This is a genomic window from Aeribacillus sp. FSL K6-1121, assembly GCF_038003725.1.
GTDB classification, from domain to species: Bacteria; Bacillota; Bacilli; order Bacillales; family Aeribacillaceae; genus Aeribacillus; species Aeribacillus composti.
Genome location: NZ_JBBOPS010000001.1, coordinates 2,651,368 through 2,709,038, shown reverse-complemented (window position 1 = coordinate 2,709,038; position 57,671 = coordinate 2,651,368). Strand labels below are relative to the sequence as shown.

Sequence of the window (57,671 nt, the reverse complement as noted above, 5' to 3'; positions counted from 1 at the left end):
TTAAGAAATAAAAAAACAGAGGAGGCGAAAAAATGGTTACTGTAAAAAAAGGTTTAGGTGTAAGTTTGAAGCGTAAAGAAGACATAAGACTTTTGACTGGTAATGGACAATTTACCGATGATATTGAAAAACCAGGCATGTTACATTTGGCCATTGTACGGAGTCCTCATGCTCATGCACGTATTGTAAATATTGATGCAAGCAAAGCGAAAAAACTGCCTGGAGTAGTAGCTGTTCTAACGGGAGAAGAGGCACTTCAATATTCAGGACCACTTGCACCGACGATCAATATATTTAACAAAGTACCAGAAGTGTATGCGATTGCCTATAAAAAGGTTCGCTATGTCGGTGAGCCAGTGGCCGTTATTGCTGCCGAAGACCGATATATTGCTGAAGATGCAGTCGATCTTATTGAAGTAGAATATGAGGTTTTACCAGCTGTTGTGACGATTGAGGATGCACTGAAGCCAAAGGCGCTTCTTTATGAAGAATGGGGAGATAATAAACAATTAGAATCGAGAACCACTATCGGCGATATAGACGATGCATTTGCCAATTCGGAATATGTCTTTGAAGAAACCATTACACACAACCGCTACACCGGAACTCCGATGGAGTCTCGTGTATGTATTGCCGAATATAATCCTGGATCTAAAAAGATGACAGTTACATGCTCGACACAGGCACCTTCTCAAGTACGTACGCTGATTGCCCAGACATTGCAAATGCCTGAGCATAATATACGAGTTATTGCCCCGGATGTTGGCGGCGGTTATGGCACAAAATTGCAGGCAAATGCAGAAATCATTGCTTGTATCATGGCGCGCATGCTTGGCAAGCCGGTTAAATGGACGGAAGACAGAGTAGAGAATATTCTAACTGGAGTTCATTCTAGAGACTATACTTGCACGGTGAAAATTGGGTTCGACAAAGATTTTCGCATCACAGGACTTCAAGCGAAGCTGATTGGAAATATTGGGGTTGATGGAACTTGCCATGCACCGGGAACCCCTGCTTTATCGGTAGCAGGTGCTTATTTTCCAGGTCCATATAAAGTGCCTGTTTATGACGTAGAAATCATTGGGGTCGTTTCAAATAAAGCGCCTTATGGTGCGCACCGCGGATATGGAAAGGATATTGCCAATTATCCTATTGAGCGGATGATGGATATAGCAGCTCGAAAACTTGGTATATCACCAGAAGAATTAAGACGTCGCAACTTTATAAAGAAAGACGAATTTCCTTATCAACAAATTTCTGGGCCGCTTTATGATAGCGGAGATTTTGATAAACTTATGGATCTCGTAATGGATAAAATCGATTATCAAAACTTTAAAAAGAAACAATTAGAGCTTCGTAAACAAGGCAAGTACATTGGACTTGGAATCGCCGCTATGCTTGAGCCGTCTGGCGCTGCTGTCTTTAATGGCATATTTAATGGTTATCAGGCAGCAACTGTACGAATGACGCCTGAGGGACATTTCCAAGTATTAACCAGCCATCAGAACATAGGTCAAGGGGTTGAAACAACGATTCCACAAGTTGTTTCACAAGTTATGGATGTAGATATAGACGATATTCGATTTGTTTATGGAGATACGGATATTACGCCGTACGGATTAGGTCCATTTTCTTCCAGAGGTGCAACGTATACTGTTTCTGCCGTATATGAAGCTGCCAAGATGTTAAAGGAGAAGCTTTTAAAAATTGCCGGTTATCTGCTTAAGGAAGATCCGGAAAATCTTGAAATGGCAAATGGAACAGTAAGGGTTAAAGGGACGACAAATCCGGAAGCAGCCATCAGTTTAAAAGAAATCGGCAATAAAGTTTATCTATGGCCGGGACCTTATGCGACAGTGCCGGAAGGAATAGATTGCAATTTAGAAGCAACCTATACATGGACGAGTAAAGTAGTGAAGTGGGAGCCTGATGAACACGGGCGAGTCAATCTTTATACGACACATCCGACAGGAGTCTTTGTTGCTCTAGTAGAGGTTGACATTAAAACCGGGCTTGTGAAAGTAGACAAATTCGTTGTTTCCCATGATTGCGGCACAATTATCAATCCTATGATTGCAGATGGACAAATTGCCGGCGGCATCGCACATGGAATTGGTGGCGTGCTGTTAGAAGACCTTGCATATGACAGCAACGGATTAATGACAAACCCTGATTTTCAGCATTACTTATGTCCAACTGCAATGGATGTATCAGACATCGAAACCATTCACATGCAATCCCCATCACCTTTTACACCGCTTGGTACAAAAGGAATGGGAGAAGGCGGAACGATTCCGTCTCCAGCAGCAGTAGCGAATGCGGTAGAAGACGCTTTATCACCTTTTGGTGTAATTGTAAAAGATTTACCAATTACTCCTGAACGAGTTTTAGAATGGATTAAGCAAGGGGAAATGCAAAATGTCAAATCATAATTGGGAAATATACCCTTTGGTGCTTGGAGAAGCAGATGTATCAAAGGTATTAGATACATTTTGGTCGCTGAGCGGCGACAAATCGATGGTAACGGTGCCGATTTTAGCTTGGCTTTTAGTTCCGACATTTAATGAAGAGCCAATTTTAGTGGACACCGGTTTTCGAGATGCTGAACGCTGCCAGACCGTTCATGGCTTAGGTCCTCATCGGACAAAACCTGAATGGAGCCTTCGCACCCAATTGAAGAACCATGGCTTTACAGCTGAAGAGATAAAAAAGGTAATTCTAACTCACCTCCATTATGATCATGCAGGAGGATGCGCCGAATTTCCGAATGCAAAATTCATCGTCCAACGCACTGAATTGCAGGCTGCTGCGGCACCAATGGTATCTTCGCAGCTGAAAATCGGGGGAGGGGCGTTATTTTATGACAGAAAAGACATTGCAGAATTAATTGACCCATTGTGGCCTCAAGTTCATTTGATCGAAGGGGATACAGAAATAGCTCCTGGGGTGAAATGTGTCTTATTCCAAAACACTCATACGCCAGGCAGCCAAGCAGTATATGTCCAAACTGAATTCGGCACCGCAGTTATTCTTGGAGACATTGCCAGAAATGTTGAATTAAATATTAATCAAGAAATTCCACCTGGATTAATTTACGATTTAGAGGCTACCTATCGAGCGATGATTCGAATTAAGAATGAGGCTGATATTGTTCTTCCTAGTCATGATTATGAAGTAGTAAAAAAATATAGGAACGGACTAAAAGAAGGGACGTCAGTTCATGAAAATTAAAGGAATTGAACGAGTGGCATTGCAGGTAAAAGACATCGATCAATCGATCAAATTTTTTTCGAGGCTCTTCGGAACAACTTTTCAGCGGCAAAATGTGCAAATAAACGATTCCGTGATAAAAGTGGCTTTTTCTCCGCTAGGAATTGAACTTTTAGAAGAGACAGATTTAGAGAAAGAATCATTGAGAAGCTTTCACCTTCGTGTGGAGAACATACAAGACGTTCATCCTGCTGTTTTGGAAGCTGGAGGTGAGATTCTCGCGCACTTTACAGTGGGAGAAATGGAACATATGATTGCGAAAATTGGAGATTTTCGAATTGTATTTGTATCTTACGAAGGTAATGATTCTTTGAAAGCGTTATTTTCCGGAAAATGATAGGTTAGGGGGAAGAATGAATGAAACCAGTTCCATTTGAATATGTGGCTGTTAAAAGTGTAAATGAAGCGATAACCGCACTCGAAAAGTACGGAGACAATACAGTCATCATCGCTGGAGGACAAAGTCTGATGCAGGAAATGAATTTAAGGCAGGCTCGTCCTTCATGTTTGGTTGATATAAATGGGATCACAGATCTTGATTATATTGAAGAAACGGGTGATGCCATTAAAATCGGGGCATTAACAAGACACCGCACCGTTGAAAAGTCTGAAATTGTAAAACGAAATTGTCCTTTGCTTCAGGAAGCCGTTACTCATATTGCGCATTTCCAGATCCGCAATCGAGGTACGATAGGAGGAAGCCTGAGACAAAATCCGCCAGGCGCTGAATACGGAGTCGTTGCTCGTGTGTTAAATGCTCAGTTTGTCATTGCCGGTCCTGATGGCAAACGCGTACTTTCCGGAGAAGAGTTTTTCGTCAGCCACTTTAAAACAGCAGTGAAACAAAATGAAATCATTGTCGAAATCATATTCCCAAAATTAACAAAAGAGACGGGATATGGATTTTTGGAAGTAACAAGAAGACATGGACATATTCCCATTGTTTCAGCAGCGGCGACTCTTCAGTTAAATGAAGATGACACGGTGAAAGATGCTCAGGTAGCTTTAGGGAATGTCAGCCCTCAAGGTGTCCCTTACAAAGTGCAATCTGTTTCACAATTGATTGGGAAACCATTTACTCAGGAAATTCTTGATCAATTAGCAAACGATATAAAGAATGAAGTCAATCCAGATCCTGAAGCAGATGCAAAAGCTGGCTATACATTGCAGCTTTCGAGAATCATGGGACGCCGTGTTTCTGAAATTTCCAGTGCTGAGTATCGAAAAGAAGCGTCATCCGTATTGAGTATTCGGGCTTTACAAAAGGCATACCAACAAATTAAAGGAACATTTCAGTAATGAAGAAAAATAAAAAGTCCCCTTGGTTTTGATAAGGGTTTGAGGCCGTTTCCCTAACGAAAAAACCAAAGAGGACTCACTTGTATTATAACTCGATGAAAAAATTAAGCAAATGACACTAGTAACAGTCATTACCTGCATTCCTCTTTTTCGAAAAGAGCTCGAGATGATCGCTGCTCGTTTCATTTTCGAAATTTCAATCATTGACTTTGAACCATTGAAGAAAGGTCATTTGTAGGTGTTGAATCAGACAAAATGACCGCTATAAAAGGCTTGATCATACCGAGAGCCGGCGGTCTTCTTTTTACGAATGCTGTCACCACCGATCGCTGCGGCTTTAATTCGGAATACAGACGAATTTTTGTAAGTGTACGGAGAACATGTTCGCCTTCACTCGCGGTTACACCGAATGGTCCCAATAGAGCGACCATGAGACAAATGTAAATTCAAGGGGGTCATAACGGGATGTTTCACTTCCTCATAGATAAGAAAACATCCCTTTACCCATATTTCTTCATATAGCATTTGTGCGGGGTTTGAAAAGTTTTAAAGAAAATGTGAGGAAACAATAAATAAATAATGAAAAGTAGGGGGAGGAATTTACATGATAGATAAAACTACTCGCAAAAAAATCACGGTCACTGTCAATGGAACGGTATATGAGCGTGAAGTGAATGTTCGGACATTACTAAGTGACTTTCTCCGGAGAGAATTAGGTTTAACGGGAACACATGTTGGTTGTGAACAGGGGGTATGCGGCGCTTGTACGATATTGGTGGACGGTCAGGCAGTCCGTTCCTGTTTGCTGTTAGCGGTTCAAGCAGATAATCGCTCCATTACCACCATTGAAGGAATAGGAACGCCTGATCACCTTCATCCGATTCAGGAGGCTTTTTGGGAAAATCATGGTTTGCAGTGCGGGTTCTGTACTCCAGGATTTGTGATATCTGTTTACGAATTTTTAAAAGAAAATCCTGATCCATCCGATGAAGAAATTCGTGAAGCGTTGTCCGGTAATTTGTGCCGTTGTACAGGATATCAAGGAATTATTAAATCGGTAAAAGCAGCTGCAGAAAAATTAAAACAATCGGAATTGGCTGGTTAAATAAATAATCAGGGGCTGTTCTGATGAGTTCCTAAAATGAAGGATTTGGGAGAAATACTACTGTGAAGGACAAAAATAATGGAATCAAATTTGTACATGTTCTCATAGAGGCAATGAAGTCCAACAAGAAGCAATTGTATGTGCTGAATGTCCGTTATAAAACTTTTGAAGAACTTAATTCAGAAAGAGAGCATAAGAAAAGTCCTTCATAAGCCTTCTGAAGGATATAAACAAGATAGGAAAAATGGTTCTGATAAGTTCCTAAAATGAAGGGGCTCCAAAAAGTCAGTTAACCCTGACCTTTTGGACAGCCCCGTAGTTTTTCAAACGACTAGGAAAATCGCCTCTGCTTTAGATGAGATTGTGACTCATTCTTAAAGCCTATCTATGTTCGTAATTGACTTTAACCATAATAAAATCAAGATTCTAGCAAAAGCATATCTGTATGGTGATGGAATACAAGGAGGTTTATGGAAATGCAAGAGCTGCTTCAAACATACCACTTAAATGAAAACAATTTCAATTGGGATAAAAACTGGTTCATACAAGCATGGCGGATTATGAACACGATACGTGTATTTGAAGAAAAAAGCATTCAAATTTACAAAAAAGGACTCATGGGTGGATCACTTCACTCATCTATTGGCCAAGAAGCTGTAGCAGCTGGAGTTTGTATGAATTTGAAAAAAGACGATTATATTTCCATTACGTATCGGGGGCGTGGTCAAGCATTAGCAAAAGGGGCCGATCCTTTTCAATTATTTTCCGAAATTTTAGGGAAGAAGACAGGCTATTGCAAAGGAAAAGGGGGCCCTATGCATATTACATCTCAAGAGCTTGGGATATTAGTAGCGAATGGCATCGTCGGTGCAGGTATTCCAATTGCTGTCGGAGCAGGTTTATCCATCAAAACGTTGAAAAAGAATCAAGTTTCTGTTGCGTTTTTCGGAGATGGGGCGACAAACCAAGGAGCATTTCATGAAGCTCTAAATTTGGCTGCGATCTATAAACTGCCGGTCGTTTTCGTTTGCGAAAACAATCTATATTCAGAAATGACGCCAATTAAAAATGCTGTATTAAATGAGCATTTAGCAGAAAGAGGACTGGCCTATCGCATTCCGTCGATCATCGTGAATGGAAATGATGTGCGAGCTGTATATGAGGTTGCAAAACAAGCTGTGGAACGGGCGCGTTCAGGTGAAGGGCCTACCTTTATAGAAGCCAAAACTTATAGATTGTTAGGACATATGATCGGTGATGCGGAGACGTACCGAACAAAAGAAGAAGTGGAGGAATGGAGACAAAAAGAACCGATCAGATATTTTCGGGATGTATGCTTAAAACAAAATGTATTGAACGAAAAAGAATTAGATGAAATACAACAACAAGTCATACAAGAAATTGACATTGCATATGAACGTGCGATGAAATCTGAAGAACCTGAAATGGAGGAGATCTTTAATGATGTCTACTAATAGAATCATCAGTTATGCCCAAGCAATCAATGAAGCTCTTAAAGAAGAAATGGCATTAGATGATAGAGTAATCCTTTTAGGGGAAGATATTGGTTCATATGGCGGCGTTTTTAAGGTGACAAAAGGTTTGTTTGATGAATTCGGAAAAGAACGAGTCATCGATACACCTATCTCTGAAACCGGATTTATCGGAGCAGGAGTTGGGGCAGCGATGACGGGGTTAAAGCCGATCATTGAGATTATGTGGATTGATTTTTCGCTAGTAGCGATGGATCAAATTATTAATCAGGCAGCGAAAATGGCCTATATGTCTGGAGGACAAACGAGCGTTCCAATGGTAATACGTACACAAGGCGGCGGGGGAAGAGGAAATGGCGCCCAGCACTCGCAAAGCCTTGAAACATTATTTGCACATATTCCGGGGCTCAAAGTCGTTGCACCTTCTACCCCTTATGATGCGAAAGGATTATTGAAAGCATCCATCCGGGAAGGAAGTCCGGTCATATTTATTGAACATAAAATGCTTTACTCTCAAAAAGGAGAAGTTCCGGAAGAGGAATACACGATTCCTTTAGGAAAGGCGGATATTAAAAGGTCTGGAAAGGATGTTACGATTGTTACGCTGTCAAGAATGGTACAGTTTTCGCTTGAAGCTGCAAAAGAATTAGAAAAAGAAGGAATCGATGCTGAAGTAATTGATTTGCGTACTCTTGTTCCTCTAGATATAGAAACAGTTAAGGAGTCAGTAAAAAAGACGAACCGAGTAGTTGTTGTGCATGAAGCGACTCGTTCTTACGGCTGGGGAGCTGAAATTGCTGCCAGAATTCAAGAGGAGGCTTTTGATGATCTGGATGCACCGGTACAACGAGTGGGGGCGGAAGATGTTCCTGTTCCATATAACTTAAATTTAGAAAAAGAAATGCTCCCACAAACGAAAGATATCATTCAAGGAGTAAAAAAATCTTTGTATTTACAAATGGAAACAGTGTAATGGCACAGTACAACAATTATTTGAAAGCATTTTGATAAATAATTGCAATTTATATATACAAAAAGATGCTATCTATGTGTTATGACGAAGGAGGAAAAAAGGTGCGGCAGGAAATTGTACTTCCTAAATTGGATTCATCAATGGAAGAGGCTCGTATAGTTTCATGGGAGGTCAAAATTGGTGATACCATTAAAATAGATGACCCAATTTTAATTGTAGAAACTGAAAAATCCAGTCTTGAGGTTGAATCAGAAGTAGAGGGAACGTTAGAAGAAATTGTTGTGGATGAAGGTGAAACTGTACCAGTAGGAACTGTTCTTGCATATGTATCGAGTGGTAAACATTCCACCGAACAAAAAGGCAGCTCCGATCATAATCCTGTAAAAGAAGAGAACATCTCACCAGGAAAGACTGAAAGAATCCGAGTTTCTCCAGCAGCTAGAAGACTTGCAAAGCAGCGCGGAGTAGATCTAACCAAAATTAAAGGCTCGGGACCAAGGGGAAGAGTGATTCTGAAAGATGTGGCGGAAGCAGCTGCAAATGTAGTGAATCAAAGTGTTAAAACAGAAAATAAAGTCATAGCATCGATACATGCTAAAGGGAAAAGGGTTAACCTTACAAGTATGAGAAAAACGATTGCGCAGCGAATGACCGCAAGCTTTATGAATGTTCCTCAATTCCAAATCAAGAAAAGAGTCGATGTATCATCCATTGTGCAATTGCGGCAGGCAGTAGTTTCAAGCATTGAACATTCGGCAGGCGTTCGTTTATCATTTAATGATTTTCTCATACAGGCGGTGGCTTTAACATTGAAGAAATTCCCGAGGGTAAATGCCTCATTCATAGATTCTGAAGGAGATCCTTATATTTTGGAGCATGAAGATATTAATATTGGTCTAGCGGTTGCTATTGATGACGGTTTAGTTGTTCCCGTCATCCATCAGGCAGATCAATTGTCCTTAATCGAGATTGCAGAAAAAAGAACAGAATTGGTTGAAAAAGCGAGAAAAGGCTTATTGAAGCCTGAAGAAATGCGTGGAGGAACTTTCACAATTTCCAATCTTGGCTCAGTTGGAGTTGACGAGTTTGTGGCAATCGTAAATCCTCCTGAAACCGGCATCTTAGCAGTTGGAAATATAATAGAACAGCCTGTTTTAACGAATCGTCATGAAACTTTGATAAAGCCGATGATCACATTAAATGCTTCATTTGATCATCGTACAATTGATGGCGCCTACGGTGGAAGATTTCTCGCTCAATTATGTGATCAGCTGCAATCAGGTCAATGGAATATCTTTTCAACAGTAAAATAATGAAATCATTAGGAAGTTGCCATGATGAGCATTCGAACATTAAAACAATTTTTCTGAGAAGGACATTAAGCAAAGCTTTTAATCAAGCTATCTTTGACTCTGATCTGAGGAGCAGGAGCTGGTGCACACCGAAAATATTGTCTGAAGATTTAGAATGACTAGACATAATTTTCAACTTGATAGAAACATATAATAGGATTTCCGGCCATCTCCTTTTTATAAACCAAGGTCAGCAGGTTTTATAAGCAGTACCGGAGGCAATACCAGAGTATCACTCGTTTTTGAAAATAAGCTTGCTTGAAAAATTGAAACAAATGACGGAGTTTTAGATGGAGTCTTCTCCATCCTCCGCCATTTATATTTTTAGGCGGTAACTAAAAAACGAGTGAGAACTGATTCATCAACGCCTGCATCAAAAAGTTTCAAAAATTCGGAACAACTTGAAATTTTCATGAGAAGCTTTTTCTCCAAAATAATGTTAGCATGATAGGAGAGTGTAAAAATGGGCAATATGAACAAAATAACCGATACCCTTCAGCGTCCTCTCCGTGATTTGCGCATTTCAGTTACTGATCGGTGTAATTTTCGCTGCCGCTATTGTATGCCAGCGGAGATTTTTGGTCCTTATTTTCAATTTCTCAAAAATGATCAGTTGCTCAGTTTTGAGGAAATAACTCGACTGGCTCGCATTTTTGCCTCACTTGGCGTCGAGAAAATTCGCCTATCAGGGGGAGAGCCGTTGCTGCGCAAAGAGCTGCCGAAGTTAATTGAAATGCTCGGTTCTATAGAGGGTATTTCTGACATTGCTTTGACTACGAACGGTTCTCTTCTTGCCAAACATGCGAAAGCGTTAAAGGACGCTGGTCTTCACCGTGTCAACGTTAGTTTGGACAGCTTAGATGATAAAGTTTTTCGCCAAATGAACGGCGGCCGCTGTGACGTCAAAACAGTTCTTGAAGGGATTGAAGCGGCCGCAAAGGCAGGTATGAAGGTGAAAGTGAATATGGTTGTACAAAAGGGGATCAATGATCAGGACATTGTGCCCATGGCGCGTCACTTCCGCGGGACCGGACATGTTTTACGCTTTATTGAATTTATGGATGTAGGAAATAGCAACGGCTGGAATCTTACACAAGTGGTATCTAAGCAAGAAATTTTCGAACGTGTAAACGCTGAAATGCCGTTAGAACCGATCCCGTCCAATTATTTTGGAGAAGTAGCCTCTCGTTATCGCTATCGCGGCACAAATGAGGAAATAGGCATTATTTCTTCCGTAACGGACTCTTTTTGTTCCACGTGCACAAGAGCTCGCCTCTCAGCGGACGGCAATCTTTACACCTGTCTATTTGCCTCGCAAGGGACAGATTTGCGGGCGCAGCTCCGCAGCGGGGCAAAGGATGAAGAAATTAGGAATCTCATTCAGGATGTTTGGAGCCGTCGAGCTGATCGTTACTCTGAAGAAAGATTTAACAATACAACGATGCCGAACAAAAAGAAGATAGAGATGTACTATATTGGAGGATAAAACAGAGCGGGGGGAGAAAAGAACATATATTTCTGCTAATCGCTATGATAACAACGAAATTGTCGGTCGACTGAAGGGACAAAAGAACGTATTTTTCAACTAATGAAAGGCGCAGGATCATTTCAAAATATACAGGTGGTGATTGCATGTTATATATCCCGAATTCTTCCCCTATCCCATTTGAAGAAGCACAACGTCTTATTCTCTCTGTGATACGTCCCCTTCCGGTTATTACCATACCTCTGTCTAAAGCTCTTGGGTACTATCTAGCGGAAACGGTAAGGGCTGATCACGATGTCCCTATGTTTGACCGTTCCACTGTAGACGGTTACGCTCTGCGTGCGGAGGATGTGATCAATGCCAGCGCTTCTGACCCGGTAAAGCTGAAGGTTTTGGAAGAGATTCCCGCTGGATATTTACCTCAACAAAAAATTACCCAAGGTACGGCCAGCCGCATTATGACGGGAGCACCTATCCCCGAAGGTGCAAACGCAGTCGTTATGGTAGAGAAAACTGAGAATGCAATGGAAGATAGCGAAAGCGTTTTGGTTTATCAATCGGTTAAAATTGGCGATGCTATTGCCAAAAAGGGACAAGATGTTGAAGAAGGGAAGGACGTCCTCACACAAGGGACGCTTTTAGGACCAATTGAACTGGGTCTGCTCGCTACATTCGGGATTGCATCTGTTGCGGTTTATGCGAAGCCTAAGGTTGGTATTCTTTCAACGGGAAGTGAATTATTAAACGTAGACGAGCCGATCGTCCCTGGAAAGCTTCGTGACAGTAACGGCGTAATGCTGGCCGGTCAAGTGAGTCAAGCAGGAGGTGAACCGGTTTATTTCGGGATTGCCCCGGACAAAGTAGAAGAGCTAGAAAAAAAGATGCTAGAGATTCTACAGCAGGTGGACATTTTAGTAACAAGCGGAGGCGTGTCCATGGGCGAATATGACTTCCTTGGAAAGGTATTTGAAAAAATTAATGCGAAAGTGATATTCTGGAAAACATTAGCTCGCCCTGGAATGCCAGTTTTGTGCGGAGTATGGCAGGATAAGCCGATTTTTGCTTTGGCAGGAAATCCAGCTTCGTCTTACGTCAATGCACATCTTTATGTGCTGCCTGCTATACGCTATATGAGCGGTTCTAAGGATCCGCTGCCGAAACGGGTAACGGTTGTATGTGACGAGGCAATTGAAGGGAAGCAAATGCTTCACACCCGGTTTTTACGAGGATTAACGTACGTTTCCCCAACCGGTGAACTAAGAGTGAAAATATCAAAGAAACAAGCTTCTAATGTTCTGTCCAGCTTTCTGGAAAGCAATTGTCTCGTTAAAGTGCCTGGGGGAAAAGGATTTAATGCAGGTGAGAAAGCGGAAGTGTATTTGCTGGGTGCGGTTGAGGAATTGAGACAGTGACAATGAGTCTGGGGGAGAGATGGTTTGAAAAAGGTTGGAGCAATTATTTTAGCAGCCGGAATGTCAAAACGGATGGGAAAACCAAAGCTGTTATTATCTCTAGGTGGGAAGCCATTATTTCGCTACTCTGTGAACACCGCTACCGCAGCTGGCTTAAAACCAATTGTATTGGTCGGCGGCAAACATATCGAAGAGCTGCGCAAACACACATCTGATTTAACAGAAATAGAAATCATTGAGAATCGGGATTATGAATCCGGCATGGCTTCCTCTCTTAAAGCAGGGATTCAGGCTTTAAAGGGACGAACGGATGCAGTCTTCGTATTTTTGGCAGACCAGCCCTTTGTACCTCCAATAGTTATAACTAAATTACTAGAATCTTATGATCAATATCGAAAAGAAGGTGTCCGCATTTTCCGCCCTAAGTATAATAATGTGCTTGGACACCCTGTATTGTTTGATGCTGAATTATTTGATGAATTTGAGCAAATTCAAGGTGATGAGGGAGGAAAATCAATTGTCCAAAAACATTATTCCAGCTTAATGGCTGTACCGTTTGAAAATTCAGAATGGGGATTTGACATTGACACCACAGAGGATCTGCTCAAACTAAAAAGGATTGCGCCAAAATATATTTAACAAAAATAGGGATAACAATAGATTCATTGTTGTCCCTTTTTAAATTTGTGTAACGGTCGTTGTACTTGAAGAAGTGCGTGGTTTTATTCAATCAAAAATTTCCCGGTTCAACAAGATTGACCGAGACTTTAGAAAATTTATTGCAGGAGTCCCATATTGAAATCGATAAACAAACAGCTCTGATGGGGTCTATATATAATTCGTATCATAATAAGGCTTTTTATGATTGTAGAGAAAATTGTATCTTAGTTATCCGGTATTAGAAAATACCAAGCAAATCCTTCCTTGATCATCATTCATTAGGATACTTGTGCGAGTGTTCCTCATCTCTTTGCACCGCTGAGTACGAATGCGGTTCTTCCATTTCGTTTTAATTTCTCCCGTTTATTTAGATAGTTTATACTTGACAGTTTCTCAAAAATGGTATTAAATTTGCGTTAAGGAAAAATATGTGCAATAACAACAAAATTTAAACTCAATAAAATAAATATGTGTGAAGGAATTTTTTTTAACATAAAGTTTGCACTAAGGAAATATTTATAACTATGGTAAAAAAGAAGGTGAATGAAAAAATTTCCTATTTGTGCAACATGAATCCGGCAACTTTCTGTAAAGTATTAAGCCAAACGGTAAGCTGAATGGCGAAGCTGAAACAAATCAACTAGCGAAATGAAATTCATGTCTGTAAGTGTTTTGGCATTTATTCATTGATTGCGTTTTTTCAGTTTTGTTTCTTCTCAGGAATAAAAACAAATTGAGGTTACATATAGGAGTTTTCTATAAAAAACGGACAATGTTTGATTCCTGAATTCACAATTTGCCAGAATGGTTGTCGATATTAAATAGAAATCGTTCACCAATAAACTAGAGAGATGGGCTGACTTAAAAATCAAATCAATTCATAAAAATAAAAGGAGAGTGCGAAAAAATGAAAAATGTTATGAAAAAAATGGGGTGCTTATTCTTAATTAGTGCCTTGCTGGTGTTAAGCGCATGTAGTTCTGGACAAGAAGCATCCAAACGATCAAAAGATGGAAAAATTAATGTCGTCACAACGATTGCACAAATTGGCGAGCCGTTGTCTGTAATCGGCGGCGATCGTTTAAATGTCAAAAGTTTAATGGGGCCGTCTGTAGACCCTCATTTGTATAAGGCTACTCAAAGTGATATGGAAACTCTTGAAGAAGCAGATATCATTTTTTACAACGGATTGCATTTGGAAGCGAACATGGTTGAAATATTTGAAAAGATCTCTGAATCAAAACCTGTTCTTGCAGTCGGTGAAACCATTCCTGAAGAATCTCTTTTAAAGGATGAAAAAGGGGTAGTTGATCCTCATATTTGGTTTGATCTGGACCTTTGGCAGCAGGCATTGGATGCTGCGGTTGAACAATTAAAAGAATTCTCTCCGGAAGACGCAGATTATTTTGAAGAAAATAAAAAGAAATATTTTGCTAGATTAGCTGATTTGAAAAAAGAAGCCGAAAAGCTTGCGGACATTCCAGAAAGTCAAAGAGTTCTTGTCACAGCGCATGATGCTTTCGGATATTTCGGACGAATGCACGGCATTAAAGTAGTTGGTCTTCAAGGACTTAGCACTGATTCCGAAATCGGTGTTACAGATATTCAAGATACGATTGACATTATTAAAAAGTACAAAGTTCCTGCCGTATTTATCGAATCAAGTATTAATGAAAAATCGATCAAGGCTGTCATAGAAGGAGCGAAAAGTGAAGGAATTAACGTTACATTAGGCGGGGAGCTTTACTCTGATGCAATGGGTGAGGAAGGAACAGAAGAAGGAACTTATATAGGAATGTATCGCCATAATATCAATACGATTTATGAAGCATTAAGCGAAGGAGGAAAATAGCATGGCTGAAGCAGTGCTTCAAGTAGAGAATCTGTCCGCTTCCTATCGAAAAAATACAGTGCTCTTCGATGTGAATTTTGTAGTGCAGGCTGGTTCGTTAGTGGGAATCGTCGGTCCGAACGGTGCTGGAAAGTCGACGCTTTTAAAAACAATATTAAATCTTCACCCTTCCTTAACGGGATCAGTGAAATTTTTCGGATTGCCATTCAACAAGGTCCAAAAAAGGATCGGTTATGTACCACAGCGAGGTTCGGTTGATTGGGACTTTCCAACAAACGCATTGGATGTTGTCACTATGGGACTATATGGGCAAATCGGATGGCTGAAGCGGCCATCCCGATTGCATAAACAAAAAGCATTCGAGGCCTTGGAAAAATTAGGGATGGCTGATTACGCTGACCGTCAGATAAGCCAGCTTTCTGGCGGTCAACAGCAGCGTGTGTTTTTAGCACGCGCATTAGTGCAAAATGCCGACTTGTATTTTATGGACGAACCGCTGGCTGGTGTTGATGCAGCAACAGAACGCGCTATTATGACATTGCTGAAAGAATTAAAAGCTTTAGGAAAAACGGTCATGGTCGTGCACCATGATTTGCAAACAGTAGAAGATTATTTTGACCATGTTCTTTTATTAAATCGCACCGTCATTCAGTACGGAAAAACGAAGCAAATTTTTACTAGAGAAAATATTTCGCGAACTTATGGAGGAGACTTGCGCTGGTTGAGAGAGGAGAGTCTTCATGTTCACAATCCTATTAAATAGCAACACACAATGGGTGTTATTTAGCACGATGATTTTTGGGATTGCTGCTGGAACAATGGGCTGTTTAGCCTATTGGAAGCGGCAAAGCTTAATGAGCGATGCCTTAGCTCATGCAGCATTGCCCGGTGTTGTGATCGCCTTTCTTCTACTTGGAGAAAAAAACTTATTTGTCATGATCATTGGAGCATCCATCAGCGCTTTGATTGGAGCATCATTTATCCAATGGATACGTTCATCAACTAGAATTTCGGCAGATACGGCGATGGGAATGGTGCTGTCTATTTTTTTTGGCTTAGGAATCATGCTCCTGACAGTTGTGAATCGGACGTCAGGCGGAAATCAGAGCGGTTTGGACAGTTTTATTTTCGGTCAGGCCGCCTCGATGGTCAGATCAGATGTCACTACAATGTTAATCCTAGCTTTGGCGGTTATTTTGATTGTATTCGTTGCATTTAAAGAATGGAAAATATATCTTTTCGATCCGGAATTTGCAAAAGGATTAGGACTGTCACTTAAATGGATGAACGGATTATATACAACGATTCTTGTCACAACGATTGTCATCGGGATTCAAGCTGTAGGAGTTATTTTAATTGCCGCCCTGCTGATTATCCCGTCAGTAAGTGCCCGCTATTGGACACAGTCTTTTCAACGGATGATTATCATATCAGCTCTGTTTGGGGGAGCGGCTGGAGCATTAGGAACATTCATCAGTGCATTGGGAAGAGGATGGCCTACAGGACCTTTTATCGTCATTGTGGCGTCTGCGCTGTTTTTCTTATCGCTTTTCTTTGGCAAAGAGAAAGGGATTCTGGTCAAGTATTTACAATTGAAAATGCAAAAAAGATTAGTGAATATTCATACCAGTAAGGCCTTAAGAACAAAAGGGGTAGAATAACCATGACTTATCATGCTATGTGGATTATCGTAACTGCTTCTTTAGTAGGGCTGTCCTGCGGCTTAATAGGTGTATTTCTGATACTCAGGAAAATGGCGATGATGGCTGATGCAATTAGTCATACGGTTCTGTTAGGAATTGTCATCGCTTTTATTATTACGCGTGAATTAAGCGGAACTCATATGCTCATTGGTGCTATATTTGCAGGACTATTGACAGCTTTTTTAGTGCAATGGCTTCATTCTTTAGACGTTCAGCAAGATGCAGCAATAGGAATTGTGTTTACGACGATGTTTGCTATTGGCGTTATTTTAATAGCGACTTCTGTAGGAAATGCACATTTAGATGTTCAACATGCTTTAATGGGGGAAATCACCTTTATACCTTGGAATAAAATTTCACTTCCTCTAATTGGCGAGGTTCCGAAGGCTACAGCATTGCTGGCTCTCGTTTTGTTTGTTGTTTTATTTGTTCTTGTCGCTTTTTATAAAGAATGGAAAATCACTTCATTTGATCCTGCGCTTGCTGCCAGCTTAGGGATTCCTGTTTTACTCATGCATTATGTATTCTTATGCTTAGTATCGATCACGACAGTTGCTTCTTTTGATGCGGTCGGCGCAATTATGGTCGTTGCGATGTTAATTACTCCAGCTGCCTCGGCATATCTTTGGACAGATAGACTTTCTATTATGCTAGTATTAAGCGGATTATTTGGCGTAATATCTGCTGTAGCGGGCTATTATATAGCAGCTTGGGTCGACACTTCTATTTCTGGCTCAATGGCATTTGCCACAGGATTAGTGTTTTTCATAAGCTTTTTGTTTTCTCCGAAACATGGATGGATTGCGAGATATTTGCGATTGCATAAAACTGTAAAAAAGACAGGATGAAAATCGGCTATTAAATTGTCTTTCATAACGGTTGATCTCCTCCATACGCTTGTCTTATGGTGCTTTTATATAGTAAACTTTGTATGATGAAGATATTAATGGAGGATAACCAATGCCAACCCCGAGTATGGAAGACTATATTGAACAAATATATTTGCTAATTGAAAATAAAGGCTATGCGAGAGTGTCGGATATAGCAGAAGCGTTATCTGTACACCCTTCTTCCGTTACAAAAATGGTGCAGAAGCTCGACAAGGATGACTACTTAGTTTACGAAAAATATAGAGGGTTCGTCTTAACGCCGAAAGGAAAAAAAATCGGAAAACGCCTCGTCTACCGGCATGATCTGTTAGAGCAATTTTTGCGGATTATTGGCGTCAAAGAAGAAAACATCTATCGCGACGTGGAAGGAATTGAGCACCATTTGAGCTGGGATGCTATTGACCGAATAGGGGATCTGATTCAATTTTTTGAAAAAGATAAAAGTCGAATCATAGAATTGCAGCAATTGCAAAATTTGAATGAAGAAAATGAAGAAAACGACTTCTAACATTAAACGACTTCTAATTTAGAAGTCACTTTTTTTGTGCATGTAAAAATTTTTGTAAAAATTGTAAAAATTTTGTTGATTGATTCGTTATTCCTATTTATAATTTTCTCAAGAGATATAAAAAAAGAGGAAAAGAGGATTATGATGAAAAAATGGGGATTCATATTACTAGCTTTTATTTTGTGGATAGGAGTGATGCCAAAGCCGTCATCAGCTGCACAACAAGCATCTTTTGAGAAAGAACTGAATCAATATTTAGAGGAAGTAAGTAAACAAAGAGGTTTCAAAGTTACAAGAGAACATATCGAATTTTCGTTAGCTCAATATGAAGAAAAGATCGAAAATTTTGATTCTGTTGAAGAACTTCGTGATTTTTTAGGAGAGGTCATTCAAAAAGATTTAAGCAATTTAACCGAAATATATGACGAATTTAATTTAAATGAAGCCAGTTTGCGCCAGCTGCTTCAAGAACACGGTGAAGATCTAGATGAGTATGTGTTTGTAGAAAATTTGTATGATGCCGTCATGCTTTACATAGAGCGTGATCCAAATTTTGATAAAAATTTGCAAGACTATTTGGCGAAAATTAGTAGTATTAGAGGATTTCCTGTGACGATTGACCATATTAATAGATCTTTGAGTTTATATGAGAGAAAACTGGAAGACTTTAAAACCGTTAAAAGTTTAGAAAGATTTTTAGGAGAAGTTATTAAAAAGGATTTAAGCAATTTATCCTATATTTATGATGAATATGATTTAAATGAAAAGGAGTTGCGCCAGCTGCTTCAAGAACACGGAAAAAAATTGGAGGATTACGTTTTTCTAGATGATTTGGAAGAGGATGTTATAACATTTTTAAGTGAAGAATGGGATGCTGGTGTAGAAGACGAGCTCCTTTACGATTTATTAACGGTTTTTGAGCAGGAATACGGATTGACAAAAGAAGAAATCGAGCGGTTAAAGAACCATTTGCGATCAATTGAAGAGCATCTTATGAAAGAAGAGACAATTATAGCTTTGTTGGACTTGGCGGATCGGATGATGGCTTTTGAAGGGTTTGATGAAGCGACAGAGCTTACAAAGAGCCAAATCGAGGAGTTAATTTCGATTTTTAAAGATTTTCAACGTATTTTTAAAATTAAAGTTACATTTTCCCTTGTAAAAGATGGGTCTGAAAAGGAGCTTTCGCTGTTTGATCTATTTAACTTGAAAGAATTGATCAATGCAAAATTGAAAATCAACATATACAGTGAAAGTGGAGAATTTTTGGCTGATCTCTTCATTACCGGAGAAATCGTTGATTCAGATACGTTACATCGAACTGGGCAAACGATTCGTCACGGCGCTCAAGAAGCCAAAAGTGTGAAACAAGAGAAAAACGTTTCGCAAAAAATAGAAAAAAAGCTAAAAGCTGTAAAGGACAATGAGCATAAAACAGTAAAAGGTGCAAAATTGCCGAAAACAGATTCCGGCTATGGCATGAATGCTATTGTAGGATTGTTCATTGTTTTAGCGGGATTTTTAATTTTTAGGCAAGCAAGGAAGGTTTAATATGCTGGAAACTACAAAAAGAAGCAGCCGAAACAAGCGGTTGTTTCTTCTTTTCTTTGCATCAATGATTATATTAGCCGGCCTATGGTTTTCAGCCGCAAATAGCTATAAACTTTTCAAAGGAATGCTACTGCCTGAGACCCATTCTGAAACGAAACAGAAGGCGGAAGCTCAACAGCCGGCCCCAGAAAAAAATATGAAGGCAGAAAAGGTTTTATATCCGACACGACCTAAAATTGGGGAGCAAATAGGAGAGCTGTTTATTCCAAAACTAAATGCAGTACTTCCGATATACCATGGAACGAACGAAGAAGAGCTTGAAAAAGGGGTCGGTCATTTTGCAGGAAGCGTATTGCCAGGAGAGGCAGACAATTCGGTTCTTTCCGGTCATCGCGACACCGTGTTTCGTAGGCTGGGGGAAGTAGGAAAAGGAGACGAGTTAATCGTCACAACTTCAGCTGGAGAATTTACTTATAAAATCTATAAGGTTCGGATCGTTGATAAAGACGACCGGACCGTGATCGTTCCGAAACCGAGGGCTACGTTAACTGTCAGTACATGTTATCCGTTTCATTTTATCGGCTCCGCGCCGGAACGATACGTGCTCGTAGCATATCTTGTTTCCGAGAAGTTGAAAAAATAATCTGTTATCTTGACCTATCATAATGTTTCCTATTCCCGTCTTCCGGTGGGAAAACTATTATAAAAACGGCTTTAGCCCTGTGTTCTAAAGGGCTAAAGCCGTTTATAATCGACTGTCTGACAGGGGAAGGTTTCCCCCCCCTAAAATTTGTTATCATGTGCATTTTTCAAGACACTGCATTTTTTTGACAGAGTTACGAATGAGTCTTTTAATGTCCTTATTTTACGGACTTTCTACCTTATCCTTGTTATTTTTATCACTTTTTTCTTTTCTGTTTTTATTCATAAAAGAAAATATGGTGAGCAGTGCTAAGATGACAAGGCAAACAGTAGAACCGATCATATTTTTCTTATTAAAGATAAAAGAGAAAAAGATGACCAATAATGAAACGGTGGCTACTATCGTTGTGTATGGGAACCATTTTACTTGGAAATATGGTTTCTCCTTATACTGAGAACGAAGCTTTAGCTGAGCCAGACAAATGCTTGTCCATAATAAAATAATCGTAAAACCAGGTATCGTCATTAAATAGCTGATGACTCGGTCTGGAGTCATATAAGCTAAAAATACCCCAAATAAAATACAGATAGCCGTAACGGTAATACAGTTGATCGGTATTCCTTGTTTGGAAATCTTTAAAAATCTTTTTGGCGCTTCACCGTTTTGAGCCATGGAATATAATGTTCTGGAAGTTGCGTAAATCCCTGAGTTCGCCGCTGATAAAACAGCAGTAATAAGGACAAAATTCATAATATGAGCGGCTCCAGGAAGCCCTGTGATGCTCAATACTTGGACAAATGGACTGTCTTCCCCTGTCACTTGATTCCACGGCATTAAACCACAAATAATAAGAATAGGAAGCATATAAAAGAGAATAACTCTCCACATCGTTCCTTTAATGACTTTTGGCAAAACCTTTTCTGCATCTTTTGTTTCTGTGACCGCAACACCGATTAACTCAGCCCCGCCGTATGAAAACATGACGACTAAAAAGGCGCTTAACATTCCTCCAATTCCATAAGGAAAGAACCCGCCGTGTGCCGTGTAGTTAGAAAAAGGATCATCAATATTGCTCGGAATAATTCCAAACAAAATGCCAAAGCCTAATAAAATGAAAGCGATTAATGCGAAAATTTTAATTCCTGCAAACCAAAACTCAATTTCACCATAGTACTTTACTTGAAACAAATTCATTCCAACGATTAAAACCATACAAAGGAGACTTAAAAGCCATAACGGTACGGTTGGAAACCAATATTTCAGAAAGCTTCCTGCTGCTAAAATTTCAACAACGGTGACAACAATCCAATTGATCCAATAAAGCCATCCTACAATAAAGGATATATGGAAGCCAAAAGCTTTATAAACAAGATGCTGAACGTTTAAGTTCGGATAAACAATCGCCATCTCAGCCAGTGCCGTCATGACAATAAATAATAAAAGGCCTCCTAATAAGTAAGCTATTACAACACTTGGGCCGGCAATATTTAATGTATCTGAGCTCCCTTTAAAAATTCCTGTTCCAATCATGCCTGCTAGCGCAATAAACTGAACATGTCGAGGTAATAACCCTTTTTTTAATGTTTGATCTTTTTCCATGGTGTTCATGCCTTTCTGTCCATTATGAAAAATATACTAGAATAACTGGCAGCATACTTTTTTACTTAATCGCTTTTCAGGTTTTACGCTTTTCTGCGTTTAAGTAAAAAAATAAATATGTTTCTAGTATATAATATTCTTTCGATTCATCAAAGAATAATGAAAAAACTCATTGCTATAAAACTGTTACAATTTATGGTAAATAGCAATACTCTTGAACTTCGAAGATATTTACGGAGCAAAGATAAGGTCGATTTTTCCTCTATTTAGTAGGAACTTATTACGATCTGTTCGATAAAACACTTCCTAAATGAAGAGGAATGTTATGAAGGTTCGCAAATCTTTTTCAAAACAGGGGTACTATTCTAAAAAGTGTTTTATTTTAAGAGTAGTTCAAATAAGTGTTATAATTTTTTTTGTAAAAAAAATTGTCTGTTGCCGACAAATTCCACCACAAAAATCTTCTCGTAATCCGTATAATCTTAATCGTGTATTATTTATAGATTACCTTCTATACAGGTTAGGAGGAGACGGAAATGGGAGATCAATATCAGACGCGTATGGAGAAACGTCAAAAAAAGAAATCAGCTTCTAAAAAATCTCCGCTCATAAAAATCATGACAGCCTTTATTCTTGCGATTATCGTAATGATGACTGCGGGCGGTATCGTGGTATTGTCTTACATTATAAGCGCCCCTGCACTAGACCCGAAATTACTGAAAGATCCGTTATCCTCAACCGTTTATGATATGTATAATGAAAAAGTGCGAGATATATCAGGAAGCGAACATCGGAAAATCATCAAAATCGAAAATATACCGAAAAATGTACAAAATGCGTTTATCGCAACAGAAGATGTGCGGTTTTTTGAGCATAATGGAATCGATTTTAAACGAATCGCAGGTGCAACCGTTGCGAATGTAAAAGAAGGATTCGGCGCTGAAGGCGGAAGTACGATTACCCAGCAGGTAGTCAAAAATTCATTCTTAACGCCTGAAAAAACGCTCAAGCGAAAAATACAAGAAGCTTACTTGGCTGTTCAGTTGGAACGACGCTACTCAAAAGAAGACATTCTTGAAATGTATTTAAATAAAGTGTATTTCGGTCAAGGAGCATACGGGGTTGCGACAGCGGCAGAAACATATTTTAACAAATCCGTGAAAAAGCTGACGATTAGTGAAGCGGCGCTGTTGGCGGGGCTGCCGCAAAGACCGAGCGAATACGATCCATTTAAAAATCCGGATTTAGCTGAAAAAAGAAGAAATATAGTATTGTCGTTAATGAGGAAGCATGGCTTTATTACCGAAAAAGAAGAGCAAGATGCGAAAGCGATCCCGGTTGAGAAATTATTAAAGAAGAAAAAAGAAGGGCCGAAATATCAAGCGTTTATCGATCAAGTCATCAAAGATATTGTTGATGCCGGAATATCGGAAAAGGATATCTATACGGGCGGTTTAAAAATTTATACAACCCTTGATCCGGAAGCTCAAAAATTTACAGAAAAAGTGCTGACAACTGATCAATACATTTATTATCCAGACGATCAGTTCCGGGCAGGAGTCGTGCTACTTGATACACAGACTGGTGCCGTCAGGGCAATTGGCGGAAACCGCAACTCAGATCAAGAAATACAAAGAGGTTTTAACTACGCAACACAAACGAAAAGACAGCCAGGTTCGACGATTAAGCCGATCTTGGATTACGGCCCGGGAATCGAACATTTCAAATGGTCTACATATAAACAGTTCATTGACGAGCCGCTCACCATCCATGGCAAAGAAATCAAAAACTGGGACGGTCAATATCGCGGCAGTATATCGATGCGAAAGGCGCTACAATGGTCTTACAATATACCGGCTGTAAAAGCATTTTTGGAGGTAGGGGAAGACCGGGCAAAAGAATTTGCGGAAAAACTCGGAATCCCGCTCGATCAGATCTATCCTTCATATGCGATCGGAGGCTTTAATAAAGGTGTGTCCCCGCTTCAATTGGCTGGGGCGTATGCCGCTTTTGGAAATGAGGGCGTTTATCATAAGCCTTTTACGGTAAGGAAAGTAGTGTATCCAAACGGTAAAGAAATCGATCTTTCTTCCAAACCGGTGAAGGCGATGAGCGACTATACCGCCTACATGATGACCGATATGTTGAAAACCGTCGTGAAAGAAGGAACAGGGCGACTGGCGAACATTCCAGGACTTCCGCTAGCAGGAAAAACAGGAACAACCAACTTGCCGGAAAATATACGAGGAGATGGAACATCTGATGCCTGGTTTGTCGGCTACACGACTCGTTATGCGGCTGCGGTTTGGACGGGATACGACCAGACGACTCAGGAAACGTATGTGACAAACGAGAAGGCGAAGATTTCAAGACTTATTTTTAAAGAAATCATGTCTCACGTTTCTGAAAAAATAGAAACACCTGATTTTGAAAAACCGGACAGCGTCGTCGAAAGAGTGATTGGCGGCCGAACTGAATTATTTGTAAGGGGAACTCCAATCCCAGCAATTCCAAAACAAAAAGAAAAGGATAAAAAAGAGGATCAAAAACAGGATCAAGTAAAAGATAATGAACAGGAGCAAAAACAAGAAGAGGAAAATCAGGAGCAAAATCAGGAGCCAAAAGAAGAGAACAATCAAAATGACATGGATAAAGAGCAGCAAGAAAATTCTGAGGACAACAAAGAGCAGCCTGAAGATAATAAAGAAATAGAGCAGCCAAATCAGCCTCCTGCCAATGAACAGCCGCAGCCACAACCACCAGCTAACAACGGAAGCGGCCAAGGAAACGGCCAAAAACCACCAGGAGGAGATAACGGAACTGGCGGATCAAATAATAATGGAAACGGCGGCTCGAATAGCAACGGGAATGACAGTGGATCAAGCAGTAATAATGATCCAGGAAAAGGAGCTGGCACAACCAATCCGAACGGAAAATCACAATCTGAAAAGCAATCAACGGATAACGGCAGTCCATAAACAAAAGGGTTGAAAAAACCTACTAACAATAGTAGTGCAGACCACGGCCATGGTTTGTGCTGCTATTTTTTTTATAGATTCTACGTGAATTATTGAGGTGCCCTTGCAGCGCGCCTCGTATGAAAGTTAGATCGCAAGCTGCGTTTATAATCCTTTTCTTGAATTGTTTGATTATCAGAATGGGAAATGAGCCTTAAAAATTAGTAAATAACCTTTTACTGATATACTTCTAATTTAATAGTTTTATTCAAGAGATAACTGCATTATTCTAACAATTCATTATAAAGAACGATTTATTTGTAAAAAAAAATAAAAATATTTTTAAAAAAGGGGTTTACAACATGATAGAGTTCAATTATATTTAAGTTGTGTTCGTTATAAAGAACACAGTCTTAATTATATTTCTTATGAGGAGGATTTAAAAAATGGGTATTAAACAAAAGTTGGGAATGGGTGTAGCAACTGCGGCTTTAGGTTTATCTTTAATCGGGGGAGGTACATATGCCTACTTTAATGATGTTGAAACCTCCAATAACACATTTGCAGCAGGTACATTAGATTTAACTCTTGATCCGCAAACAATTATTAATGTCAACAACTTAAAGCCTGGGGATTGGATGGAGCGTGAATTCACATTAAAGAACAGCGGAAGTTTGGGTATTTCTAAAGTTCTTCTTGAGACAGATTATACTGTAACGGATGCGAAAAATGACAATAACGGCGATGATTTCGGCAATCATATTAAGGTGCAAATTTTAAAGAATGTGAGCAATAAGGAAGTTATTGTTTATGAAAAAACGTTGGCACAGCTTAAAAATCTAAAGCCGGATTTAGTGCAGGATGAATGGCTCTGGTGGAATATTGGCGGTTTAGATCCAAATGAAACGGATAAGTTCAAAGTTAAATTCGTCTTTGTAGACAACAATCAAGATCAAAATCGTTTCCAAGGCGATTCTTTAAAACTAACTTGGAAATTTGACGCGAAGCAAGAAGCAGGTGAAGCAAGATAGCTATCAATATAGGGGAGAAGGCGGGGAACTGCCAACTTCCCTTGATTGCTAAAAGTTGAAACGGTGGTGAGAGAAATTCGGTACTCACGAGTAAAAAAATTTGGGCAAAAGAAAATGCATTTGATAATAATGTTCAAAATCGTCGCAATTTGTTACTTTCTTTTCATAACATTCAACTTTGCTAGTTCCTACACCGGGGCCAGTTTTAATAAAACAGTAGCCATAACCGGTTTTCTTGCTGCAACAATTCCTGAAGAGGACAAATCCATTCTGCTGCGCTTTGTGGACGATAAAGACAAGGTCATTCAATCGTGCGGGAAAGTTCGAATATCTTCTGTTGCTCAAAATGAAGGGGATGATTTAGCGGAAGCATTGCATTATGAAATATATTTCATTGCTCAAGGAGATCCAATGAATGGAGAAAAAATAAGTCAAGGAAAGATTCCAGCATTAAAAAGTAAGAGTCAATTCCAATTAGCATACAATGCCGAAAAACCTGGAAATTATAAATTTAACGTTTTAATGAATACAAATGATGATGTTTGGAGCAAAAACATTCAAGTAATTTGCAAAAAGAACGAACAACTTGATCAACCTGCGAATGACTCAGATCAAAACCTTAATGAAGATAAGGCAGCTCAACCATCCGAACATTCGAAACAAGAACAAAAACAACTTCCAGTGGAAGAACCTATACGGGAAAATAATGGGAAAGAAAACGAAGTAAAGAAAGAGCAATCCAACGAAACGTTAATGAAAGAAAATGAGAATCAAGAAAATCATTCAAAAGATGAAATGAAAGAAAATGGAGCGCAACAAATAGAACAGAATAAAACCGAAACAAAATCAAATGACATTCACCTGAAAGAACAGCAATCAGCAAAACAAGAACAAGTTTCAAATGCTTTAGAGCAAAACGAACCACCTTTACAGTAAAGTGATTACAATTATTTCATTACGTTTTGTGTCTTGAGCAAAGCGAAAGGAATGGGTAAAAAAATGAAAAAAGTTGTTAAATGGATCAGCAACACGATATCGGTCATGCTGCTGGCTTCATTAATCATCATGTTATTCACAGTCATTTCGTCAAAAGCTTCAGGCGGGGAGCCTAAATTTTTCGGACATCAATTAAAAATTGTTCTTTCAGGATCAATGGAACCTAGTATACAGACTGGTTCCGTGATCGTTGTAAAACCTGAAAAAGAAACGGAAAAATACAAAGAAGGCGACATCATTACATTTCAAGCAGATGAAAACGTGTTTGTAACACATAGAATTATAAAGGTTGTCAAAAATGGCAATGAAGTTATGTACCAGACAAAAGGGGATAATAATGAGGAAGCAGATTCCGAACTTGTGTTAAGTAAAAATGTTGTTGCTAAATATACAGGCATTACCATCCCATATATTGGCTATTTTATGAATTTCGCCAATTCTAAACAAGGAAGCGTTATTCTTTTAATCATACCAGGCATTATTCTGTTCAGCTACTCATTAATCAGCATTTTTCGGGCACTTGCAGAAATTGATAAAAATTTGAAGCAATCAACTGCAAAAGAAGACTTCAACCATTCTCAAAATCAATAATGGAGGAAATACATGGTCAAATCAATTGGACGATGTTTCATATGTTTTTTATTTGTCTGGCTCATAATGCAAGTTCAAAATTTCAGCGCTGAAACACAAATAGGTATCGCTTTAAAAAATCTTCATTCAAACCATATGCTATTTCAAGTAGAAAACATGAAACCAGGCGATTGGGCTGAAAGAACGGTCATTATCGAGAATGTTGAAAATGCTGATATACAATATAATACTTTAATTGAAAATATAAAAGGATCAAAAAAATTATTTGATGCTTTAACTTTAGAGGTTAAAGATGGTCAAAAAAATCTTTTGTTTAAAGGATTGTTAAAAGATTTTAAAGGTTTTACACCGCGAAATATCCAAAGTTCCAAAGAAGACCAGTTGACATTTTTAATCACATTTCCTGAACAGTTAGGAAATGAATATCAAGGGTTAGAAACTTCTTTTAAAATTGTTTTTCAGGCAAATTCTTCTTTAGGCAGTATTCAAACGTATGGCAGCGGGAATAATGAAGGTTTACTTTTGCCAAATACTGCGACAAACTTTTATGCATTTATTCTTGTTGGGATAATGTTTTTCGCGATGGGAGCCATTTTTTTCTTTCAAAAACGAAATAAACATAAAGATCAGCTTCATGAGTTATGAAGCGCTTGGAGGAAGCGGTGTACAAAAAATATTGTCCTAATTGTCTGCGTTTTTCATATAGCAGCTGCTCTGAAAGAAAATGGTTGTGCCCATCATGTCGTTCTGATCTTACTTCCATGGAAGGAATATTCTGTCGCAATGTATTAAAATATTCTGCCGCCCTTGCGGAATATAAGCAAAAAAATCATAACCGAAGAGAGGTTCATTTTTCTAAACAAATATAAAAATTTTAGTTAACATTTAGATCTTTCTTTTCCTGTAATTTCCATTTTTTTGTAAATTCTAAAAACTGACGGAATTCTTCTTTCGATACTCCGGAATTCATTGCTTCCTGTACTAATAACATCCATTCAGGATCAAGAACATTCGTATTTTCTTCATTTTCCCCATTTATTAATGTATTAACAGGAACATCTAAAACGGATGATATTTTTTCCAAGAAATGGACAGAGGGGTTTGATTGAAGATTCCGTTCGATAGAACTTAAATAAGATTTTGCCACCCCTGCTTGTTCAGCCAGTTCAGATAGCGTAAGACCTTTGTTTTTTCTAAGCTGCTTTATGCGATCACCAATCATCATGATCATTTCACCTTCCTTTAACGGTTCTATGTCAATTATTGGGTGTACTTGATGTGAAGAGCACCTCTTTTATATGTATGAAAGTTAGATAAGTGAGCATAATATCTTATTTCTGAGTCGATCAAAGTTGCGAATACCATAAGAAATTCGTTTCATCACTTTAATTTTATTGTCAATCCCTTCTAAATAACCGTTGGTGTAGGGATAAATAAATGAATGGATAATTTCTTTTTCCCAGCTTTTAAAGATTCGTTTCTCATTCAGTCCCGATTTATCAATAGCTTAATACAGCAGTTCTAAGTTTGACCTTGCATTTCGCTCATTATTTTGTGTCATCTATTTTTTAAAGACTTCTATCACTTGGTAAGCTTTCCTTAAATCGGGGGCAACTCTAAATAATATTGAGAGTTCCTGTTTACGTGTGATGAGCTTTTTTTTCGATTTATGGAAGAGAAACCGCAACTTTTTCATCGAGTTTCGATCTTTGTCTTGGTTCGAGTGCCCAAAAGTTTTGGCGCGCATAATGGAATTGGTCCACGATGATAATCGAATTTTGAAAGAGTTGTTGGGCCAAAATTTTATACGGCTGCCACATATCCATGACTACCATTTGAATATGATAAATCGGTAAAGAGCGAAAATAATCTTTTAACTTGGACCAACTTTCAGTCTTGAATGACATCCAATACCTTGTAGCCTTGAGGGTCACCAATGACACATTGATATGTTCCTTTTTCGGTTGTCCACTTGATCTCATCAAGGGCTAAAATTCGTGGTAATGAGTGGCTTTCATAAGTATCATAACGGTCAAAATATCGAATAACCGTTGAGTATCATCATCCAATATCTTTAGACACTTCCTTAAAATTGGCCGTTCTCCTTTTGATAAGAAGAGCTTGAAGGACAAATTTCGTATGACGCTGATAACGCCCTAAAAGGCATATAATTCAAAGAAACGTTTTCCGCAAGATGTACATTTATAACGACGCTTTTTCAGAATGAGGTACGCATACATTCCACGAAACTTGATATCTCGAATCTTCTGCAGACATAATCATGAATGGATCTTGCCTCTTCCAGCATTGAGGGCCATGTTGATAACAAGGTTTGGTTTCGAGAAAAATTCAAGGTGCGTATCTGTCTCCACAATCTTTGACGCCATTACATTTTCCAATCCAATCAGCTCTGGGATGCAAATAGTCTTGCATTTACGAAGTCTCCTTTTTAATGAGGTTTTGCCACTTTCATTATAAAAGAGAGCATTTCGTAAATGCTTTTTTATTTTTTAAGAAATTTCTTCTACCTCAACATTTGGTATAGAACCCTTTTAACCCAAATGTTTGTTTTTATTTAGAAACAGCATAATCGCAATTAAAAAAAGTAAACGTAAAAGTCCAATTTTAAATCAAATTCATTTGCAAATGCATGAAAATACAAAATATTAATAAGGGAAAGCTCCATTCCGAAGAAATGACTAGAAAACATGTTTCCCCTATTCAGAATCATTTTACATCACTAAGTCGAACCATGTCTACTTATGCCGAATAAATCTTTGGCTATTCATACTTATTATATTCTCTTCTAAAAGCTGCTACCCCTTTTTTATTAATTCAAAATTAACGTTTTCTGCTCGTCAAGCTAAATGGGGGAAAATGGAGAAAAATTTCGTTGAAATTGCCGTATTGCTTTTTTATTAACTACCGGCAATTAATCGGCATAAATCCAGGTAAAGAGGCTGTAAACATTTAAGGGATTCGGAGATTTAAACTGCATGGAAAGCCGAAAAAAGCTACTTTTTCCGTTTTTGCTTCTCTTTAAATGTTTTAAAAACATCTCGTGTTTGCTTCATATATTTATAAATGCTGTAAGGCTTTTTTATGATCCGGATCGGAAGGGAAAGCAAAAATTTACTGAGGTCATTCCGATATTCCTCTGTAATCTCAGCTGGTTTATGAACAATTTTTTCATACACCTCATGGTAAAATTCGTTTAATAAGTCAATTTTTATTTCAACTGAGTGATGGCAGTTTGCACATTCAATCCTTGAAATTTTATCGTTAATGTAAGTAATGATATGATCTTGCTCCTCATTGCAATGAATGCAAAACAACGTTGCTTCCATTTCTTTTATTTCCATGTTTCTTCACCTCTTTTTATGAAGGATGAAATTCCCAAGATCTTTCTCTACACTAAGTATATTATTCAAACCTGCATTCATTTCCTTCTATAAAAATGTTTCCAACGCCAACAATTGATAAAACATCTTCGACGATTTAAATCATTATAACCAAATTTTAATATGTATTTCAAAGTATAAAAAGTTTGAAAAATACTTTCAAGAATTTATTGACTTTTTAAACATCTGGAATATAATAAGGATTACAAACGATTAACAAATGTTATAAGTCGTAACAAATGTTACAGGGTACATGCACATACGACAAAAAATTGCCTAGAAGGAGCTGGAAACATGTCTATTTATCAAGAGTTGCTTTCACGGGAACGTGACGGCCAGCCAATTAAAGTAGGTGTTGTTGGTGCAGGGCAAATGGGATTCGGCCTGATTTCCCAAATCTCACGCATACCTGGCATGGAAGTCAGAGGGATTTGTGATGTCAATATTGAAGCGGCAGAAAGAGCCAGCAGCTATTATCAATCGAAATTAACGAAAAAACATCCTGTTCTTGTCAGCAGTGATTACCGAAAAGTGATTCAATCTGATGAAGTAGAAGTCATTGTAGATGCTACAGGGGTTCCTGAAGTTGGTGCAAACATTTCACTGGAAGCATTAAGATCTAGAAAACATTTAGTGCTGCTTAACGTTGAAGTAGATATTACAATTGGATCAATTATGCACAATTTGTTTACATCAGCCGGATTAGTTTATACAGGATCTGCGGGAGATGAACCGGCAGCAACGCTTGAACTGTATGAGTTTGCGAAGACAATGGGTCTTGAAGTGCTTGTTGCTGGGAAAGGGAAAAACAACCCGTTCATACCAAACGCCAATCCGGATACATGCAAGGAAGAAGCTGCTCAAAAACATATGAGCGCCCATATGCTTGCAGCGTTCCAAGACGGCACAAAAACAATGGCTGAAATGAATTTATTAAGCAACGCTACAGGTCTCATTCCAGATAAAATTGGTATGCACGGCGTGGAAGCAAATTTGGAAACGGTTGCCGACAAGTTGAATTTACAAGAAAACGGCGGTGTTTTAAGTCAATTCGGAGTAGTTGAATATGTAAACGGATTAGCACCGGGCGTGTTTGTCATTGTGAAAAGCGAATTAGAACCTGTAGATGCAGAATTAAGATATTTGAAAGTTGGCAAAGGTCCTCATTACGTTCTTTACCGGCCTTATCATCTAGCAAGTTTAGAAACTCCTATTACGATTGCAAAAGCAGTATTGCAACACGATACATCGATTCATCCATTAGGGGCTCCAGTTTCAGAAACAGTCGCTGTTGCCAAGCGCGATATTCAAGCAGGAGAAGCCATTGATGGCATCGGCGGCTACTCAGTAAGAGGCGTGCTTGAAACTCATCAAGAGATGAAGAAAAATTCACACATCCCAATCGGTTTAATCAGTGGAAACATTGTTGCAAAACGTTCCATTAAACAAGGTCAATTTTTAACATTAGATGATGTCGAGTTAGATCCATCTACAACCGTTTGGAAATTAAGATCTCTTCAAGATCATCTTTTTTCTAACTAAAAATGCATTTGTGCAGCGCAAAGGGGGTGATTCTTTTTGAAGCTTGCAATCATTTTATCCATGATTTTGCTAGTTCAATATGTGGCGACAATTATACAAGTCAGACATTATAAAAAATATGTTGACAAAATTGTAAGCCATTACAAGGGTAAAGAAGGGTATTTTTTGTACTCAGGCATGAATCGGCGAAAATTTAGTCCCGGCGCTATGGCAATGATTGTAGTGAACAAAGATTATGTTATAGAAGATTGCTATATTCTAAAAGGTATTTCAGTTTTCTCAAAGTTTAAAAAATATGAAAAATACATTGGCCATCATGTAGCCAAAATTTTGGATGATCACCATGAATTCACAGAAAATGCTGCAGGAAAAAAGAGGCAAATCCCTTCATTTTTGGCGGCTTTATCAATGGCGGCCGAAAATGCTATCGTTTCCATTTCAAAGAAAAAGCTTTCAATATAAAATGCGCTGAAAGGAGAAGTGAAAGATGGAATGGTTGAAATGGATTGGTGAACATTTTATCGGAATGTTCCAGGCTGGCGGAGAAACGTTTATGGGTATGTTTACAGGCATTATCCCGACTTTGGTTGTTTTGCTTACATTTACTTATGCAGTTATTAAATTTATTGGTGAAGAGCGGGTTAATAGAGCGATACAATTTGCTTCGAAGTATATGCTGTTACGATATACTGTCATGCCGATATTATCAGTATTGCTGTTAACAAACCCGATGTGTTATACGTTCGGACGCTTTTTGCCAGAAAAGCAAAAACCGGCGTTTTATGATTCAGCTGTATCGTTTGTTCATCCGGTGACGGCGTTGTTCCCGTATGCAAACGCAGGAGAATTATTTGTCTATTTAGGAATAGCCAACGGAATAAAAGAAGCCGGCTATTCTATGTCAGAGCTTGCTGTTCGTTATTTTCTCGTAGGGATCGTAGTTATTTTATTGCGCGGAATTATTACGGAATATATAACAAAATTTTTGGCGCGCAGAATGGAAGCGAAATCTTAAATTTTGGACAAAGATGAAAGCGAGTTCAAATTTTAAAGAGGAGGAGAACATATGTCAAAACGAGCTGTTTTTGTTGCAAAAGGTTCTGGCGGCTGGGGAAAAGGTTTGCGCATTGAGCCAAAAGGAAAGAAACAAAAAGTTGTATCCATTACAGGCGGCGGCATCCATCCTGTGGCAGCGAGAATAGCCGAATTAACTGGTACAGAGGCTGTAGATGGTTTTAAAAATTCAGTTCCGGAAGATGAAATGATGTGTGTCGTGATTGACTGCGGCGGAACAGCCAGAATTGGTTTGTATCCTATGAAAAGGATCCCAACCGTTGATATTCTCCCGTCTTCACCTTCTGGTCCTTTGGCAAAACATATTACTGAAGATATTTTTGTGTCGGGTGTTACTGTGAAGGATATTTATCTTGCGGACGAAGCAGAAGAACAAAACATTCAGACGGATGCTTCGGAAACGGAGCAGCAAGAAGACAGTCCAAAATTCAATGTGAAGGATAAGGAAGCATTTAAAGCTCAATACGAACAAGTAAAAAAGGAACACCGTGAAAACAATGAAAATATATTAATGAAGTTTTCAAGAGGAATAGGAAAAGTAACTGGTACTTTTTATCAGGCGGGACGCGATTCTGTTGATATGCTGATTAAAAATATTATTCCATTTATGGCTTTTGTTAGTATGTTAATAGGTATAATTAATTATACGGGAATCGGTGATTTGATCGCTAATACTCTTTCTCCTCTTGCCAGTTCTTTATGGGGATTGATCGTCATCGTTATCGTATGTACAATCCCGATTCTGTCACCGGTGTTAGGTCCTGGAGCTGTTATTGCGCAAGTCATTGGGGTATTAATTGGAAGCCAAATTGCAGCGGGCAACATTCCGCCTCAATTTGCTTTGCCGGCTCTATTTGCCATTAATGGCCAAGTTGGTGCGGATTTTGTCCCTGTCGGTTTGTCTCTTGGAGAAGCGAAGCCAGAAACGATTCAATACGGTGTGCCAGCTGTATTGTACAGCCGTTTAATCACAGGAGTTCTTGCAGTTTTAATCGCATATGCCGCAAGCATCGGCATGTATCAATAATGAATAGGATTTCAAGGAGGATCATAAGATGTCGAAAACGATTATTCGTGAAATCGGTACTCTAGTCCCATCATTTGAAGAAGAAAAAGTTTTAATTCTCTTTGGGCCTAATGCTCCTCAAGAGCTTAGAGAAGTATCTGTTATTCATGAATTTGAAGGCGATGTGTCGGATGAGCCGCTTGTTGAGGGCGGAAAAATTATATGGGGCGATCAAGAATATTTCATCACAGCAGTCGGCTCGGCAGCAAACAAAAATTTAAAGGAATTAGGCCATATTTCGATCTATTTTTCCAAACCAAATGAACATGTGCTTCCAGGAGCTGTTTTTGTCGAGCCTTTTACATTCCCACATATCGAAGTTGGAAAAGAAATTCGCTTTGAAAAATAACAATTTTCTTTCTGTTACCATTATAATTTAATACGAACCTAGATTTTATAGAAAGAAGTGGGGAATTATTGGAAGATAGAAGGCTGCTTGTGAAAATTTCTCATATGTATTATGCGGAAGGAGCTACACAATCAGAAATCGCAAAAGTGTTCGGTGTAAGCCGGTCGCTGATCTCAAAATATTTATCAAAAGCAAGAGAATTGGGAATTGTTGAAATTAAAATTCATGACGGCTCCCATCATCCTCTCATGAATATAGAAGCAAGAATTGAAAAAAAATATGGACTTCGGGAAGTCATTTGCGTTCCGAATCTAGGAAACGGACCGGATTTGGAAAATATCGGGGAATATGCGAGCAAATATTTATTAAGGATATTGAAAGACGGACAAATTGTCGGGGTTTCTTCTGGCACGACATTGCTTTCTGTTGCGAAGCAGATGCCAGCTAACCTTAATTATTCCTCCACGACCTTTGTTCCGATTGTAGGAGGAATGGGGGATGAACGGGTAGATATACATGCCAATGTTCTTGTTTCGATGTTTGCTGAAAAATTGAAGGCAAATTATAAGCTTCTCCATGCCCCTGTGATGGCTGACAGCAAAAAAGATAAGGAATTGTTTATGACCCAAACATCTATACAAAGCATTTTTAACCTTGCCGAAAAAGCGGATATCATCCTTGTAGGAATCGGCGGTTCACCTAAACACTCAACCATTACGAGATCAGAGCTGGGAAAAAAATATAGACAATATTTTAATGAACTCGATGCTGTTGGCGATATTTGCTATAAGTTTATCGATGAAAACGGAAGCGCCCCTTCAAATATTTGGAATGATAAAATCATTTCTTTTAATATTGAAAAATTAAAAGAAATTCCGTTTGTGATTGGAGTGGCAGCAGGACTGGAAAAAGTCGATGCGATCAAAGCCGTTTTAAAAGGGAAGTTAATAAATGTGTTAATTACAGATGAAAAAACAGCGGAAATGCTTTGACCTAAAAAAATTAATCATATGTGTAAGATGGTGTTTGATAAGTCCCAAAATAAATCAAGTAAAAAACAATAAACCGTTTTTCTCTGCTTGATTTCGTATGTTTTCTATTTTGTCTAAAAGAGCTGAGCTGCCATAACTACAAATTGGCAGCCATTTTTTTTGCATAAAACATGGTTGCAGCCCCTCGATTATCTTTAGTTTACCAAACAAAAGAAAGAAGCTTGAGTACTTCCACTATTTTGAAAGACTCCAATAAATAAGCTTATATAGATATTCCTTGACTATTTTCGGAAAAAACTCTATATTTATTACAAAAGTAACTATAAAGAACAAATGTAAAGGAGAGGTGGAAGAAATGAGTAATCATGCACTTCCAGCATTTATAACGGATGAAAGATTAGTTGAATTGTATAAACAAATGTGGCTGATTCGATATTTTGATGAAAAAGTCGACCAATTTTTTGCAAAAGGGATGATTCATGGAACGACTCACCTTTGTGTAGGACAAGAAGCAACAGCAGCAGGATCAATTGCCGTTTTGCAAGAGAAAGATAAAATTACCAGCACACACAGGGGTCACGGCCATTGCATTGCTAAAGGTGCAACAGTCGATAGAATGATGGCCGAACTGTTTGGCAAAGTGACCGGATACTGTAAAGGGAAAGGCGGTTCCATGCACATTGCAGATGTAGAGAAAGGAAACCTAGGGGCAAACGGAATTGTTGGCGGAGGCATTCCTTTGGCAGTCGGTGCGGCATTAACTTCAAAGATGAAAAATGAGGGGTATGTTGTATTGTGCTTCTTCGGAGATGGTGCAGCAAATGAAGGAAGCTTCCATGAATCATTAAACCTTGCTTCCATTTGGGATCTTCCAGTTGTGTTCATTTGCGAGAACAATCAATACGGAATGAGCGGGTCTGTAAAAGAGATGTTCAATATTGAAAATATAGCAGATCGTGCACAGGCTTACGGTATTCCAGGCAAAGTAATCGATGGAAACGACATGCTTGAAGTGATGAATACAGTTTATGAAGCTGTTGAACATGCCAGATCAGGGAAGGGCCCTGTGCTGATTGAAGCAAAAACATATCGATGGAAAGGCCACTCAAAAAGCGATGCAAAAAAATACCGCACTCGTGAAGAAGAGCAAGAGTGGAGAAAAAAAGATCCGATCAAACGGTTTAAAGAGTACTTGATTGACAAAGGAGTATTAACAGAAGAAAAGGCTGAACAGCTGAGAGAAGAAGCATTCCAGGAAATTGAAGACGCTGTTAAATTTGCGGAAAACAGTCCAGAACCGTCTGTTGATACATTGCTTGAAGACGTTTATGCGTAAATTTAGGGAGGGGAAAAGCGATGAGAGAGATCACTTATTTAGAAGCAGTTCGAGAAGCAATGAGTCAAGAAATGAGAAAAAATGAAGATGTTTATATATTAGGCGAGGATATCGGGGTTTACGGCGGTGCATTTGGTGTCACGCGGGGGATGATCGAGGAATTTGGTCCGGAACGCGTGAGAAATACGCCAATTTCTGAAGCGGCCATTGCAGGTGCGGCTGTCGGATCAGCGCTGACAGGCATGCGGCCGATTTTGGAGCTTCAATTTTCAGATTTCATCACAATCGCTATGGATCAGCTTGTGAACCAAGCTGCAAAGCTCCGATACATGTTCGGAGGTAAGGGGAAAGTTCCAATGGTTGTAAGAACTCCTGCCGGATCAGGTACAGGCGCAGCTGCCCAGCATTCTCAAAGTTTAGAAGCTTGGATGGCGCACATTCCGGGGCTGAAAGTCGTACAGCCGTCAACAGCTTACGATGCAAAAGGATTATTAAAAGCAGCGATTGACGATGATAATCCAGTTATTTTCTACGAACACAAACTCCTTTACAAAACAAAAAGCCACGTTCCAGAAGAACAATACTCGATTCCATTAGGAAAAGCGGATATTAAACGGGAAGGTAAAGATGTGACGATTGTTGCAACAGCGATTATGGTGCATAAAGCATTAGAAGCGGCAAAAGAGCTTGAAAAAGAAGGAATTGACGTCGAAATTGTCGATCCAAGAACGCTTGTCCCGCTGGATGAAGAAACGATCGTCGAATCTGTGAAAAAGACAGGTAGAGTTGTAGTCGTCCATGAAGCTGTAAAACGCGGAGGATATGGCGGTGAAATCGCTAGTGTCATTGCAGAGAGCGAGGCCTTCGATTATCTCGATGCCCCAATCAAACGTCTTGGCGGGCTGCCTGTCCCTATTCCTTATAATCCGAATCTAGAAAAAGCAGCTGTCCCGCAAGTACCGGATATTATAAAAGCAGTAAAAGAAACGGTTCAATTTAAATAAAAAGGGGGGAGAACCGATGGCAAAAGAAATTTTTATGCCGAAGCTGAGCAGTACGATGGAAGTCGGCACACTCCTTCAATGGTTTAAAGAAGAAGGAGAATCCGTTGATATCGGCGAACCGTTATTTGAGATAATGACCGATAAAATCAATATTGAAGTTGAGGCATATGACAGAGGAATATTGTTGAAAAAATATTTCCAACCGGATGACCAAATTCCGGTCAATCAAGTGATCGGATATATCGGCGAACCGGGGGAAAAGGTTCCTGACGAGCCGCCGGCTTTATCAGAGGAATCAAACGAACAATCCGGTGAAAAGACTGAACAGTCTGAAACAAACGAAGACGCTGTCGAAGTAAAAAGCAATAAGAATGGTAAAGTACGAGCCACACCTGCCGCAAGACGTTTAGCAAAAGAAGCGCAAGTGGATCTTCGAAACATTGTAGGAAGCGGGCCAAAAGGACGCATACACCTTAAAGATGTGAAGCAATATTTAGAAACAGAAAAGGCACAACCGAAAGCATCGCCGCTGGCAAGAAAAATTGCAGAGCATGAGAATATAGACTTGAAGGCGCTTCAGGGCTCAGGTGCAGGAGGCAAGGTGATGAAACAGGATGTTATCAACGCCATTCAAGCATCAAGTCAGAAAGCTCAGCAGCCTGAAGTCCGGAAGAAACTATCCGGATTGCGGAAAGTGGTTGCCGACAGAATGGTGCAAAGCGCATTTACTGCTCCACATGTTACATTGGCCAGCGATATTGATATGACAAAAGCAATCGAAATGAGAACAGCGCTTCTTCCGGTTGTCGAAAAACAAACTGGATTCCGTTTAACTTATACAGACATTATTATCAAAGCAGTCGGTACAGCTTTATCACGATTCCCTGAAGTGAATGTTCATTTGGAGCATGATGAAATCATTTATAAAAATGAAGTTAATGTTGGAGTGGCAGTTGCGGTAAAAGACGGTTTAATGGTGCCGGTAATTAAACAAGTTGAGCAGAAAGGATTGGCCGCTATTTGTGCAGAAGCAAAAGATTTAAGCAAACGTGCAAGGGAACAAAAACTCCGGCCTGACGAGCTTAAAGGCTCTACCTTTACGATCAGCAATCTCGGCATGTATCCGATAGATGTATTTACACCGATTATTAATCAGCCGGAAATAGCCATTTTAGGTGTTGGTAGAACCCAAGAAAAACCTGTAGTAGTCAACGGGGAAATCGTCATTCGGCCGATGATGACAGCCAGCCTGTCTTTTGATCACCGTGTAATAGATGGAGCACCTGCTGCAGAATTTTTGGCTGAAGTAAAACGCATTCTTGAAAACCCGTATGAAATGATCTTATAAGGAGGGGGCTCAATTTGACAAAATCGTATGATATTGCAGTAATTGGCGGTGGACCAGGAGGCTACATGGCAGCACTTCATGCAGCTCGGTTTGGAAAAAAAGTAATGCTAGTCGAAAAAGATTTTTTGGGCGGCACATGTTTAAATAGAGGCTGCATCCCTTCCAAAACATGGTTGAAAAACGCTGAAATTATTGAGGCAATTGAATTATCAAGAGAATGGGGAATTCAAACGGACAATATCACGATTTCATTAGACAAAATGAAAAAGCGCAAAGACGAAGTCATCTCCCGTCTCAGAAACGGTGTTATGTTTTTGTTAAAGCAAGGAAAAATTGATGTATATGAGGCAGAAGGCTTTGTAGAAGAAGGAAATATTGTAAAAGTAGTTTCGGATAAAAAAGAGGAACGTGTTCAAACAGACAAAATTATTGTGGCAACCGGTTCATCTCCTTCCGTTCCCCCAATAGATGGACTGGATTCTGCGTCTTTTTATACAAGCGATACCATTTTTGATATTGAAAAAATACCAAGCTCCCTAACCATAATTGGCGGCGGAGTCGTTGGGGTGGAGTTAGCGACTATTTTTTCCAGTCTAAAAACAAATGTAACGATCATTGAAATGGCCGGACGGATTATTCCAACTGAAGATGCTGACGCCTCCAAAGCGCTTGCTAAATCGCTGCAGAAAAAAGGAATCCAAATTTTAACAGATGCGAAAGTAACAAGCGTGAAACAAAACGGAGACAAAACCATTGTCGAATGTCTAAATGAAAAAGGCGAATCGGTATCGGTAGAAGGGGAGGCGCTTTTAGTAAGCGTTGGAAGAAAACCTAATTTATCTGCCGTTCAGGCATTAAAGCTAGAACAAAACGGGCCTTTTATTAAAGTAAACGAAAAAATGGAAACGAGCTATCCGAATATTTATGCTGTCGGCGATGTCATAGGAGGATATCAGCTGGCGCATGCGGCATATATGGAAGGAATTGTTGCCGCATCGAACGCAGCAGGCTGTGAACGGAAAATGGATGAAAAAGTTGTTCCCAGGTGCATTTTTACGCTTCCAGAAGTAGCTAGTGTTGGCTTGACAGAAGAGGAGGCCGAGCGCAAAGGGCTGCAAGTAAAGGCTGAAAGATTTGATCTTGCCGGAAATGGAAAAGCGCTTGTTTCTGGCGACACATCAGGATTTATAAAAATAGTGTATGATGAAAAATATGGAGAAATAATTGGAGTCACAATGGTTGGCCCTCACGTGACCGAAATGATTTCAGAAGCTTCCTCTTTCATATCCCTGGAAGGCACTGTAGAAGAACTGGCCAATATGATCCATCCTCACCCAACCATATCTGAATCGTTTTTTGACGTCGCAAGAAACATTATAGACAAAAGTAAAAAATAATAGCATGATGTAAAAAGGGCTTATTTACAATTGTTATACTAATTAACATTTAGTAAAACAAATTTGTAAATAAGCTCTTATTTTTTCTAATTTAATTAAAAAGTATTGACTCGATAATTCTAACAATTTAAAATATTATTAACAAATGTAATATTAAAGAACTTTTGGAAAGGGGATGAGAATGTTCCAAATGATTGTCTTTCCTTATAAAGAAATAGGGAGATGGTTTTATGGAGAAGTTTGTACATCTAGATGAAGATATCATTTGCTTGGATGTCGACAAAAAAACGAATGAAGATGTAATTACTTATATGTTTGAAAAAATGAAAAAAAAGAATTATGTGAAGGAATCGTTTCTTAAAGCTGTTTTAAGTAGGGAAAAAGTATATTCTACTGGCTTACCTCTTGAAAATATGGGGGTAGCGATTCCACATACGGATCCCGAACATGTTAACATTCCAACTGTTGGTGTTGCAGTTCTTCGTGAACCTGTGACTTTTCAAATGATGGGAAATCCATCTCAATCTGTAGAAGTAGAAATAGTTTTTATACTAGCAATTAAAGATCCTAGTAAGCAGCTAACAATGTTAGAAAAATTGATGGAAATGTTTCAAAATAATGATGAAATGTTTAAATTAAAAAATGCTAGAGAAAAAGCTGAAATATACAAAATATTAGATAATAAATTCAATTTTTAATATTTTAAAATGTAAGCGTTTTAAATGTTTATTTATTACAGGGGGTGGGTGAAATGATTAAACAAGCTGTTGATTTTATTCTTGATTTAGGACCATCCATCATGTTGCCTATCATAATGACAATTTTCGGATTGATTTTAAAACAAGGATTTAAAAAATCATTTCGGGCTGCTTTGACAATTGGAATTGGTTTTGTTGGAGTAAACCTTGTCATTACTCTTTTAACTAATTCATTAGGTCCAGCTACAGAGGCAATGGTCAAAAAACTTGGTTTGGAGTTGGGAATTTTAGATGTTGGCTGGCCGATAGGTGCAGCTATTTCATTTGGTACTCCAGTCGCTCCACTTATGATTCCTTTAGTACTAATTTTAAATGTTATTTTATTGTCGATTAATTTTACTAAAACTTTAAATGTTGATATTTGGAACTTTTGGCATTTAATTTTTGCAGCTTCTGTTACTTATTATGCTTATGACAATATGATACTTGCATTGTTTGTGGGTTTAGTGGTTTCTGCGATTACATTAAAACTAGCCGACTGGACAGCACCAGCTGTTGAACACCATTTTGGCTTAAAAGGCGTGTCTTTAGCACACTCGGAAACGGTCAATTTTGCCCCAATCACTTACGCAACAAATAGAATATTGGACAAAATACCGGGAATTAACAAAATTCATGCAGATCCTGAAACTTTAAGTAAAAGATTTGGAATATTTGGGGAACCGTTGATGATGGGGCTAATTTTAGGAATGCTAATTAGTATCCTTGGAGGCTACGATTTAAAGGGAATTTTAACACTTGGCGTACAAATGGCAGCTGTGTTAGTTCTTTTGCCTCGGATGGTATCCCTCCTTATGGAAGGGCTGATCCCTATCTCTGAAGGCGCAAGAGATTACATTAATAAAAAATTTCCTGGAAAAAACGTATATATTGGATTAGATGCTGCTATTGTAATTGGTAATCCAGCAAATATGGCAGTAGCTTTAATTATGGTTCCTATAACGATTCTTTTGGCCGTGATTCTTCCATACAATCAAATGTTACCATTTACAGATTTAGCGGTTCTGCCTTTTACCGTCATTTGGGCTGTAGCAGCAGCTAGAGGAAATATTGTTAGGGGATTAATTAATGCTATCATTACGATCATGATTGTTCTTTTTATAGCAACGAATTTAGCGGAATTGGCAACAACAATGGGAAGAGCAGTAGGTTTTGATTTTCCTGAGGGAGCTTCGTTGATTTCTGGTATTGATTTAGGATCTCATGTTATTCCTTGGATCATCGTTCGTTTACTGGACCCAACAAATCCTTATTTTATTGCTGCAATTATATGCGCAGTACTATATGGGTTGATTTGGTATTGGGTGAGAAATGATATCAAAAAGCAATTCGCAAAGGAAATGGGAATCTTGGAAGAGAATAATAAAAATATAGAATAGCAAAAAATATGAGGGAGGAATAAATTTGGCACAGAAAAAAATTTTAGTATGTTGCGGAACAGCTGTTGCCACTTCTACTGTAGTTGCCAAAAAGATTGAAGAAGTTTTAAAAAATAAAGGATTCAATGTAGCTGTTGAACAATGCAAGGCTGCAGAAGTGCCTGTAAAAGCTGAAAATGCTGATGTAATCGTTACGACAACACCAGTAAGTAATGTTGGGGATGTGCCAGTTATTCAGACTGTCTCTTTTTTAACGGGTGTTGGGATTGATGATGATATTAACAAAATTATTGAATATTTAAACAAGTAACATGTATCAGGAAAAAGAGTTAGATTTCAAATTCCTTAAAAAAGAAATCTAACTCTTCTTTCAATTCGGAGGTTGTTATGAAAAAGTATAGGTATAGTAAATGGATGGTTTGCAGTAAAAATTTTGTTCCTTTGATTTTAATGGTTGGTTTGTTTGGTTATGGGATATATGGCTATCTTATTGATGAACATAATGAATTATATAAACTATTAATCGTTGTTATGCCTTTTTTAATATTATCCTCCGTTATTGGTTTACAATTTCCTTCTTCTATCACGGTAACGAAAGAAGGAATTTTATTTGAAGGATTTGGCAGACAGCATAAATATGATTGGAGTGAAGTTAAAAATGAAATGAAAATAAAAAAATATGATTTTGCTGGCCAAATATACATTCGCATAGGTAACCCGCGAATATTTGGCGGAAGATATTGGATTTCATATAAAATGGACGGTTACTCTGAATTATTAAGTGAATTAATAAATAGAGGTGCTCGCGTACTTTAGTGGAGGAGATCAATATGAAAGCTGCTGTCTTTTATGATAGGGAGGATATAAGGTATGAAGAAAGACCAATTCCTCAAATAGGTGAAAATGAAGTTCTATTAAAAATGAAGGTATGTGGTGTATGTGGAACTGATATTCATAAAGTAGTCGATAGAACTGTACCGCCTAATACAGTATTAGGGCATGAAGTAGCAGGGGAAATTGTACAAGTTGGTAAAAATGTTACACAATTTGAAGAAGGAGATCGTGTTTTTGTTGCCCATCATGTACCATGCTTCACCTGTCATTATTGTAATAGAGGAAATTACAGTTTATGTACTCAGTTTAAAGCAACAAATCTAGATCCTGGTGGTTTTTCAGAATATATTCGAGTCTCTGCTGTTCATGTAAAACATACAATGGGAAAATTGCCATCTGCTATGAGCTTTGAAACAGGAGCTTTTGTAGAACCAGTTGCTTGTTGTTTGCATGGATTTGAGTCCATTGCATTAAATCCTGGAGATACAGTTTTTATAATGGGGGCAGGTCAAATAGGGTGCATTCAAATTCAATTGGCAAAATATTTCTTAGCTGACAGAGTAATCGTAAGTGATATTAACCCATTTCGGTTAAACAAATCATTAGAATTTGGTGCGGACTATATCATAAATAGCAAGAATGAACATGTGAGGGACAGAATAATGGAAATAACAGATGGCCAAGGGGCAGATGTAGTTATTATTTCAGCTGGTGTTAATCATCTGTTGACGGAAGCAATGGAATGTGTAGGCAAAGGTGGGACAATATTAGTATTTGCTCCGTTTAAGAGGGACCTTGTCCCATTACGGGCGGATAGGTTTTTTCAAGACGAAATTAAACTTGTTGGCTCCTATTCATCCAATCCATATAATTACGATAAAGCATTACAACTACTTAAGATGGGTGTTGTAGAAGCGGATAAGATGATCACACATCGTTTCCATTTATCACAGCTGAATGAAGCCATTCAATGTGCACACAGTACTAAAGAGAATGTCCTAAAAGTATTGATTAAATCGTAATAAATGGTGGTGAAAAATCCTTTGGAAATAAAGTTAAAAAATAAAGTTGCGATCGTGGTTGGAAGTAATTTTATTTTTGGGAAAGAGATATGTTTAGCACTTGCTTTATCTGGCGCTGAGGTATGGATTCATCATTTTAACGAGGAGGACAAAATTGAGCAAATTTCTAAAGAAATCTCCTCACTCGGCGGAACAGCAAAGGTCATCTCAGGCGACTTAAGGAAACTAGAAGAGGTTCAAAAAGTTATTTCAAAAATTGCAAAGAATAGTGGAAAAATTGACATTTTAATCAATAATATTCATGTTTTGTCAAAAGAAACAATTGAGGATTTAGATCCTAATGATTGGATTGAAACGTTGGAGTTCAACCTTGATATTCCGTTCTTATGCAGCAAGGAAGTGATTCCACACATGCTAAGAATTGGGGAGGGAAACATTATTAACATTTCAGCAACTGCGGCAGTCACCGGTGAAATCGGCCCCCATTATGCAGCGTCGAAAAGCGCATTAAATTCAATGACTAAAGGATTGTCTAGGGAATTCCGTGAATTTGGAATACGTGTAAATAGCATTTCTCCTGATATCGTTCAAACATCAACATCATTGTCTTCTCTCAGTAAAGCAGTTGCAAACACAGTTTTGTTTTTATGCTCTCCATATGCGACACATTTAAAAGGCGAAATAATTTTCCTTGGAGAGGAGGAAAATATTCATTGAATAGAGAGAATGTATTGGTAATTGGAGGAGCGGCGGGCATTGGAAAACAGATTGTTTTAGACTTTGCCGGAAGGGGAAAAAAAGTAGCAGTAGCTGATATTAATAAAAAAGCACTTGATCAACTAATCAATGAAAGCGGAAGACCAAATGACATTTTTAGTTTTGAAGTAGATGTATCGAACTGGGAAAGCGTTCAAAATATGATGACAAAAGTTAAAGAAACTTTAAATTCGATTGATATTTTTGTTTATTCTGCAGGGATTACGAAACAAGTTTCTTTTTTGAATATTGATTGGGCATCGTGGAAAAAAACAATAGCTGTAAATTTACATGGACTTTTTTTCAGTACAAAAGCAGTGTTGCCATTAATGAAAAATAAAAATGGGGGTAGTATTATAATCATTGGATCTGGTTCTGCCATAACCGGTTCAGGCGGAGGTATCCATTATGCTGCTTCAAAAGGTGGTGCTTTTGGATTTATGAGATCTTTAGTAGGAGAGCTAGGTAAAGAAGGAATTAACATAAATGTGATTGCTCCTCGTGTAATTGAATCGGACATGCTTGACCGCTTGTATCCTTCAGAGGGATCCAAAAATACTCTAAAAAAAGAAATTCCGATAGGCAGACTAGGTAAACCTTCTGATATTTCAAATCTCACTAATTTTTTGTCTAATGAAGAATCAGCATATATTCATGGACAAATCATTATTGCAGATGGCGGGAGAACATTTAGACCAAAAAGCGGTTAAGTTCACTTGATTAGTTTTGAACTTGATCATCTATTTCTTGAGCTTTACAAGAACCATTTTTTCATCTTAAAAATAATGGTCAATATTGTATTGGGGCAACTTTATGTTCAAAAAACAATAGCTATATGTGTTTTTCGTTCATAATTGTTTTTGCTCACATAAAATTGAGCCACTTCGCTCATGAAAACGTGAACCACTCCATTTCCATCGAAAAACACCATCTTGATATGGAGTGAGAGGCATGATAGGCTTGTTGCCTATCGAAACACTTTGATGTGTCGCGTTTCGAGTGAAATCATGCCTCTGGAGGCTCCATGTCAAGACACTCCAGATTTACCATTTGCCAATTTCGAAGTGACTCACAAGTATGTAATCGGAGTGGCTCAAAATTCAATTATCAAATACAATAATAAAAAAGATTAATAAGAATTTATATGGAAACAAGGGGAATGATAGTCAAATAGTCGAGATGGTCCCAGTTCACCTTCGTTAAATTGTTGTTAAAACATGGCGGATTCTTTTTTGTGTTTGACCTTTTTGATTAAAGAAATTGAATAAAGGAAAAGTCCTTTGTTTATTTCAATATAAAAGTGTGGAGAGGAATAAAGTGCTTATGCAGTGATATACACTGGGCTTTACATGGAGGAAGGCAATAAAAGTTTAACTGTTTTAACTGGTGATTGTTGGAAGAATTAAGCTGCAGCGGCTCCATGTCAAGCCTTTTATAACTGAATCGTTGAGTTATATTATTGCAAATTTTTAATGTTGACTCCACACTCTGCTTTTTTTCTTGCAGAAATAGTCCTTCTCAGCTCTGGCAACAACTTTCACCATTCCCCATTTTAGATCTTTCGTATGCTTTTCATTTAGGCTATCTTACTCAAGTGTTGAAACTTAAGGCCGTTAGTTTCTTGACGTGTTTGATGAATCAAATTGAACAACTCAGAAAATTCTTGCTTATTCATTGTACTTATTAGTTCATTTGTTGTGTTTTTTGTGTTATCCTTATCCATGGGAATTATCCTTATAATTAGAAATTCTAATTATAAGGATTTTTTATACTGATTAAAGACCATGTATTTTCCATATATTTAAAAATATTACAAAATTTTTTGAATATAACAACTTGAGGAATAAGATTAATTTAAGTCAAAGGTTAGTTAATATAAGTTATTTTTAACAATGCTGATGGTTAAATAAAGAGGTGAAGAAATGTTAACGTGGGAAGAAAGGAGACAACTTGTCAAGATAGCGACTTTATATTACACAGAAGGATGGACACAAGAGCAAATTGCCAAAAAGATTGGCGTGTCTAGACCGATTGTTTCGAAAATGATACAAAAGGCAAAAGAAGCAGGAATTATTGAAATATATATAAAAGATGAGAGTATCCATACAGTTGAATTGGAACAGAAGCTGGAAAAATATTTTAATTTAAAGGATGCAGTTGTTGTTCCTTCTGTAGGTTTAACTCCTGATTTGGTAAAGAGTGCAGTAGGACGAGCAGGTGCTTATTATCTTTCTAAAAATTTAAAAAACGTAAAACGTCTCGGAATTTCCTGGGGAACTACACTTGCCGAACTTGTAAAGGAATTTCCATATGTACGTAATGAAGATATACATATAGTTCCGCTCGAAGGTGGTATGGGAAGAAAATACGTTGAAATTCATGCAAATCAACTGGCATATGAACTGGCAAAAAAGTTAAATTGTACATGCTCTTATTTATACGCTCCTGCGATTGTAGAGACAGAAGAATTAAAAGAAAGATTATTAGCAATGCAGGATATAGAAGCAGTGCTTGAAGAAGGACGAAATGTCGATATAGCAGTCATCGGAATTGGTAACCCGCATAGGTCATCTACATTGCGGAAGTTAGGTTATTTGAGTGATGAAGATTTAAATTATTTACGCAAGCTCGGTGTAGTCGGAGATATCGGATTTCGTTTTTTTGATGATTTTGGAAATGTTATTATCGACTCTTTTACGAACAAAGTAATTGGCGTTACTTTAACAGAACTGAAAAAAATTAATCAAGTAATTGCTGTTGTTGAAGGGATACACAAACTTGAAAGTATAAAAGCTGCATTAAACGGTGGATTTATAAATGTTTTAATTATCGATGAACAGACTGCTGCAGCAATTGTTGAAAACTGGTAATACCCTGTTAATTCAATCCCATGGGCCGATTTATAGAAAAATTAAATAAAAATACTATGCTCCAACTCTCAAATCATTAAGTTTTGAAGTTGGAGTTTTTTTGATTTTGCTGAAATATTTTGCCGATTTAAAACGTCGACGCTTACTTAAAAAAATCACGCGTCTTTGTTTAGCATGGGGCATTTTGTAACGGATCATTACAAGGCAGTTATTCCACTAAAAAAGTGGGGTAAAAAATTTAAAAGCAAAGTTGAAAATGGTAATGGCGAAGGAACAGATAAAGAGCGGACAATAGGTTGAAGGAAAGCAAGGGAGGAGGGAAAAAGTTGAAAATTCAACGCATTGAAAGGCAAAGTCGGCGAAAAATTCTGAACTCGTTTTTAGAATAATCGTTGTTTATTGAGAACTCATAATGTAGGTTCGAAAGCCTTTCTATGTCCCGATTAAAAAAGAAAATGTCCGTAAGAGAAAATTGACACCATTAGTATTCAACGTGCGATGACTGTTCCCCTGATAAAGCCAACATAGCATTTATTTGTCCTAGCAATTTAAAAATGAGAAAAGTGGTCCAGCTCAATGATTTTTTCGTTTGTTTTTCGCCTCTAGCCAAGCTTAATCAGAATGAAACATATATCGATTGACAGGTCTTCCGATGCTGCCATACTGAACATGGATTGAGACTTTTTTGATTTTCGCCAGGTAGTCTAAATATCTTCGTGCAGTAACGCGTGCAATACCGATTCCTTCCGCAACTTCTTCAGCGGAAATCGGTTCTTTTTGATTTTGGAGGAAACGGATGATCTTATCAAGTGTTACTTGGTTCAACCCTTTAGGCAGTTCTGGATTCTCTGGCTTTTTCTTGAATTTATTGTTTAACAACATAGTGTCTACATCTTTTTGCGTTAATTTTTCTTTTTCCTTCAGCTGGCTATGATAAAGCAAATAGTTTTTTAATGATTGTTGAAGCCGTTCAAATTTAAACGGTTTCATAATGTAGTCAAAAGCGCCGTTTTGCAGGACACGGCGAACAGTTTCCATATCTCTCGCAGCGGTAATCGCAATGACATCTACGGAATGACCCTCTGACCGGATTTGCTTAAGCGTTTCTAATCCATCCTGATTAGGCATGTAAATATCTATAATAACTAGTTCAGGTTTCAATTCCCGAACAAGCTCTATGCCTTCTTTTCCGTTCCCTGCGATTCCAATCACAGTAAAGCCGTCGACTTTTTGGATAAATTGTTTATTCACCTCTTGAACCATGGGATCATCTTCAATCAACAATACACTAATTTTTTTGTTCAAATTTTTTGCCCCCTTTGTTTTTTACATATCAAATGTGATGATAAATGTAGTTCCCATACCTTTTTGCGACTCAACCTGAATGTGACCGTTTGCTCGGTCAACAATTTGTTTGACCAGATATAAGCCTATTCCATGATTTTGCTTGTTTTTTGTGGAAAAACCCTTTTCAAAAATGTTCGGTAATACAGAATCGTCTATGCCAGGACCGTTATCTTCAACTAATATCGTGCAAATTTCTTTATTTTGATCGATGCTGACGAATATTTCTTTGTCAGGATCAGTCGACTCTTGAAAGGCATCAAAAGCATTTTCAATTAAATTCCCAATGATGATCACCAAGTCGTTATGATCGATATTTTTTGGAAATCGCTCCAAATGGCTGTTTCTGTCAATGACTACTTTAATTCCGAGCTCTTTGCCCCGGCTGATTTTGCTGAGTAAAAGGCCCGATATGCTTTCATCTTTAATATGTTCAGTTAAAAAGTTTGTCAGCTCTTCTTGCTCTTCCGTTATTTTGAATACATATTCTAACGCTTTTTCTTTATGTCCAAGCTGAATGAGACCTGCTATCGTGTGCAATTTGTTCATATGTTCATGATTTTGAACACGAAGCGCGTGGACAAAAGCTTTCACTCCGGTTAATTCTTCCGCAAGCTTTTTGATTTCAGTTCGATCCTGGAAAATGGCGACAGCTCCGACCGTTTCGTTATTCACTCTGATCGGGATGCGATTGCTTAAAATGCTTAGATTCCTTACCTGCAATTCTTTGTTATAAATAGGACGGTCAATTACTAATATTTCCGGGAGTCGGGTGTCGGAAATAACGTCGCGAATCGGCTTTCCGATCACATCTCCTTCAATGCCCATCATTTGTTTGGCACGGTCATTAAAAATAGTTATACGTTCATTTTTATCAATGGCAATGACTCCTTCGTGCATAGCATTAAATGTTTCAGTCCGTTCAACTAGCATTTTAGCTATTTCAAAAGGCTCCAAGTGAAACATCTGCTTTTTTATATGTCTTGCCAGGAGCCAGGCCCCCAAACCGCCTAATAGTAAGACAAGAAAAGAAATCGAAAAAATTTGCGATTTTAAATTTGCAAGCAGCTCATATAAGCTTGGAAGCTTATAGGCTGCGATGACGACTCCAACTTGTTTATGTTCTTTATTCATGACAGGTACAAAGGCGCGGATAACAGTGCCGATTTCTCCATTTGCTTTTGACGTATATGTGTGTTCAGCAAAGGCAGGACCTTCATCTTCTCCTTCCGATTTTGTTCCGATTAAAGATTTGACCGGATGGGAAAGGCGGGTACGATCCATATCGAGCACAACAATATATTCTGTTCCGTTAATGATTTGAAGACGTTCAATCATCGAAGGAATCAGCTGGCGATCTTTCAAGCTTCCATTGAGCCCGTTTCTGACTTCAGGCAGCGCCGCAACCGTCCTCGCAGCTAATATAGATTGCTGTTTAAGCTCTTCTTCTTTTTGGTTTAAATATTCGTTTACAATAAATAATCCTCCGAAAAAAAGCGATAAAAAGACAATAATAAAAATTAAACCTGTTATTTTCCATATAATTGGTAATCGCTTCATAAGGCAACCTCTTTTAGCTAAACGTTCATACTTGCTTTATTTTATCACAGATTTGCTTTCCTTTACTTTAGAGAAAGAGCATGCTTGGTATAATTTATGTTAAAATGATCAAAAACAAATGGTGTGATGAATCATGAAGAAAAAAATCGTGAGGTATTTGGCTATAGTATGTGCCGGGTTAGCCTTTGCGTTATTTTCCTATAATATCATTATACAATCTCAAAATGATCCACCGGTTTACGATGATGAGCAAGAGGGGCTAAAAGAGCAAATTAAAATCTATTTCAGCCATGTAGTGGCGGAGGATACGCCAAAAGGCTTGGCTGCACAAAGGTTTGCAGATTTGGTCGAGGAAAAGACGAAGGGCCGAGTAAAAGTGATTGTGTTTCCAAACGGTTCATTATATTCAGATAAAGATGAAATAGAAGCTTTAAGAAAAGGCAAAGTGCAAATGATTGCTCCTTCCTATTCAAACGTGGCAGAATTGGTTCCGGAATGGGAAGTGTTAGATTTACCGTTTATTTTTCAAAACGATGATAATGTTGAAAGGGTTTTAACAGGAAAAATTGGCGAAGAGCTGCTCAGTATGTTAGAACCGAAAGGATTTAAAGGACTGGCTTTTTGGGGAAATGGATTCAAACAAATGGTAAATAGTCAAATGTTTATGAAAAATCCGGATGATTTCAAAGACCAAAGATTTCGGATCATGCCTAATAAAGTCATAAAAAAACAATTTAACATGTTAGGAGCGGAACCGATTGCCCTCTCATTTGATCAAGTTTATGAATCATTAGAAGAGGAAGCATTTGACGGACAAGAAAACACAATTTCGAATATTTATTCAAAAAGATTTTATCAATTTCATCCGTATGTAACAATTAGCAATCACGGTTATTTAGGATATGTCGTAATGGTCAATGAAACATTTTGGAATCAGCTACCTAAAGACGTTCAAAAACAAATTATGAAAGCAATAGAAGAAACGACAGCTTGGAATATGAAGCAATCGAAACAGCAAAATATAAGACAGCTTGAAGAAATGAGGCAAAATCCAAATATACATATTCATACGTTAACGGAAAAAGAGCGAAAGAAATGGCAGGAACGATTTGTGCCGCTTTACCAAGAATATGAAGCGAAATATGGAAAGCTATTAAAAGAAATAAGAAATGCAGCAAGCTGAACTAGCCATCGTTTCAGCTGAAAAATGGACTGTCCGCGAGGCGGCAGTCTTTTTTTATGCTCAAGTTTGACAGAGTACACTAAAGAAAAGCCCGAAAATACTGGTGTTTTGGACTTTACCCACAACACGTACCACTACACTTGTTAGTGGCACGTGTTTTTTTCTAAATTCTTACCGTTTTCTCCACCGATGATATATTCGTAAAACAAGCTTTACGCCCATCACCTACTTTCCCCTCTCCACTCTGATTCTTCCGAATGGACGTTTATATGTTTCATTTGCACGCCAGCCGGCAGCATGAAACAATTCAGTTTGGAACTTTTGGACTGGTATAACATACAGCGGCTATTCGGGGAATACGATCCCGTGAGGATGAGACCGGCACCATACCCAACTACTCTTTCAACAGGTGACGGATTTCTTCTTCCGGCAAATCCAGCATTTGCGCAATTTCTGTTACGCTCATTCCTTTTCCCCTCATTTTGCAAATAAGTTCACGCTCTTTTTGTCTCATCCCTTGCTCCAATCCTTGCTTTAGCCCTTGTTTCAACCCTTCCTCCATTCCCGCACGCCGTTCGCCCAGAAGGTTGGACAATTGATCCCGCAGCCATTTCAGCCGCATTTCATATGCGTAGCGATTTTCCGAACTGACGCTTAGCTTCTCCCACTCTTCCAATGCTTCGCGAATTTCTTGCTCGTTCATCGCCAACACCTCCAGTTCCTTGAGAATCGTCTCATCGATCTCTCGTTTCCGGGCATCTACCGCCGACAGCATCATCAACCAGGGCCACTCCGAAGATCGTTTGATCTCACGTCTGTATTTCTTCCATTTTACCATAAATTGTGATACATCAATGGCGTGAAATTCAAGATGCGTGCTCCAAAGAAATTGTTCTTTGTCTTCGCGGATATGAAAGATGGTGTGGAAACGGTCCGTTTCATGCGGAAAGAGCGGGTAGTTGAGGATGGCAATCATAATGGTGGGCGGAAGTTCGCTGTACCCTTGACCTTTGAAAAGCGACTGGGAAAAGAGCCTCGCCCAGTAATACAAAATCCGCTCCGGCATATCGTGCTGGTCGATGATTTGAATTTCCACGTTGATCCGCTCGCCTCGGTCGGTCCACACGAGCACATCCAACCGGTTCATTTTTCCCTCTTCTATCTCTTTTGTCAGCTCCATGTTTTCAAACTGCACATCAACAATCCGGTCATGGCCTGTCCGATGCAAAACCGCATTCAAAAAAGCGATTGTTATCTGCTTTCGGCTCGGATGACCGAACAATTGTTTAAACATAAAGTCCAGTTTTAAATCGAGGTATTCCTTCATAACATAACAGGGATCATCCTTTCGAGGAGAATGTGGAGAGGAGTTGAGGTTCATCTAAAGAAAAGCCAAAATCATTGACAGAGTTTTCAAACAAAAAGGAGCGCATCGCCTTCCAAAAACGCACTGCTTGGTGCATCCCAACCAGCAGCCGTTTTAATTAAAACTTTACCACCATACATTTCAAGAACATATGTTCTGTTAATGCTATTGTAATACACTTTATCTTCTCTTTCAACCACCAACATTTCGACAATTTTCGCATCCCCGCCAAACACTGCATCAAAAAGGAGAGCCTAGTTTACAAGACAGGCTCTCCTTTTCCCCTAGAAATAGATCCTTGTTGTCTTTTGGAAAACAGGAAGATGGGGAATCCCATGGGAGCAATCGGTGATTTGGTCACAGGTTATTGTTCTGAAAAACAGGAAGACGAGGAATCCCTCCTCATTTTCCTTAAACATAAATGGAGGCGGAAATGAAGGCATCGTCTTTATTGGAATCGATCGAAAGAAAAGACAAGCACTAGCCATGATCCGCGCCTCATCCGGAGAAGATTGGACGAGTTTCATCATAGTCCGCATTCCTTTGCTGCGCATTCCTTTACCGCATGTCCCGCATTAAAAAAGGAAAGGGGGAGTGTATGAATGGGTGCGAAGACCCCCGGCAAATCAAACCGCTTCCTTTTCACACAAAATTCAGGACTTAATCGCCTCCAACAAGTTTTTTAGCTTAACTTATACAAATTCCAGCTGCAATCAACTAAACGCAACAGGCAAAATTCAAACCATTTCATATCCTAAAGGATGAGAAATGGTGGTTTAATATTACTGGGTTGTATACCGCTGATGGCCGTGCTTTTTTATGCTGCAAACATTTCATGGTTTAATATTACTGGATTGTATACTGCTTCCTTCCATTAAAAAACAAACTCCACTGTCGGATTTTTCGTTACACAATCAATATGAACATCTGCTTTAACCATTCCGCCAAAGGTGTGATTGGAACCGAATGCAACGTGGACGGTATTGTACGCTTTTTCATCTTCCAAAATAACGCCTGTGATTCTTGCTGCATAGTTTGTTCCGATGCCTAACTCGCCTAACAAACGGCCGTTTCCATCCCCGAGCAGCGCCAGCAATTGAGCACCTGTCTCACCTGTGGCATCTACCAACCTCCCCTTTTCAATCGTTAATACAACAGGTTCATCGACTAAACCTATACCTGCAATCGAACCTGTAATCTCAATTTTTCCTACCGCTTGTTCTTCTAATGGAGCTATATACGCCTCACCTGAAGGAAGATTTCCGGATGCCGCTTTTCCGCGGAAAACACCTGTACTTGGTATGCCGTCTCTGCCTTCAACAGGAATCTTTAATTCATAGCTGTCGCCGGTTTTAATAATAACCATTTTTGCCTTTGTTAATTTTTCCGCTACTTCATTTGTTTCTTTTTCAACTATGCTATAATCTGCACTCATCGCACCATTCAAAAACATATCTTCTGTAATTCCCGGCATGGTAATGACACTAACTCCATGTTGATTGGCCGTTTTCCTTGCAGCAGTATGGGTCAATGAATGTTTCGTTAAACAAAAGACAAGATCAAATTCCAGCATTTTTTCTGCCGTTTCCTGCGGAGGTTCTTCCCCTGATTTACTCCGATCTTCCATTACATGAATTTTCGTTTTCCACCCATCATTTTTTAGAGCCTTTTCAAATTTTCTCCCTAACGATTCTGTACTATTATCCGTTAAAACAAGGATAGATATATTTTTGTCTACTGAAAAATTATTTTTCATTAAATTATGAACGGTTTCTTGAAAACTGCTCATACCCTTTTCACTCCTTATTTTGCGTAAAATATATACTTGCCAAAACAAAAATGAAAGCGATGATCGTACCGAAACCGAGTGGTTCATCCAATAAAAAAACACCTAACAGAATCGTGGTAATTGGCATCAAATAGGTAATAAATAAGGCAAAAATGGCGCCGCCGGATTTAATTAAATAAAAATACAACAGATTCCCGATACCCGAATTAAATACGCCTAACATAACAAAATAGAAAAAATTATTTCCACTAAATAAATATTGATAGCTATCAAGATCAAATAAAAGCATAAAAATACCGGAATAAATACTGCCGACAGCCATTGAAACAAAGGACAATGTGTAGACAGAAACCGAACTCAAAAACTTGCCTGTCAAAATCGAAGACAATGTATAAAAACTGACTGCTACTAACAGAAATATGGCACTCATTACCTGAAATTGCCCACTTGAAGAAAATCCAAAAACAAAAGATAATACTATACCGATAAAGCCAATGGCGACACCTAATAGTTCTTGTCGATGAACCTTCTGTTTTAATAGAAAAACACTAAATAAAACGCCAAAAATCGGACCTGTTGCATTGATAACCGCACTAATGGTTGTATCTAAACCCTTTTGGCTAAAAATCATAAATACCCATGGAACACCTGCGCTTAACAAGGTAATTCCAATTAAGGCACCCTTATTTTTAAAGTCTGTTTTTTTCTTTTTCAATAGAACGAATGGCAACAAAACTAGACCGCCAAATAAACAACGATAAAAAACAATAGAAACCGCATGAAAATCTGGTAAAAGCAATTTTGTAAAATAAAATGTCGATCCCCAAAGGAGGCTTAATACAAATAAAGCCAATACTGGCATTTCAGATTACATCCTTCCATGCTATAGGAAAACGAAAGCGCCCATTAAGCGATCTGCTTCCAGGCCTAGAGCCGCAGGACTGTGAACAACATCGGTGAAACAGCATCGCATAAAGAAAAAGCGAATGCTTTTTCGGGGAGATAAAAGGCACGATGGGGCTTGTGATCCGATGTTGTCCAAATCGTACGGAGGCGATGGAAACCTCGCTCCTGCTTAAGCACTTCAGCATTTAAGTTCAAAATGTAATTTCTTACTTTAAAAAGAGATCCGGATAGATCCGGATCAACTAAAAGACATATTCTGCGGCAATCCGTGCCACAAGTGTACGTGGAAGAATCACCGGCAAACTGCTCCCTTTTTTCGCTTCAAGTTTATGGGTTTCATTGTACCCCATACAATCCAACACAATTAACTCTGCACCCTGTTCTTTTAAGGATGCTGCCGCTCCGGCGATATCGCTTTCTTCATAAGGAGAAGCGGCTGCCGTTACCAATTCCAGTCCGACACCCTCCCATTTTTTCGCTAATGAATGCCGCTGCTTTTCTAATGGAACCACTAACCCTAATTTACTGCCGCCCGTCATAATGGCTTGAACTGTATGCACTAAAATTTTATCCGGATAAATGATTGGTTTTGTTGTCACTAATGTTGGAAAATCACCGGTACATAACATAATCACTACTTCCACATCTTGTTCCAACTTGGTCAATTCATCCTGTAATAATGGAAGCAGCTTGCTTTTTCCAATCTCGACTGATTGACCATTGCGGAGTCGGGAAATATAAACTGTGTCCGAACCCTCAGGTTTGATGGCATCCATCGTTTCTTCCGTTAGCCGATCCAATCCGCCTCTTTCCACGATTTCTACACCCGCACCGAAAATTTTTTGAAAGGAAGGAGTGGCATCTGTGCGAGGGGATTGGCCGATTGTTAGTACACCAACCTTAGCCATGATTACTCATCCCCTAAAGTTTGCAAATGTTTCATGGAACCATAGAGTTTCACTAAACGTTCATATTCTTCTTTATCATAGAATTCAAAGTTGCCTTGTGTATATTCTTTTGCCAC

57 protein-coding genes (1 of these 57 running past the window's edge) are annotated in these 57,671 nt (G+C 38.6%); 43 read left to right on the top strand and 14 right to left on the bottom strand.

The genetic code is table 11. The annotated features are described in order from the left end of the window. The first annotated feature begins 32 nt into the window (after window positions 1-32). The 18 genes from NSQ61_RS13125 (at window position 33) to NSQ61_RS13040 (ending at window position 20,197) form a co-directional block, all read left to right on the top strand. The gene (locus NSQ61_RS13125) at window positions 33-2,432 is read left to right on the top strand and encodes a xanthine dehydrogenase family protein molybdopterin-binding subunit (RefSeq protein ID WP_327873639.1); all 2,400 of its coding nucleotides are present in this window, start codon (window positions 33-35) and stop codon (window positions 2,430-2,432) included. Beyond that, window positions 2,419-3,231 (top strand): N-acyl homoserine lactonase family protein, encoded by an 813-nt coding sequence (locus NSQ61_RS13120; protein ID WP_144597178.1) that lies wholly within the window; start codon window positions 2,419-2,421, stop codon window positions 3,229-3,231. The genes NSQ61_RS13125 and NSQ61_RS13120 overlap by 14 nt, the downstream gene beginning before the upstream one ends. Next, complete coding sequence (locus NSQ61_RS13115) at window positions 3,221-3,607, top strand: VOC family protein (protein ID WP_340807258.1); 387 nt, start codon at window positions 3,221-3,223, stop codon at window positions 3,605-3,607. Before NSQ61_RS13120 ends, NSQ61_RS13115 begins: the two co-directional genes overlap by 11 nt. A gap of 20 nt (window positions 3,608-3,627) precedes the next feature. Continuing rightward, window positions 3,628-4,569: an FAD binding domain-containing protein gene (locus NSQ61_RS13110; protein ID WP_327873641.1), complete on the top strand. Its 942-nt coding sequence runs from the start codon at window positions 3,628-3,630 to the stop codon at window positions 4,567-4,569. Between the two features lie 604 nt (window positions 4,570-5,173). Beyond that, on the top strand, window positions 5,174-5,674 hold the full coding sequence (locus NSQ61_RS13105) for a (2Fe-2S)-binding protein (RefSeq protein ID WP_063386354.1): 501 nt from the start codon (window positions 5,174-5,176) through the stop codon (window positions 5,672-5,674). 476 nt (window positions 5,675-6,150) lie between these two features. Continuing rightward, window positions 6,151-7,149 (top strand): thiamine pyrophosphate-dependent dehydrogenase E1 component subunit alpha, encoded by a 999-nt coding sequence (locus NSQ61_RS13100; protein WP_144597185.1) that lies wholly within the window; start codon window positions 6,151-6,153, stop codon window positions 7,147-7,149. Next, entirely contained in the window at window positions 7,139-8,140 is a 1,002-nt protein-coding gene (locus NSQ61_RS13095) for an alpha-ketoacid dehydrogenase subunit beta (protein ID WP_339212195.1), read from the top strand. The genes NSQ61_RS13100 and NSQ61_RS13095 overlap by 11 nt, the downstream gene beginning before the upstream one ends. A 101-nt stretch (window positions 8,141-8,241) precedes the next feature. Next, a complete protein-coding gene (locus NSQ61_RS13090; RefSeq protein ID WP_162877023.1) occupies window positions 8,242-9,453 on the top strand; it encodes a dihydrolipoamide acetyltransferase family protein in 1,212 nt (403 codons plus the stop codon). A 502-nt stretch (window positions 9,454-9,955) separates the two neighbouring features. After that, window positions 9,956-10,978 carry a GTP 3',8-cyclase MoaA gene (gene moaA / locus NSQ61_RS13085; protein ID WP_066246949.1) on the top strand — a complete coding sequence of 341 codons (1,023 nt, stop codon included), beginning with the start codon at window positions 9,956-9,958 and terminating at the stop codon, window positions 10,976-10,978. A 146-nt stretch (window positions 10,979-11,124) separates the two neighbouring features. Beyond that, window positions 11,125-12,390, top strand: coding sequence for a molybdopterin molybdotransferase MoeA (locus NSQ61_RS13080; RefSeq protein ID WP_066246947.1), 1,266 nt, complete (start codon window positions 11,125-11,127; stop codon window positions 12,388-12,390). A 24-nt stretch (window positions 12,391-12,414) separates the two neighbouring features. Then, a complete protein-coding gene (locus NSQ61_RS13075; protein WP_117017039.1) occupies window positions 12,415-13,029 on the top strand; it encodes a nucleotidyltransferase family protein in 615 nt (204 codons plus the stop codon). 928 nt (window positions 13,030-13,957) lie between these two features. After that, entirely contained in the window at window positions 13,958-14,902 is a 945-nt protein-coding gene (locus NSQ61_RS13070; RefSeq protein ID WP_340807254.1) for a metal ABC transporter solute-binding protein, Zn/Mn family, read from the top strand. Window position 14,903: 1 nt separating this feature from the next. Next, on the top strand, window positions 14,904-15,665 hold the full coding sequence (locus tag NSQ61_RS13065; protein ID WP_063386349.1) for a metal ABC transporter ATP-binding protein: 762 nt from the start codon (window positions 14,904-14,906) through the stop codon (window positions 15,663-15,665). After that, complete coding sequence (locus NSQ61_RS13060) at window positions 15,643-16,563, top strand: metal ABC transporter permease (protein WP_144597189.1); 921 nt, start codon at window positions 15,643-15,645, stop codon at window positions 16,561-16,563. The genes NSQ61_RS13065 and NSQ61_RS13060 overlap by 23 nt, the downstream gene beginning before the upstream one ends. A 2-nt stretch (window positions 16,564-16,565) precedes the next feature. Further along, a complete protein-coding gene (locus tag NSQ61_RS13055) occupies window positions 16,566-17,453 on the top strand; it encodes a metal ABC transporter permease (protein ID WP_066246941.1) in 888 nt (295 codons plus the stop codon). Window positions 17,454-17,565: 112 nt separating this feature from the next. Continuing rightward, window positions 17,566-18,003: a transcriptional regulator MntR gene (mntR, locus tag NSQ61_RS13050; RefSeq protein WP_063386346.1), complete on the top strand. Its 438-nt coding sequence runs from the start codon at window positions 17,566-17,568 to the stop codon at window positions 18,001-18,003. Window positions 18,004-18,144: 141 nt separating this feature from the next. Next, on the top strand, window positions 18,145-19,554 hold the full coding sequence (locus tag NSQ61_RS13045; RefSeq protein WP_340807250.1) for a processed acidic surface protein: 1,410 nt from the start codon (window positions 18,145-18,147) through the stop codon (window positions 19,552-19,554). Window position 19,555: 1 nt separating this feature from the next. Continuing rightward, the gene (locus NSQ61_RS13040; RefSeq protein ID WP_340789542.1) at window positions 19,556-20,197 is read left to right on the top strand and encodes a class D sortase; all 642 of its coding nucleotides are present in this window, start codon (window positions 19,556-19,558) and stop codon (window positions 20,195-20,197) included. Window positions 20,198-20,419: 222 nt separating this feature from the next. Here the strand turns inward: NSQ61_RS13040 and NSQ61_RS13035 are convergent, their stop codons facing one another. Further along, the gene (locus NSQ61_RS13035; RefSeq protein ID WP_340808124.1) at window positions 20,420-21,796 is read right to left on the bottom strand and encodes an amino acid permease; all 1,377 of its coding nucleotides are present in this window, start codon (window positions 21,794-21,796) and stop codon (window positions 20,420-20,422) included. A gap of 536 nt (window positions 21,797-22,332) precedes the next feature. Between NSQ61_RS13035 and NSQ61_RS13030 the strand changes: the two genes are divergently transcribed. From NSQ61_RS13030 to NSQ61_RS13010, 5 genes are all read left to right on the top strand, one after another. Then, window positions 22,333-24,774: a PBP1A family penicillin-binding protein gene (locus NSQ61_RS13030; RefSeq protein WP_340807248.1), complete on the top strand. Its 2,442-nt coding sequence runs from the start codon at window positions 22,333-22,335 to the stop codon at window positions 24,772-24,774. 425 nt (window positions 24,775-25,199) lie between these two features. Further along, window positions 25,200-25,784: a CalY family protein gene (locus NSQ61_RS13025; RefSeq protein WP_094245059.1), complete on the top strand. Its 585-nt coding sequence runs from the start codon at window positions 25,200-25,202 to the stop codon at window positions 25,782-25,784. 45 nt (window positions 25,785-25,829) lie between these two features. Then, window positions 25,830-26,720 (top strand): amyloid fiber anchoring/assembly protein TapA, encoded by an 891-nt coding sequence (gene tapA, locus NSQ61_RS13020; protein ID WP_094245060.1) that lies wholly within the window; start codon window positions 25,830-25,832, stop codon window positions 26,718-26,720. A gap of 63 nt (window positions 26,721-26,783) precedes the next feature. Beyond that, the gene (gene sipW, locus NSQ61_RS13015) at window positions 26,784-27,371 is read left to right on the top strand and encodes a signal peptidase I SipW (RefSeq protein WP_094245061.1); all 588 of its coding nucleotides are present in this window, start codon (window positions 26,784-26,786) and stop codon (window positions 27,369-27,371) included. Window positions 27,372-27,383: 12 nt separating this feature from the next. Continuing rightward, the gene (locus NSQ61_RS13010) at window positions 27,384-28,016 is read left to right on the top strand and encodes an LPXTG cell wall anchor domain-containing protein (protein ID WP_094245062.1); all 633 of its coding nucleotides are present in this window, start codon (window positions 27,384-27,386) and stop codon (window positions 28,014-28,016) included. Window positions 28,017-28,245: 229 nt separating this feature from the next. Here the strand turns inward: NSQ61_RS13010 and NSQ61_RS13005 are convergent, their stop codons facing one another. The 5 genes from NSQ61_RS13005 to NSQ61_RS12990 all read right to left on the bottom strand — a co-directional run bounded on the left by NSQ61_RS13005 (window position 28,246) and on the right by NSQ61_RS12990 (window position 30,733). Then, window positions 28,246-28,593 (bottom strand): helix-turn-helix domain-containing protein, encoded by a 348-nt coding sequence (locus tag NSQ61_RS13005; protein WP_094246424.1) that lies wholly within the window; start codon window positions 28,591-28,593, stop codon window positions 28,246-28,248. A gap of 87 nt (window positions 28,594-28,680) precedes the next feature. Beyond that, window positions 28,681-28,860: a transposase gene (locus tag NSQ61_RS13000; protein ID WP_257790174.1), complete on the bottom strand. Its 180-nt coding sequence runs from the start codon at window positions 28,858-28,860 to the stop codon at window positions 28,681-28,683. A gap of 178 nt (window positions 28,861-29,038) precedes the next feature. Further along, window positions 29,039-29,353 carry a transposase gene (locus NSQ61_RS12995; RefSeq protein WP_094245063.1) on the bottom strand — a complete coding sequence of 105 codons (315 nt, stop codon included), beginning with the start codon at window positions 29,351-29,353 and terminating at the stop codon, window positions 29,039-29,041. A gap of 174 nt (window positions 29,354-29,527) precedes the next feature. Then, entirely contained in the window at window positions 29,528-29,635 is a 108-nt protein-coding gene (locus NSQ61_RS20320) for a hypothetical protein (protein ID WP_412674951.1), read from the bottom strand. Between the two features lie 750 nt (window positions 29,636-30,385). Then, the gene (locus tag NSQ61_RS12990; RefSeq protein WP_094245065.1) at window positions 30,386-30,733 is read right to left on the bottom strand and encodes a bh protein; all 348 of its coding nucleotides are present in this window, start codon (window positions 30,731-30,733) and stop codon (window positions 30,386-30,388) included. Between the two features lie 333 nt (window positions 30,734-31,066). Here NSQ61_RS12990 and NSQ61_RS12985 point away from each other — a divergent pair, with 333 nt between their 5' ends. From NSQ61_RS12985 to NSQ61_RS12900, 18 genes are all read left to right on the top strand, one after another. Then, window positions 31,067-32,314 (top strand): NAD(P)H-dependent oxidoreductase, encoded by a 1,248-nt coding sequence (locus NSQ61_RS12985; RefSeq protein WP_340807245.1) that lies wholly within the window; start codon window positions 31,067-31,069, stop codon window positions 32,312-32,314. Between the two features lie 36 nt (window positions 32,315-32,350). Beyond that, a complete protein-coding gene (locus NSQ61_RS12980) occupies window positions 32,351-32,776 on the top strand; it encodes a transcriptional regulator GutM (protein ID WP_242009285.1) in 426 nt (141 codons plus the stop codon). A gap of 25 nt (window positions 32,777-32,801) precedes the next feature. After that, window positions 32,802-33,329, top strand: coding sequence for a PTS glucitol/sorbitol transporter subunit IIC (gene srlA / locus NSQ61_RS12975; RefSeq protein ID WP_066246929.1), 528 nt, complete (start codon window positions 32,802-32,804; stop codon window positions 33,327-33,329). 51 nt (window positions 33,330-33,380) lie between these two features. Next, window positions 33,381-34,415 carry a PTS glucitol/sorbitol transporter subunit IIB gene (srlE, locus tag NSQ61_RS12970; protein ID WP_327848374.1) on the top strand — a complete coding sequence of 345 codons (1,035 nt, stop codon included), beginning with the start codon at window positions 33,381-33,383 and terminating at the stop codon, window positions 34,413-34,415. A gap of 28 nt (window positions 34,416-34,443) precedes the next feature. Further along, entirely contained in the window at window positions 34,444-34,803 is a 360-nt protein-coding gene (locus NSQ61_RS12965; protein ID WP_063386335.1) for a PTS glucitol/sorbitol transporter subunit IIA, read from the top strand. Window positions 34,804-34,871: 68 nt separating this feature from the next. Further along, window positions 34,872-35,795 (top strand): sugar-binding transcriptional regulator, encoded by a 924-nt coding sequence (locus NSQ61_RS12960; protein WP_232515658.1) that lies wholly within the window; start codon window positions 34,872-34,874, stop codon window positions 35,793-35,795. Window positions 35,796-36,150: 355 nt separating this feature from the next. Next, window positions 36,151-37,131, top strand: a complete 981-nt coding sequence (pdhA, locus tag NSQ61_RS12955) for a pyruvate dehydrogenase (acetyl-transferring) E1 component subunit alpha (RefSeq protein WP_066246927.1) — start codon at window positions 36,151-36,153, stop codon at window positions 37,129-37,131. 20 nt (window positions 37,132-37,151) lie between these two features. Further along, window positions 37,152-38,135, top strand: coding sequence for an alpha-ketoacid dehydrogenase subunit beta (locus NSQ61_RS12950; RefSeq protein ID WP_063386333.1), 984 nt, complete (start codon window positions 37,152-37,154; stop codon window positions 38,133-38,135). A gap of 16 nt (window positions 38,136-38,151) precedes the next feature. Continuing rightward, a complete protein-coding gene (locus NSQ61_RS12945; protein WP_340807240.1) occupies window positions 38,152-39,483 on the top strand; it encodes a dihydrolipoamide acetyltransferase family protein in 1,332 nt (443 codons plus the stop codon). A 14-nt stretch (window positions 39,484-39,497) separates the two neighbouring features. Continuing rightward, window positions 39,498-40,880, top strand: a complete 1,383-nt coding sequence (gene lpdA / locus NSQ61_RS12940; protein WP_340807238.1) for a dihydrolipoyl dehydrogenase — start codon at window positions 39,498-39,500, stop codon at window positions 40,878-40,880. Window positions 40,881-41,110: 230 nt separating this feature from the next. Further along, window positions 41,111-41,578, top strand: a complete 468-nt coding sequence (locus tag NSQ61_RS12935; RefSeq protein ID WP_340789556.1) for a PTS sugar transporter subunit IIA — start codon at window positions 41,111-41,113, stop codon at window positions 41,576-41,578. A gap of 53 nt (window positions 41,579-41,631) precedes the next feature. Next, a complete protein-coding gene (locus NSQ61_RS12930; RefSeq protein WP_066246919.1) occupies window positions 41,632-43,017 on the top strand; it encodes a PTS galactitol transporter subunit IIC in 1,386 nt (461 codons plus the stop codon). Between the two features lie 25 nt (window positions 43,018-43,042). Next, the gene (locus tag NSQ61_RS12925; protein WP_066246917.1) at window positions 43,043-43,327 is read left to right on the top strand and encodes a PTS sugar transporter subunit IIB; all 285 of its coding nucleotides are present in this window, start codon (window positions 43,043-43,045) and stop codon (window positions 43,325-43,327) included. Between the two features lie 77 nt (window positions 43,328-43,404). Then, a complete protein-coding gene (locus NSQ61_RS12920) occupies window positions 43,405-43,833 on the top strand; it encodes a hypothetical protein (RefSeq protein ID WP_133309084.1) in 429 nt (142 codons plus the stop codon). Between the two features lie 14 nt (window positions 43,834-43,847). Beyond that, the gene (locus NSQ61_RS12915; protein ID WP_327848380.1) at window positions 43,848-44,873 is read left to right on the top strand and encodes a zinc-dependent dehydrogenase; all 1,026 of its coding nucleotides are present in this window, start codon (window positions 43,848-43,850) and stop codon (window positions 44,871-44,873) included. 21 nt (window positions 44,874-44,894) lie between these two features. Continuing rightward, window positions 44,895-45,590 carry an SDR family NAD(P)-dependent oxidoreductase gene (locus NSQ61_RS12910; RefSeq protein ID WP_165381940.1) on the top strand — a complete coding sequence of 232 codons (696 nt, stop codon included), beginning with the start codon at window positions 44,895-44,897 and terminating at the stop codon, window positions 45,588-45,590. Continuing rightward, complete coding sequence (locus NSQ61_RS12905; protein WP_066246911.1) at window positions 45,587-46,339, top strand: SDR family NAD(P)-dependent oxidoreductase; 753 nt, start codon at window positions 45,587-45,589, stop codon at window positions 46,337-46,339. The genes NSQ61_RS12910 and NSQ61_RS12905 overlap by 4 nt, the downstream gene beginning before the upstream one ends. 1,212 nt (window positions 46,340-47,551) lie before the next feature. Beyond that, the gene (locus NSQ61_RS12900) at window positions 47,552-48,499 is read left to right on the top strand and encodes a sugar-binding transcriptional regulator (RefSeq protein WP_066246910.1); all 948 of its coding nucleotides are present in this window, start codon (window positions 47,552-47,554) and stop codon (window positions 48,497-48,499) included. Window positions 48,500-49,111: 612 nt separating this feature from the next. On the opposite strand, the gene NSQ61_RS12895 is transcribed toward NSQ61_RS12900, so the two are convergent. Together NSQ61_RS12895 and NSQ61_RS12890 are read right to left on the bottom strand one after the other, a co-directional pair. After that, window positions 49,112-49,804, bottom strand: a complete 693-nt coding sequence (locus NSQ61_RS12895; protein WP_268753441.1) for a response regulator — start codon at window positions 49,802-49,804, stop codon at window positions 49,112-49,114. A gap of 21 nt (window positions 49,805-49,825) precedes the next feature. Further along, complete coding sequence (locus NSQ61_RS12890; protein ID WP_063386326.1) at window positions 49,826-51,403, bottom strand: ATP-binding protein; 1,578 nt, start codon at window positions 51,401-51,403, stop codon at window positions 49,826-49,828. A 133-nt stretch (window positions 51,404-51,536) separates the two neighbouring features. Between NSQ61_RS12890 and NSQ61_RS12885 the strand changes: the two genes are divergently transcribed. Next, on the top strand, window positions 51,537-52,586 hold the full coding sequence (locus NSQ61_RS12885; protein ID WP_063386325.1) for a DctP family TRAP transporter solute-binding subunit: 1,050 nt from the start codon (window positions 51,537-51,539) through the stop codon (window positions 52,584-52,586). Between the two features lie 394 nt (window positions 52,587-52,980). Here the strand turns inward: NSQ61_RS12885 and NSQ61_RS12880 are convergent, their stop codons facing one another. Next, window positions 52,981-53,913 (bottom strand): Rpn family recombination-promoting nuclease/putative transposase, encoded by a 933-nt coding sequence (locus NSQ61_RS12880; RefSeq protein WP_339194175.1) that lies wholly within the window; start codon window positions 53,911-53,913, stop codon window positions 52,981-52,983. Window positions 53,914-53,999: 86 nt separating this feature from the next. Continuing rightward, window positions 54,000-54,158, bottom strand: a complete 159-nt coding sequence (locus NSQ61_RS12875; protein ID WP_339194177.1) for a hypothetical protein — start codon at window positions 54,156-54,158, stop codon at window positions 54,000-54,002. A gap of 142 nt (window positions 54,159-54,300) precedes the next feature. Here NSQ61_RS12875 and NSQ61_RS12870 point away from each other — a divergent pair, with 142 nt between their 5' ends. Beyond that, a complete protein-coding gene (locus tag NSQ61_RS12870; RefSeq protein ID WP_339194178.1) occupies window positions 54,301-54,531 on the top strand; it encodes a hypothetical protein in 231 nt (76 codons plus the stop codon). A gap of 295 nt (window positions 54,532-54,826) precedes the next feature. Here the strand turns inward: NSQ61_RS12870 and NSQ61_RS12865 are convergent, their stop codons facing one another. The 4 genes from NSQ61_RS12865 to NSQ61_RS12850 all read right to left on the bottom strand — a co-directional run. Continuing rightward, a complete protein-coding gene (locus NSQ61_RS12865) occupies window positions 54,827-55,741 on the bottom strand; it encodes an aminopeptidase (RefSeq protein ID WP_339194180.1) in 915 nt (304 codons plus the stop codon). A 7-nt stretch (window positions 55,742-55,748) separates the two neighbouring features. Next, on the bottom strand, window positions 55,749-56,603 hold the full coding sequence (locus NSQ61_RS12860) for a DMT family transporter (protein WP_340807232.1): 855 nt from the start codon (window positions 56,601-56,603) through the stop codon (window positions 55,749-55,751). A gap of 286 nt (window positions 56,604-56,889) precedes the next feature. After that, window positions 56,890-57,555, bottom strand: coding sequence for an AroM family protein (locus NSQ61_RS12855; protein WP_340807230.1), 666 nt, complete (start codon window positions 57,553-57,555; stop codon window positions 56,890-56,892). 2 nt (window positions 57,556-57,557) lie between these two features. Then, window positions 57,558-57,671, bottom strand: the 3' end of a protein-coding gene (locus NSQ61_RS12850) for a DUF1177 domain-containing protein (RefSeq protein ID WP_339194183.1). It continues 822 nt past the right edge of the window; 114 of the gene's 936 nt are visible here — the last part of the coding sequence; its start codon lies beyond the right edge, outside the window — the gene reads right to left on this strand; the stop codon is at window positions 57,558-57,560.

Coding starts and splice junctions, on each gene's coding strand:
- NSQ61_RS13125 (WP_327873639.1), top strand. CDS start 33: ATGGTTACTGTAAAAAAAGGTTTAGGTGTAAGTTTGAAGCGTAAAGAA.
- NSQ61_RS13120 (WP_144597178.1), top strand. CDS start 2,419: ATGTCAAATCATAATTGGGAAATATACCCTTTGGTGCTTGGAGAAGCA.
- NSQ61_RS13115 (WP_340807258.1), top strand. CDS start 3,221: ATGAAAATTAAAGGAATTGAACGAGTGGCATTGCAGGTAAAAGACATC.
- NSQ61_RS13110 (WP_327873641.1), top strand. CDS start 3,628: ATGAAACCAGTTCCATTTGAATATGTGGCTGTTAAAAGTGTAAATGAA.
- NSQ61_RS13105 (WP_063386354.1), top strand. CDS start 5,174: ATGATAGATAAAACTACTCGCAAAAAAATCACGGTCACTGTCAATGGA.
- NSQ61_RS13100 (WP_144597185.1), top strand. CDS start 6,151: ATGCAAGAGCTGCTTCAAACATACCACTTAAATGAAAACAATTTCAAT.
- NSQ61_RS13095 (WP_339212195.1), top strand. CDS start 7,139: ATGTCTACTAATAGAATCATCAGTTATGCCCAAGCAATCAATGAAGCT.
- moaA (WP_066246949.1), top strand. CDS start 9,956: ATGGGCAATATGAACAAAATAACCGATACCCTTCAGCGTCCTCTCCGT.
- NSQ61_RS13080 (WP_066246947.1), top strand. CDS start 11,125: ATGTTATATATCCCGAATTCTTCCCCTATCCCATTTGAAGAAGCACAA.
- NSQ61_RS13070 (WP_340807254.1), top strand. CDS start 13,958: ATGAAAAATGTTATGAAAAAAATGGGGTGCTTATTCTTAATTAGTGCC.
- NSQ61_RS13065 (WP_063386349.1), top strand. CDS start 14,904: ATGGCTGAAGCAGTGCTTCAAGTAGAGAATCTGTCCGCTTCCTATCGA.
- NSQ61_RS13060 (WP_144597189.1), top strand. CDS start 15,643: ATGTTCACAATCCTATTAAATAGCAACACACAATGGGTGTTATTTAGC.
- NSQ61_RS13055 (WP_066246941.1), top strand. CDS start 16,566: ATGACTTATCATGCTATGTGGATTATCGTAACTGCTTCTTTAGTAGGG.
- mntR (WP_063386346.1), top strand. CDS start 17,566: ATGCCAACCCCGAGTATGGAAGACTATATTGAACAAATATATTTGCTA.
- NSQ61_RS13045 (WP_340807250.1), top strand. CDS start 18,145: ATGATGAAAAAATGGGGATTCATATTACTAGCTTTTATTTTGTGGATA.
- NSQ61_RS13040 (WP_340789542.1), top strand. CDS start 19,556: ATGCTGGAAACTACAAAAAGAAGCAGCCGAAACAAGCGGTTGTTTCTT.
- NSQ61_RS13035 (WP_340808124.1), bottom strand. CDS start 21,796: ATGGAAAAAGATCAAACATTAAAAAAAGGGTTATTACCTCGACATGTT.
- NSQ61_RS13030 (WP_340807248.1), top strand. CDS start 22,333: ATGGGAGATCAATATCAGACGCGTATGGAGAAACGTCAAAAAAAGAAA.
- NSQ61_RS13025 (WP_094245059.1), top strand. CDS start 25,200: ATGGGTATTAAACAAAAGTTGGGAATGGGTGTAGCAACTGCGGCTTTA.
- sipW (WP_094245061.1), top strand. CDS start 26,784: ATGAAAAAAGTTGTTAAATGGATCAGCAACACGATATCGGTCATGCTG.
- NSQ61_RS13010 (WP_094245062.1), top strand. CDS start 27,384: ATGGTCAAATCAATTGGACGATGTTTCATATGTTTTTTATTTGTCTGG.
- NSQ61_RS13005 (WP_094246424.1), bottom strand. CDS start 28,593: ATGATTGGTGATCGCATAAAGCAGCTTAGAAAAAACAAAGGTCTTACG.
- NSQ61_RS12995 (WP_094245063.1), bottom strand. CDS start 29,353: ATGAGATCAAGTGGACAACCGAAAAAGGAACATATCAATGTGTCATTG.
- NSQ61_RS12990 (WP_094245065.1), bottom strand. CDS start 30,733: ATGGAAATAAAAGAAATGGAAGCAACGTTGTTTTGCATTCATTGCAAT.
- NSQ61_RS12985 (WP_340807245.1), top strand. CDS start 31,067: ATGTCTATTTATCAAGAGTTGCTTTCACGGGAACGTGACGGCCAGCCA.
- srlA (WP_066246929.1), top strand. CDS start 32,802: ATGGAATGGTTGAAATGGATTGGTGAACATTTTATCGGAATGTTCCAG.
- srlE (WP_327848374.1), top strand. CDS start 33,381: ATGTCAAAACGAGCTGTTTTTGTTGCAAAAGGTTCTGGCGGCTGGGGA.
- NSQ61_RS12965 (WP_063386335.1), top strand. CDS start 34,444: ATGTCGAAAACGATTATTCGTGAAATCGGTACTCTAGTCCCATCATTT.
- pdhA (WP_066246927.1), top strand. CDS start 36,151: ATGAGTAATCATGCACTTCCAGCATTTATAACGGATGAAAGATTAGTT.
- NSQ61_RS12950 (WP_063386333.1), top strand. CDS start 37,152: ATGAGAGAGATCACTTATTTAGAAGCAGTTCGAGAAGCAATGAGTCAA.
- NSQ61_RS12945 (WP_340807240.1), top strand. CDS start 38,152: ATGGCAAAAGAAATTTTTATGCCGAAGCTGAGCAGTACGATGGAAGTC.
- NSQ61_RS12935 (WP_340789556.1), top strand. CDS start 41,111: ATGGAGAAGTTTGTACATCTAGATGAAGATATCATTTGCTTGGATGTC.
- NSQ61_RS12930 (WP_066246919.1), top strand. CDS start 41,632: ATGATTAAACAAGCTGTTGATTTTATTCTTGATTTAGGACCATCCATC.
- NSQ61_RS12920 (WP_133309084.1), top strand. CDS start 43,405: ATGAAAAAGTATAGGTATAGTAAATGGATGGTTTGCAGTAAAAATTTT.
- NSQ61_RS12915 (WP_327848380.1), top strand. CDS start 43,848: ATGAAAGCTGCTGTCTTTTATGATAGGGAGGATATAAGGTATGAAGAA.
- NSQ61_RS12900 (WP_066246910.1), top strand. CDS start 47,552: ATGTTAACGTGGGAAGAAAGGAGACAACTTGTCAAGATAGCGACTTTA.
- NSQ61_RS12890 (WP_063386326.1), bottom strand. CDS start 51,403: ATGAAGCGATTACCAATTATATGGAAAATAACAGGTTTAATTTTTATT.
- NSQ61_RS12885 (WP_063386325.1), top strand. CDS start 51,537: ATGAAGAAAAAAATCGTGAGGTATTTGGCTATAGTATGTGCCGGGTTA.
- NSQ61_RS12880 (WP_339194175.1), bottom strand. CDS start 53,913: ATGAAGGAATACCTCGATTTAAAACTGGACTTTATGTTTAAACAATTG.
- NSQ61_RS12875 (WP_339194177.1), bottom strand. CDS start 54,158: ATGTTGGTGGTTGAAAGAGAAGATAAAGTGTATTACAATAGCATTAAC.
- NSQ61_RS12865 (WP_339194180.1), bottom strand. CDS start 55,741: ATGAGCAGTTTTCAAGAAACCGTTCATAATTTAATGAAAAATAATTTT.
- NSQ61_RS12860 (WP_340807232.1), bottom strand. CDS start 56,603: ATGCCAGTATTGGCTTTATTTGTATTAAGCCTCCTTTGGGGATCGACA.
- NSQ61_RS12855 (WP_340807230.1), bottom strand. CDS start 57,555: ATGGCTAAGGTTGGTGTACTAACAATCGGCCAATCCCCTCGCACAGAT.